The organism is Phocaeicola plebeius DSM 17135 (assembly GCF_000187895.1).
GTDB lineage: Bacteria > Bacteroidota > Bacteroidia > Bacteroidales > Bacteroidaceae > Phocaeicola > Phocaeicola plebeius.
Window position 1 is genome coordinate 1 of the sequence record NZ_DS990135.1, and the last position, 57671, is coordinate 57671.

Here is a 57671-nt window from a genome sequence, read left to right on the forward strand (position 1 = left end):
TTGAAGGACATTGCTTGGTGGGTAGTTGACTGGGGTGGTCGCCTCCAAAAGCGTAACGGAGGCTCTAAAGGTGCCCTCAGACGATCGGTAACCGTCCGCAGAGTGTAATGGCATAAGGGCGCTTGACTGGGAGACAGACAAGTCGAGCAGGTAGGAAACTAGAGCATAGTGATCCGGTGTTTCCGTATGGAAGGGACATCGCTCAAAGGATAAAAGGTACTCCGGGGATAACAGGCTGATCCCTCCCAAGAGCTCATATCGACGGAGTGGTTTGGCACCTCGATGTCGGCTCGTCACATCCTGGGGCTGGAGAAGGTCCCAAGGGTTGGGCTGTTCGCCCATTAAAGTGGCACGCGAGCTGGGTTCAGAACGTCGTGAGACAGTTCGGTCTCTATCTATCGTGGGCGTATGAAATTTGCGTGGCTCTGACACTAGTACGAGAGGACCGTGTTGGACCGACCTCTGGTTTACCGGTTGTGCCGCCAGGCGCATCGCCGGGTATCTAAGTCGGGATCGGATAAGCGCTGAAAGCATCTAAGTGCGAAGCCGGCCACAAGATTAGATTTCTCAGGGTCGTTGAAGACGACAACGTTGATAGGATGCAGGTGTAAAGCTGGAGACAGCAAAGCCGAGCATTACTAATTGCCCGTCAGCTTTCCTTATCCGCGCGGAGCGGATGGAAAAGTCATCGGAAGGATGATATATACGTTTAGCATGAATGAAGTGCTGAAATTGCTTGCTTGTGAGTCATGAATATATAAAGATATTCAGGTGACTATTGCACGAAGGTTCCACCTCTTCCCATTCCGAACAGAGAAGTTAAGCTTCGTCACGCCGATGGTACTGCGCAAGTGGGAGAGTAGGTAGTCGCCGTCTTAACGGAAGCCCTGAAGCGGAAACGCTTCGGGGCTTTTTTGTATCCGTAACTCAGATTTTATTGTATCTTTGTTTTAGGTTTTAAAATATATATTTTATGGATACAATCTTACCTTATGCACTGTTGTGCTTTACCTCTTTTTTTACGTTGACAAACCCTTTGGGTACAATGCCGGTCTTTTTGACAATGACGAATGGTCTGGAAGAAAAAGAGCGACAACATATTGTGAAAAGAGCTACAATCATTTCTTTTATTATACTGATTGCATTTACATTTTGCGGGCAGTTCTTGTTTAAGTTTTTCGGAATATCTACCAATGGATTTCGTATTGCAGCAGGTATTATCATCCTGAAGATAGGCTACGATATGTTGCAGGCACGCTATACCAATACGAAGTTGAAAGACGAGGAGATCAAAGCTTATGCAAACGATATTTCAATCACGCCGCTCTCCATTCCGATGTTGTGTGGACCAGGTGCTATTGCCAATGGCATTATCATGATGGATGATGCGCGGACGTGGAGTTTGAAAGTTACTCTTGTTTCCGTGATAGCTTTGGTGTATATACTTACTTATATCATTCTACGTTTATCTACGAAACTGGTTCGCATTATTGGGGAAACGGGTAATAATGTGATGATGCGTCTGATGGGATTGATTCTGATGGTGATTGCAGTAGAATGTTTTGTCGGAGGAATGCGTCCGATTTTGATTGATATCATTCAAGGAAGCCGTTTGTAGATGATAATTTATTATAATTTGTATTTTGAGTATATCAAATCATAATTAATGTGTATTTTCTGCTAATATTCTATTATTCGTTTTGTTTGACCGAATTAAATTGTTACATTTAATTCGAGAAAGGATTTTCAGTACCTTCTTTTTATTAACTTTTAAAATTTGATTTTATGAAAGTGCTATTAGTCGGTCTGGAACGTGTCGGAAAGCTGTTCTCAATGGAGTCTCTTTTTAAGAAGAAACTCACCGAAGCTGACATGACCGATGTGGAGGTGGTAACAGCTGAGATGACAGAATTTGGTTCTCCGGGAGGGAGAAAGTTGGAACGGAGCATGAACGAAGCTTTACGCGATGAAGCCGACTTCGTAGTAGTAATGGAGCCGTGGCAGAAAGATTTGCTGACTCGTTTTATGGATTATCGTAATTGGCACAAGATTCATTTGTTTGCGGACATCTGCAAACGTAAGTCTAAAGCCGATATGCCCTCATGTGATGTGGATTTTGGTTATAGGAATGGCAATGAGGAGATGAATGATGGATGTCGGAACTTATTGGAAGGTTTGAAAATGCTTTTGAGAAAACGTGAGTCGGATTCTTCCGACTTAGCGATGGTTTAAAAATACCGTTAGTTGTTATGATTCAATTTTACTAGAGAAGCCCTGAATAAACGTAATTCGGGGCTTCTTTTTGTTTAAAAGAATTCCAGTACGAAGGTAGTATTCCATCCGTTAGTTTCTGCTTTTAACAGGCTGATACTGCCATTAGAAAGCTTCATAATCTGTCGGGAAAGAGAGAGACCGATTCCGCTTCCTTCTTTTTTAGTGGTAAAGAACGGTACAAAGATTTCTTCTGCTTCCTTTTCAGGGATGGCAGGACCGTCGTTGCTGACATAGACTAAGATATGTTCTTCCTTGGTGGAATAGGCTCGTATGTGGATTTTTCCTTTATTTTCTCCAATAGCTTGTGTGGCATTCTTGAGAAGATTGATAAGTACCTGGCGAATCAGGTTAGGGTCGGCATACAGCATCAGGTCGTCCGGCTCAATCTGGAGTGTCAACTGAATGCGCGAGGGGATTAAGTGAATGCTTTTTACCTGCAAAAGGAGTTCTTTCAGATAGAACGGCTCTGGTGAAGGTTTCTGAAGCGCAGAGAACTTCCGGTAACTGTCTACAAAGGAAATAAGTCCGGTAGAGGTTTCATGAATGGCACGGATACCTTCGTAAATCGGACTATCAATTACATCTTTTCGTAGCAGAAAAGTTTCGCTTAGAGAAGAAATCGGAGCGATGGAGTTCATGATTTCGTGTGTCAGTACCCTGGTCAGTTTTATCCACGATTCAAGCTCTTTTGTGTCCATTTCGTTACGAATATCATTCAGGGTAAGAATCTTTACCGTATTTCCTCCTAATTCCATAATGGAGGCACGTACTAACAGTTGGATTTCCCCTTTGGAAGTAGCATATTGCAGGTTACACCGTTCACCTGCAGGAAGCGAGCTGAGTAATTCAGGTATATCATTTCCATAACGCTCCAGTTGTTGCAGGGTACCGAGGGCCGGAAGTCCTAACAGCCTTGTGGCAGCCGGATTGGTTTGTATGATTTTGTTTTGTTCGTCCAGCACGATGATGCCGGAACTGATGCCTGAGAGAACCTGTTCATAAAACCGTTCCCGTTGTTCCATTAATTGTTTCTGTTCGCCCATCATGGCACCAAACTCGTTGAGTGCATTTTGCAGAATACGTTCTCCTCCGATGAAGCCATGCGTAGGAAGGCGGAAAGAATAATCCCTGTTGCGGATAGCTTCCAGCATCAGCCAGCTTTTTTCGCGCAACTGTTTCTGGCTGGAATAAAACAGATAGATGGCTAAGGCAATCAGAAAACCTCCTATCCAGAGCCATTCGTTCTCATCCCGGCTGATACCGAGCGTCAGCAGTACGGTACCTCCTGTGAGGAAGGCGAGCCGTGCCAGCGGAGAAGATAACCATTTAGATGCCATGACGTTTCATCTTGTTGTAAAGTGTCTGCCGCGTAATGCCCAATTGTGCCGCTGCCTGTGACAAATTACCATCGCATTGTTCGATGGCTTTCTTGACGAGATTTTTCTCCATCTCGTCCAAGGTTTGCAGCGGAGTGTCTTCTTTATTCTCTTCGTGTATGCTTGGAGCATCCTGTCCCGAAACTTCTGTCAGTTGCAGGTTTTCGGCTTTCAACAGATTTCCTTCTGAAAGGATAACTGCCTTTTCAATGGTATGCTGTAGCTCACGGATATTTCCATACCAGGGATAATTCAGCAGACGCTGTTCTGCATCGGCACTGAATCCGGTCAGCGTGCGCAGGTATTGCTGATTATATTGTTCTAAGAAACGCTGTGCCAGAGGAAGGATGTCTTCTTTCCGTTCCCGAAGAGCCGGAATGTGCAAATGAATGGTGTTGATGCGATACAGCAGGTCTTCACGGAACTCTCCATTGTGTACCATTTCATCTAAGTTACGGTTCGTGGCACAAATCAGCCGGATATTGGTCGGCTGGGGAGTATTGCTTCCTACCTTGATAAAATAGCGCTTCTGAATCACCGTCAACAGTTTGGCTTGCAGATGATAGGGCAGGTTGGCAATTTCATCGAGAAACAAGGTTCCGCCATCGGCTGCTTCAAAACGTCCTACCCGGTCAGTGTGGGCATCAGTAAACGAACCTTTTACATGACCGAACAATTCGCTTTCAAACAGTGATTCGGTAATGGCTCCCATATCGACGGCCACCATCGGACCGTTGCGGCGGGGAGACAGCCGGTGAATTTCTCGTGCCAGCATATCTTTTCCCGTACCGTTTTCTCCGGTAATCAGGATATTGGCATCGGTCGTGCTGACCTTCTCAACCAACAGTCGTAGCGGACGGATGACGGAGGAATTTCCCCAGTACATACTCGATTTTTCTGTCGGTTGTGAGGCCTGCTTTCCTTTCTTCTCGTTTCCTCGGGCTTTGGCATAGGCTTCTTGCAGAGTCTGCACCAGTTTGGCATTGTCCCAAGGCTTTACAATGAAGTCGGTCGCTCCATCCTTCAGTCCTGTTACCGCTAAGTTGATGTCGGCATAGGCAGTGAACAATACCACTTGAATCTGCGGACGCAGCCGTTTGATTTCGCGCAACCAGTAAAGTCCCTCATTCCCGCTGTTGATGCCGGAAGAAAAGTTCATGTCCAGCAGCACCACATCAATCGCTTCCCGTTGTAGTAGGGAAGGAATGGTTACGGGAGAATTCAGGGTGATTACTTGCTGGAAATATTCTTCCAGAAGATATTGCAGAGAAGTAAGTATGTTGCGGTTGTCATCTACAACGAGTAAAGTTCCTTGTTTTGCCATCTGTGATTGAGATTTTGCGACAAAAATAGGAATTTTCAAGGCATAGCCCTCAAAAATGTCTAAAAAATATGTACAGTGACAAAAAATTAGACACTCATTGTCAAAAAATTAGACACTTGAGATTCTATGTAATATTCTATCTTATTGAAAATGAATTGAATAAAACTTTGGCACGGTATTTGAATGCTCTTTTGCAGATAAAAGAAAACAATATGAATAAAAAGAATCTATTACGCATGATGATTTGTTTCTTTTCCGGTTGGATGGGGCTGGAAGCTGCGGCACAAGATGTATGGGACGTAGACCGCTGTATGGACTACGCCGTACAGCACAACCGTACCGTCCGGCAGCGGGAACTTGAAGCAGACAATGCAAGGTTGGATCGCATGAAGGCTATCGGCAGTTTCTTGCCCGGGGTAAGTGCAGGTACCAGCATACAATATAATTTCGGTCGTTCGGTCGATCCTGAAACCAATACCTACAACACCTTGTCTACTTTCAACAACGGTTATTCTATGGAAGCTTCCATGCCGATTTTCCGTGGTGGGGGACTGGTGAACGAGGTACGTCGGGCAAAGGCTGCCTGGCTGATGGGAAAAGCCGCCTGGCAGGAAGCCAAAGACAATACAGCGTTAGAGACTTTCCAGGCTTATATTGATGCCCTATATTGCTACGGCACTTTGCGACTGGCCCGCAAGAAATTGCAGGAAAGCGATTCGCTGCTATACAAAACGCGCCGTCAGGAGGAATTAGGGTTGAAAGGCTTGTCAGATGTAGCCCAAATGGAGGCTCAGCAGGCTACGGACAGTTACAACCTCACCCATCAGAAGAACTTGTATGAAACAGCCTTGCTGACATTGAAACAGAAAATGAATTTTCCGGCAGAAGATACTTTACAGTTGGATACTGCCGTACTCGATACACAAACACTTCAATATATTCAGTTGACTCAGGAGCGTGCGGACGATGTGTTCCGTATCGCACTGAATGTCAATCCTACCCTCCAGCAGGCTGCACTGAATGCGAAAGTAGCCGATATGCGCCGTAAAATTTCATGGGCCAATGTGGTACCGTCCATCACGTTGTTCGGTGGAATTTCCAGTTCCTATTATAAGGAACTTCATTCTACGGCTTATCCTGATTTCCGTACCCAGTTCAATAATAACTTCGGTTCCTACGTGGGTATCAGTATGAGTATTCCTATATTCAACCGGCTTTCAGGAGTAACCAGCATGCGGCAGGCAAAAAACAATTACCGCATTGCTTGTGAACAATATGAATCGCAGAAAGAGGAATTGCAGAAATTGGTGCTTCAGGCTGTACAGGACCGGGAAGGCTATCTGAAGGAGAGCATACAGATGGAAAAGAAAGTCAGTTCCGACTCACTGGCCTATCATGTCACCCGGCGCAAGTACGAAGAAGGCTTGATGACCTCACTCGATGTACAAAACAATGCAGCCACCTTGCTTGAAAGCGAAACTTTACTACTGCAAAGTAAGCTGACCTACCTGATGAAATGCCGTCTGGTAGACTATTACAAGGGAGAAGAAATTATTCGCGGGTTTGATGCCGCAGACAAATAAATAGAAATTGAAAAAAGACGATATTATGGATATACAGTTAGAAAAGAAAAAAGGAATCCAGAAGAAACATCTTCCTTATATTGGGGGAGGAGTTGTTATTCTTCTGCTGTTGGGCTGGATTATTTTCGGCAATCATGCTTCTACATTGAAAGTCGACGGTAAGTCACTGAACATTGCTGACGTGACTTATGGAAAATTCAATGACTATATCCGTGTGAACGGGCAGGTACAGCCTATTTCCGTGGTACAACTCAGTCCCGAAGAGGGAGGTATCGTGCAGGAAAAGGTGGTGGAAGAAGGAGCTCATGTGAAGAAAGGCGACGTGATTCTCCGTCTCAGTAACTCCAACCTGGATTTGCAGATTCTGAATGCGGAGTCTGAACTGGCTGAAAAGCAGAACCTGCTCCGTAATACACAGGTCACCATGCAACAGGACAAGTTGAACAACGAAACTGAGAAAGTACAGCTTGACATTGATACGCGCCGCAAACAGCGTACGTTCCAGCAATATCAGCGTCTGTACAAGGAACGTCTTATCAGCCGCGAAGAATATCTTCAGGCCAAGGAAGATTATGAAGTGGCCCAGAAGAAGCATAAACTGATTACGGAACGTCTGGTGCAGGATTCCATTTACCGTAACATTCAGATGGATCAGATGGAAGATAACTTGCAGAACATGCGCAAGAATGTCTTGCTGATTCGCGAACGGAAGGATAAACTGGAAGTGCGGGCTACAATTGACGGAGAATTAGGATTGTTGGATGCGGAGTTAGGACAGAATATCACCGCCGGACAAATGGTGGGACAGATTAATGACTTGTCGGACTTCAAAATCGAGGCTATGATTGATGAACACTACATCGACCGTGTGACCAACGGACTGCCCGCTACTTTTGAACGTCAGGGTTCTTCGTTTAACTTAAAGGTGCGCAAGGTGTATCCGGAAGTACGTGAGGGACGTTTCCGTACGGACTTCATCTTCCAGGGCAACCGTCCGGAAAATATCCGCAGCGGACAGACTTACTACATCGACTTGCAGCTGGGTGAGCCTACCGAAAGCGTGCTGATTCCGAAGGGTACCTTCTTCCAAGTGACCGGAGGAAACTGGATTTTTGTGGTCGACAAGGAAGGAAAGAAAGCCTATCGCCGTAAAATACGTATCGGACGTCAGAATCCGCAGTATTACGAGGTGTTGGAAGGATTGGAAAAAGGCGAACGTGTCATCGTTTCCGGTTATGAGAGTTACAAAGACAATGAAGTATTGGTGTTAAACTAAAAAATAAAATGTGATGAAAAAGATAGTACGTATATTGGCAGGTTTGGTAATGGGTTTGATGTGTGTAAACTGTGCCAGTGCAAGAAGTGGTAATGAAGAAAAAGTAAGTGAAACCCGCAGTGTGAGTTCTTTCCATTCCATTGAAGTGGAAAGTGTAGCCAGTGTGTATTTCACTCAGTCGGATACCTATTCTCTTCGTATAGAGGGAGAAAAGAAATGGGTAAACCAGACAAAGTGTACGGTGAAAGACGGAGTATTGCTGATTGCGTGGGCTGAGAAAGGAAAGAAAGCTACCCGGAACGTGAACGGACTCTCTATTTACATCAGTGCACCCGATTTGCAGAAAGTAGCTTTTGAAGGTGTTGGTTCATTCAATTGCAAGTCCCGCCTGAACCTGAAGGATGTGAAGTTTGATGTGGAAGGCGTGGGCAGTCTGCACGTGGCCGATTTGCATGCCCGGAATGTGCAAGTCAGTCTGGAAGGTGTGGGAAGCGGTGAACTGGCCGTAGATTGCGAACACCTGGATGCCAGCATAGAAGGTGTCGGTAGTCTTACTTTAAGTGGAAAGGCTAAATCGGCTCAAATCTCCAAAGACGGAATCGGTAGCGTTTCTACCCGGAGGTTGAAAGTCGGTGAATAAATTTCGTAATCGCAGTATAAAAACACTTACCACTCATGAACACACTTCTTAGAAATTTCTCGCATACCTTCCGGCGTTTCTTTACGGCCAGCGTATTGAATCTGTTAGGATTGAGTATTGCGTTTGCCGCCTGCTTCGTCATCCTGACACAGGTGGACTACGACTATAACTACAACAAAGCCTATCCGGCACACGATCGTATTTACCGGGTAGAAGTGGATGCAGGCGGAGATTACGGCTGGCAAATCTGGCTGGCTCGTCCTTTCTGTGAGCTGGTGGGAGCTTCTTCTCCACACATACAGGCCATTTCAGTTACTTCATTGTCAAACAATAAGAATGATTTTGAAGTAGACGAACACATTTATTCTGAGCCCTGGTTTACGGGATTTGGTGATTACCTGGAGGTATTTCAGCCTACTATGGTATGTGGAACGACTGCTTCGCTTAATGAACCCAATCATGCCCTGATTTCTGCATCCATGGCTCTCCGCTTTTTCGGTACTACAGATGCCATTGGTAAGACAATTTATGTAGACCGCAAATCCCGTAACCAGCCGTTGGTGATAGGAGGGGTTTACCAGGACATGCCGGAAAACTCTCAGTTAGGGAATTGTGTCTTTTCTTCCTACTCCCCGAACCTGAACAAAGATTCGTGGACAAACTGGAATTATGCCTTGTATATCCGGCTTGACAATCCGGCTTCATTGGCCGATGTCCGGCAGTCGGTGATAGAAGCCTGCAAGCGGATGATTCCAAAAGACCTGATTAGCGGAGAGGGAGAGGAAGACTGGGAGAATTTCATTCATTTTACACCGCTGGACGAAGTGCACTATTCTACGGTAGGCAACAAGGCGGCTACCAGCAAGGCGGCCGTATACCTGCTGCTGTGTGTATCGGTACTGATTTTGCTGACGGCAGCAGTCAACTACATGAACTTCTCGCTGGCAGAAACTCCCATGCGGTTGCGTTCCATTAACACCCAGAAAGTGTTGGGTGCTTCCACACTCTCTTTACGGATGTATCTGTTGTTGGAATCCGTATTGGTTTGTGTGTGTGGCTTCCTGCTGTCATTGCTTTGGCTCTATCTGTTGCAAGATAGTTCTTTAAATACCCTGGTGGCATCCGATCTCTCTTTGATGAATCATCCAAACTTGCTGATAGCTTTGGGCGGAATGGCCGTGTGCATGGGCTTGCTGGCTGGAGCCTATCCTTCTTACTACGTCACCTCTTTTCCACCGGCACTAGTACTGAAAGGCTCGTTCGGTCTTTCCCCGAAAGGAAAGATGCTGCGTACGTTTCTGGTTTGCTTCCAGTTCTTTGTCTCTTTCATGCTGATTATTGCGGTAGGCATCATGTACCTGCAGAGCCGTTACATTCAGCACAGCGACTATGGCTATGACAAGGAGGTCGTACTGGTGGGAACGATTCCTTATGAATATCTCGATCGCAGGGAAGCGATTGTCAGTGAATTGTCCGGACTTTCGGGCATAGAAGGTATTTCGATTTCCCAGTTCGTTTTAAGTTCAGCCGATAATTACATGTCGTGGGGAAGAGGAGAAGGAGAACATCACATACAGTTGGTCTGTTTTCCGGTAGATTACCGCTACTTATCTGTGCTTGGCATCAAGATTACTGAGGGGAGGAACTTTAAACCGGGCGACGGAGATGTGTATATTTTCAACGAAGCAGCCCGGAAGAAATATCCCTGGATGAAGGTGGACGAACCCGCTACTCCTGGTGATTATCCTGTGGTCGGATTCTGTGAGAATATTCGTTTCAGCAGTTTCCGCAACAACGATGCCGTAGAGCCGATGGCTTTCTTTATTTACGGAAAAGATTATGCAAATTGGGATGCCAACAATATCTTGAACATCCGGGTGGCTGCGGGAGTAGACAAAGTGGACATGCTTCACCGCTTGGCTGAGGCAACAGAAAAGATGGCACCGGGCCGTGATTTCAGATTCCGTTTCATGGATGAGGTGATTGACCAGAACTATCGTCGGGAACTGCGTTTCACCCGTCAGATTCTGTTGTTCTCCCTGATAGCCATTGTCCTCAGCATGATTGGTGTGTTCGGACTGACCTTATTTGAAAGCGAATACCGCCGGAAGGAGATTGGTATCCGGAAAATTATGGGAAGTTCCACCGGTGAGATTCTCTATATGTTTACCAAGCGTTATTTCGTCATGCTGGTGGTCTGCTTCGTACTGGCAGCTCCTTTTGGCTGGTGGATAGGGCATGACTGGCTGGAAAGCTTCTCTGATAAGACGCCTATCCGTGCCTGGGTATTTGTGACCTCCTTCCTGCTGGTCAGTCTTATTACGGTACTGACGGTGACATTCCAGTGCTGGAAGAATGCCAATGAAAACCCCGTACGGAGTATTAAGACGGAATAAACACATAAAACTATAAAATACGATGAAAGGACTGAAAACCTATTTTACCTATCTTCACCGCAACAAGCTGTTTACATTGGTCAACGTGGCGGGACTGGGCATTTCTTTGATGTTTGTGCTGCTTATTGCCAATATGGTAGTGCGACAGCTCACTGTGGGCAGCGATATAAAGGATATTGAGCATATTTATGTGTTGTCGAACGAGGAATATAGCGCCAGCAATTACCTGGTGGGTGAACGGCTGGCCAACCGTTATCCGGAAATGGCCGACTGGTGCGCTGTGAATGCTGAAGCTTGTAACTCGGGGAGTTATGCGGTAATAGATAACCGGAAAACCAGCCTCGAAATATATTGTGTGAAAGATAATTTCCTCCGTTTCTTTGGCTATTCGCTGTTGTCGGGAAATCCGGAACAGGCACTGGTCGATGCACATAGTATCGTGCTGACCGAATCGGCTGCCCGTAAACTGTTTGGGGATGAACCTGCGGAAGGCAAGATGCTTCGTTTGTCTGCAGACAAGAAGGAGATGTACACAGTGACAGGCATCATAAAAGACTTTGATAACTCTGTTATCCCCGATGAGGTAGAAGCTATTGTACCATTCGACTATGTAGATTTTGTGAACTGGGGAAGCAGTATGCGTAATCCAGATATGAACAACATGGGAGGGACAACGATACTGGTCCGTTTTCCTCAAGGTGTTAATCCCGATCAGAAAGCTGCCGATATGCTGTCTTTTCTCAAAACCTTTTCCTGGGGATATCAGCATGAGTTGTTCCGTGAGGCATTCTGGATGCCGTTGAAAGACGTGTGTTTCTCCGAAATAATGAGTCTTCAGCTACGTCAGTACAATCCGGTGAAAGTCTGGATATTCTTAGTGGCAGGTATTCTGATTCTGTTAATGGCCGTATTCAATTACGTCAGCATGTGCGTGGCACAAGTAAGCTACCGTGCCAAGGAAATGGCTACCCGCCGGTTGCTGGGCTCTTCCGCACGGAGTATCTTCTGGCGCTTGTTGGGAGAGTCGGCCTTGTTTACCACAGGAGCCTTTCTGCTGGCTTTGCTGTTGGCTAAGGCAGTGGAACCGACTGCCTGTGACCTGCTACAGACACGGCTGGACATCTGGGGCGACTTGAACGCCATTACTTTGCTAACCTATCTGATAGGAATTATTCTGCTTTCCTTGCTGGCCGGACTGGTACCTGCCGTTCTGCTTTCTCACTACCATCCATTAGATGTGGTGAAAGGCACTTTCCGTCGGAAAACCAAGGCGGTGTACCTTCGGGCACTGTATGTGGTACAGAGCGGACTCACCGTAGCCATGCTGACTTGCACCCTCTATCTGTCCGCACAAATCTACCGGATTCTGCGTGAACCGTTGGGTTATACGTACGGTCATGTGCTCGACTATCCTGCCATGACAGTCGGTTCCTCCGAAAAAATACGTCTTTTCCGTGACGAAGCCCGTAAGAAGCCCTTTGTAAAGAATGTCTGCTTGACTGCCGGTACGCCTGTAAACCGGGGAAACAACAATACCACCCAGCTTTACGACAACAACGGGATACCTCAAAATGTCAGTTTTCAGGTGTTCCGTACCGATTCAGCCTTCTTGGACATCTTTCACATCCAGGTGTTCGACGATAGGAAACTTCCACGGAAATGGGGGAACATGTATTTCTCCGAAAGTACGTTCGATTCTTTGCAGCTGGATTACGCGCGTACGGCAGAATTGCGGAATGAATATGGCCGCCAGTATGCTGTAGGCGGACGGTATGCCGACATCAAATTCGGTTCCATTCTCCTTCCGCAGTCGCCCACCATGATTTCAGTAGAGCATCCGGACAAAGTAAGACCCTGGAACGTGCTGGTAGAAACCATTGAAGGCAATCAGGCAGCATATAAGAGAGAACTTGATGCGTTGTTTTCGGAGGTGGTGGAGGGTATTCCCTTTGAATCCAAATGGTATGCCGATGAGATGAAGGAAGTCTATAAAGATTTGTTGCACATGCGTACTACTATTGTGGCCTTCACGTGTGCGGCCCTGTTGATTTCCCTGTTGGGACTGACCGCCATGAGCATTTATTTTATCAGTCAGCGCAAGCGCGACATGGCCATCCGGAAAGTTTTTGGTTCCAGTGCAGGTATGGAACGGGTACGACTGCTTCGTTTCTCCCTGCTGTCTTTGCTGGCAGGCATGCTGCTGGCCGTTCCTTTGGCATGGTTCGGTGTACAGCAGATAGACGGTATCCTGCACTATTCCCCCATGGCGGTGTGGGGTGTATTTGGCGTCGCCTTTCTGTTGGTAGCCTTGATTTCTTTAGGTTCCGTGTGTCTCATCAGTTGGAGAGCCGTTCGTGAAAATCCGGTGAACCACATCAAGACCGAATGACTTTTCATAGTGTGTAAAAACAAATAAAACAATCGGGACCTCCGCTCATTTGCCGAGGTCCCGATTTATATTTTAGAGACGGGCAGCTACTTTCTGCCAGTCCACTAATGTCCAGAATGCTTCGATGAAAGCCGCCCGGCGGTTGCGGTAGTCAATGTAGTATGCATGCTCCCACACGTCGATAACCAGTAACGGTTTCAGTCCCTTTTTGAGCGGATTTCCAGCGTTCGATTCGCTGACGATGGACAAATGTCCGTCTTTGTCACTCACCAGCCAGGTCCATCCCGAACCGAACAGCGTAGTGGCTGCCTGTGTAAACTTCTCCTTGAAGGTTTCTACCGAACCGAAATCGCGAGTCAACGCATCTGCTAAAGGTTGAGGCATTTCCGGCTGCTGAGGAGTTAGTGTATCAAAAAAGAACGTATGGTTCCAGGTCTGGGCTGCATTGTTGAACATCGGTCCTTCCGCTTCCAGCAAGATTTGCTCCAGCGTTTTTTCTTCGTAAGGCGTGCCGACAATCAGTTTGTTCAGGTTGTCTATGTACGTTTGCAAATGTTTTCCGTAATGATATTCCAGTGTTTCTTTGCTCATTTTTGGAGCCAGCGCTTCCAGTTGATAAGGAAGTTCAGGAAGTAAATGTTTCATATTTTCTCGATTTAAAGTTGATAATTTTTAGTTCTGTTCTTATATAAACAAACAAATCGTTTGTAAAGTTGTAATTACGGTACTAATTTAATATAAAAATCGGTGTTTTCATAGAAAATCTCTCCCTAAATTCCCTCTATACTGTGAGAAATCGTAATTTCGCTGACAGATTAGGTAGATTTCTATAATATTTTAAGGTTAAAAGTAACATGTGTGGAATTGTAGGATATATCGGAAAGCGAAAGGCTTGGCCGATATTGGTAGAAGGCCTGAAGCGCCTGGAGTATCGCGGATATGATAGTGCCGGAGCGGCCTTGATGAGCGACACTCATCAGTTGAATGTGTATAAATCCGTGGGAAAAGTAGCTGATTTGGAACGGACAGCCGAAGGGCAGGATGTGTCCGGTTGCGTGGGAATCGCTCATACGCGTTGGGCTACCCATGGAGAGCCCAGTACGGTAAATGCTCATCCGCATTGTAGCCAGAACGGTGATTTGGCACTGGTACACAACGGGATTATCGAAAACTATGCCGTACTGAAAGAAAAGCTGCAGGCCAAAGGCTGCACTTTCAAGAGCAGCACCGATACGGAAGTGCTGGTGCAGTTGATTGGTTACATTCAGCAACAAGGCAATTTGGATTTGCTGACTGCTGTGCAGTTAGCTTTACGGGAAGTTATCGGTGCCTACGCCATTGCAGTAGTTGACCGTAAGCATCCCGACGAGATTATTGCTGCCCGCAAAAGTAGTCCGTTAGTCGTCGGAGTAGGCGATGGAGAGTTCTTCTTGGCTTCTGATGCCACTCCTATGGTGACTTACACCAATCAGGTGGTGTATCTCTCTGACGGAGAAATAGCCGTACTACGGGCAGGTGCTCCCTTGAAGATTGTCGACTTGAATAATGTAGAATGCCCGCATGAGGCACAGACCGTAGCCCTTAATATCGGGCAGCTGGAAAAAGGAGGTTTCCCCCACTTCATGCTGAAAGAAATCTTCGACCAGCCCGACTGCATCAGCGACTGTATGCGTGGGCGCGTGAATACGGACACTTGTACGGTCACTCTTTCCGCCGTGTCCAACTACAAGGAACAACTGTTGCGTGCCGGACGCTTTATTATCGTAGCCTGCGGTACTTCCTGGCATGCCGGACTCATCGGCAAGCAACTGATTGAAAGCTTCTGCCGCATTCCTGTGGAAGTGGAATATGCCTCCGAGTTCCGTTACCGTAATCCGGTGATTCATCCTGATGACGTAGTTATTGCTATCTCCCAAAGTGGAGAAACTGCCGACACATTAGCTGCCATTGAACTGGCCAAGTCGCAGGGAGCCTTTATCTATGGTATCTGTAACGTCATCGGTTCTTCCATTGCCCGTGCTACGGATACCGGTTCCTATATCCATGTGGGTCCCGAAATCGGAGTGGCTTCTACGAAAGCCTTTACCGGACAGGTTACCGTGCTTACCCTGCTGGCTTTGGCGTTGGGACGAGAAAAAGGTACACTTTCGGAAGAAGAGTATCATCGGATAGTGAAAGAACTGGTCACCGTCCCTGAAAAGATGCGGACCGTCCTGAAGCAGCATTCGTTCATCTCCGATTTCTCAAAGATGTTTACATACGCCCGCAACTTCATTTATTTAGGTCGGGGATACGCCTTTCCGGTTGCTTTGGAAGGAGCTTTGAAGCTGAAAGAAATTTCGTACATCCATGCCGAAGGTTATCCGGCTGCCGAGATGAAACACGGCCCCATCGCCCTGATTGATGCCGAAATGCCGGTGGTCATCGTGGCCACACAGTCGCCTTTGTACGAAAAAGTGCTAAGCAACATTCAGGAAATCAAGGCCCGCAAGGGAAGAGTGGTAGCCGTAGTAACCGAAGGAGATACGGTTATCCGAAACTTGGCTGATTACAGCATCGAACTTCCCGCTACACTGGAATGTCTGAATCCGTTAGTAGCTTCCATTCCGTTGCAGTTGTTGGCCTATTACATTGCAGTTTGCCGTGGAATGGATGTCGACCAGCCACGTAATCTGGCTAAGTCTGTAACGGTGGAATAACGTAACCCTAATTTGAAAATATACTGTTGAAAAAGAGAAACCTCTAAGTCAGATTTTATGTTTCTCTTCCGTGAAACCTACGTTTCTGCTACGAGAAACGTAGGTTTTCCTTTTGAGAGACGTAGGTTTCCGCGATGGAAAACATAGAAAATACGGAAGAGTTTTCTTTTTGATGAAGAGTCGTTTGGTAGATATGGTTTTGGAACTTGTCTATAAATAGATACTCTCTTTACCGATTGCAATGGTGAGTTTTGGACTGTATTATTTTTTATGAAAGGTTTCCTCTTTTCATGTAAAGATGTAAATTTGCACATCTTATTTCTTGGAAAAATACATAAGCGAGGAAGAAAATGCAGGAAGATGAATTGATATTGGCTGTAAAATCCGGTTCGGAGCGTGCTTACAAGCAACTTTATGAATTGTGGGTATCCAGACTATATCGGTTTGTGTTTCAGTACCTCAAATCAGAGGAAGCGACTGATGATGTGGTGCAGGAAACTTTTCTTCGTATCTGGACCAATCGGGAGCACCTGAATCCCGATCAGTCTTTCAAATCCTATCTCTTTACCATAGCCTATCATTTTCTGCTGAAAGAATTGAGAAGACAGATTCACAATCCGTCGATGGAAGAATATGTGGAATACCGGGACAAACTGGCTTCTTCGGCTAATGAGATTCCTGATGAACTGGACTATGACCGTTTTGTAAAGGCTTTGGAGAAAGCCAAACAGCATCTTTCACCCCGTCAGCGGGAAATTTTTGAACTCAACAAAGAATACGGTATGTCGGTCGCCGAGATTTCCGGAAAACTCTCCGTCACAGAGCAGGTAGTACGCAACCAGTTGTCTGCTGCCCTGAAGATACTTCGTACAGAATTACGTCAATATTATCCTTTATTGCTCTTATTTCTGGCCTAAAAAATCATTTTATGCTTTATAACATGTAATTTGATATGTTATAAATCTGCCCTTATTGGATATTACCCATAAACAAACGAAAAAAGTTTATGAGTGCACAAATAAACGATAAGGTATCAGGATTGTTACACAAGTTCCGTTCCGGTGACATCACGCCGGCGGAATTTCAGGATTTGCGAACCCGCATGGATGCTATATCCGATGTGGAATTGAAACATCTTCTGGAGACAGAGTGGGAAGAGTTTGAAGACCATTCTCCTTTGTCGGAAGAAAAAATGAAAACGCTCTATGAAGGCTTGCACATTCGTTCGGAAGAAGTGAAACCTCGTTTCACGCTGAAACGCTACTGGATGCAGGTTGCCGCTTCACTGTTGTTGCTCATAGCCGGAAGCTTGACGGTATTGACTTTTATGCAGCAGAATGAAATCAATGCACTGGCAGAACAGAATGTGGTGATACGTTCAGGCGATTACGGCAAGTCGCTCGTTACCCTTCCCGATGGAACCATAGTGCATCTGAATGCCAAATCTTCTTTGACCTATAGTCAGGATTTTGGGCGGAATGACCGCAAGGTAGCATTGAGCGGAGAAGGATTTTTTGAGGTAAAGAAAGATACAGAAAAGAAGTTTACAGTGGGTACAGGCTATATGGACATCACCGTATTGGGTACAAAATTCAATGTGTATGCATACGAGACAAAAGACATTGTGGAGATGTCGCTTGTAGAAGGTAGTGTGGATGTCACCACTCTACGCCCTCCTTATCAGAGCATACGCGTGAAGCCCAATGAAAAAGTGGTGTATAACAAGCGTACAGGAAACTTGCTGCATGAGCGGACAAGTAACAAGATGGAAACAGCTTGGATGAATAAAGAATTGGTGTTCCGTAGTGAACGGCTGGAAGATGTATTCCGTTGTTTGTCCCGCAAGTTTGCTGTCACCTTCTCCGTGGATGATGAGACTTTGTTGAACGATGTGTATACCGGTACGTTTGATGATGAGAATGTGGAAAGCATCATGCGTGTCTTGAAGTTCCATTATAATTTCAAGTACACAAATGAAGACGGAGTGATTTCTATTCAAACTCGAAAATAGTTATTAACTTTTAAAAACCGAAGTACATGAAAACATGAGAAGAAAACAAAAGCCCCGGATAATCGGCAAATTATCCAGGGCATGAAAGAAGGCTTAGTCCTGTAATTAAACTATGGTGGACACATAGTAAAATAAACTAAAACCTTAATTTGTTATGAATTTATGAAAACCGCAAAACAATCAATTGATTTAGAGTACAAAGGTACTAAAAAACGCTTGAATCTGCGCACTGCTTTGATTTCTTTGTGTATGTTTGCATTTGTTGGCACTTCTGCCCAGACGGGTACGGTGACCGTGAAACTGCGGAATGCTTCTGTCAAGGAATTGTTCAGTGCAATTGAAAAACAAACTTCCTATCGTTTTTCTTATCGGGATGCAGAAATCAAGGGGAAAGGAAATGTGACTATTTCTGCAACCAATCGTGAATTAAAGCAACTTTTAGAAGGTGAACTTTCCAAATTGGGATTGAAATATGCTGTATCTGGGAATAAGATTATTGTGACTCCGGCTGCGGTAGCTCCTTCTGCACAGCCTAAAAAGGTGACCGGAAAAGTGGTAGATGCCAACGGAGAACCGGTGATTGGGGCAACTGTAATAGAGGATGGAACTTCTAATGGAACGGTAACTGACTTTGATGGGAATTTTACTTTGAATATACCAGAAGGAAAGTTTTTGACGATTTCATATATTGGTTATAAGAGTCAAAATATGAAAGCTGTATCTAATAAAATTATGAATATAGTTTTGAAGGAAGATTCTGGTTTATTGGATGAAGTTGTTGTCGTTGGGTATGGTACACAGAGAAAAGGAAATCTGACAGGTTCCATTGCGAATGTAAAATCTGATAAGTTAACTACCGCTCCTGTAAGTAATGTAACAAATATGCTTGCTGGACAATTACCCGGATTGACTGTAAAACAAACCTCTGGAATTCCGGGGTCAGATGGCTCTTCACTGAAAATTCGTGGGTATGCAGATGATCCATTGGTTATCGTTGATGGGGTTGAAGGAGATTTAAATAATATTGATCCAACTCAGATTGAGTCGATTACAATCTTAAAAGATGGTGCAGCTTCTATTTATGGAGCTCGTGCAGGTAATGGAGTTATACTTGTGACTACTAAACGTGGAGTCGACTCTAAACCTATTATTACGTTAAATACATCATATACGTTACAAGGGGCTACGAAAATGGCAAAACCTGGGAGTTCTGGTCAACGTGCAGAATGGGATAGAGAAGCACATTTAAATGCAGGACTACCTGAATCACAAGTGCCATATACGGAAGAACAGATTCAAAAATTCTATGAAGGTACAGATCCGGATTATTTGAATACAGATTGGTTTGATGCTGTTATACGTAAATGGGCTCCTCAGCAGAATCATAATCTGTCAATAAGAGGAGGAAGTGATAAGATTAAATATTTTGGTTATGCAGGTTTCAATAAGCAGGAAACTATAATGAAAACAAATGGTGGAGATTATACTCGCTTTAATGTACAGTCTAATGTGGATGCTAAGGTTACGGACCAGATATCATTAACTCTGGACATGATGTATACTAAGGAAGAACAATATTTGACTGGAGTTGGCGAAGGGTTAGGACATTATTTATTATGGGAGCAGCTTTATAAAGCTGAACCAAGATACCCTGTAAGTTTACCAGATCCAACCAAAATGTCTTATGCAGGTATTCCTTATGGAAACCCGTTATTTGCGACTAATACAGAATTAGGAGGTTATAGAAGTACTGATAAAGATTATTTTCGTATAACGGGAGCTTTGACTTATGATGTGAAGCAAGTAAAAGGATTGAAATTGAAAGCATTACTCCACTATAATCGATATGTGCAAAATTTTAAACAGTTTAGAAAGCAGGGTGATTTTTATGTCTATAATTCGGAATCTGGAGAATATTCTTTATTTCGTAAATCTCAAGATCCAACTTCTTTAGCATTAAGTGCTCAGTTTAATTTTGATTTAACGCAACAATATTCAATTTATTATGAAAACTTGTTTAATGAAAAACATAGAGTAACTGCTTTAGGTTTATTTGAGTCCATAAATTATGGTGATAAATATTTTGAGACTAAACGTTCGGATTTTATGACATCTGTACTTGATCAAATTTTTGCAGGAAATCCTAGTACGGCTCAAAATTCAGGTTGGGAAGATGAAATGGGACGAGTTAGTTGGGTAGCTCGCTTGAATTATGGTTATAAAGATAAATACTTGATAGAAACTATCTTTAGAGCAGATGCATCAGCTAAATTTCCTAAAGGTAAGCGATGGGGGTATTTCCCAAGTGTATCTTTAGGTTGGGTAATGTCTGAAGAGGATTTTATTAAGAAATTGAATTTTGTCGATTTGTTGAAATTTCGCTTCAGCTATGGGCAATCAGGAAATGATAATGTAGGAAGCTTTAAATATTTGGCAGGGTATGCTTTTGATGGTTCTTATATTATTGGCTCGAATATCATGTCTGGATTGTATTCTACTGGGTTGGCAAATTATTTACTAACTTGGGAAAAGATGAGTATATATAATGGTGGTGTTGACTTTTCTTTGTTTAATCGAAAACTATATGGAACAATTGAGGGATTTTATCGTTTGCGAGATGGTATTCCAGGTAATAGGGCTTCTTCTTTGCCTTCTTCTTTTGGAGCAGAATTGCCTCAGGAAAATTTGAATAGTATTGATACTAGAGGATTTGAGTTTACAATAGGAACAGCTGGAAAAATAGGAGAACTGTCATACGATGTATCTGGGAATATAGCTTGGTCACGTAGTAAATGGGTGAATTATGACGAACCTGAATATACAGATCCGGATCAGGAACGTTTGTATAAGTTAACAGGAAACTGGATTGATCGTCGAATTGGATATGTCTCAGATGGACTATTTACGAGCATGGAAGAAATAGAGCAGTTGGACTATGTGTATAAAGATTTGAATGGAAATTCAACCTTACGTCCTGGAGATGTGAAGTATAAAGATTTAAATGGAGATAAAGTACTTGATTGGAGAGACCAAACAGAGATAGGTTCTGGTACAATGCCCCATTGGACTTATGGTGTGAATGCAACGTTCCAATATAAGGGATTTGATTTATCATTTTTGTTGCAAGGTGCATTTGATTATACAACATATATTGATTTAGAGACTGCACCATCTGTCTTAAAATTCGAAAATAGATGGACTATTGAAGAAAATGATCCTAATTCTTTAGTTCCTCGTCCAGGGGGAGCTAGTACGAATGGCTTGTATTCAGATTATCGAAATCATAATACTTCTTATTTGCGTTTGAAGAATTTTACATTTGGTTATGAATTCCCAAAATTATGGTTGTCTAAGCTTGGAGTGGAACGTTTAAGGGTGTATTTTGCAGGTACAAACTTATTTACATTGAGTTCTTTGAATAAATATGGAGTAGACCCAGAAATGCCGGAAGGAACTCCTGCATATTATTATCCACAGCAAAGAACATTAAGTTTTGGATTGAATTTATCTTTTTAAAATTGAATAATTATGAAACGAAAATATTTATTATTGAGTGCTTGTTTTTCAATGTTCATCACGTCATGTTATGATGTATTGGATAAAGAACCATTAAATCAATACACGGATGCGGTTGTTTGGAATGATGCCACTCTTGTCGATGCATTTTTAGTTACACAATATATGTATACTCCTGTAATGGTGAATGATGCCACAACGATGTTTACTAGTTGGTCGGGATCTCCAATGAATCGTGATGCTCGTAAGGGAGATTCTAATTATTTCTTTGGAAATAGTGAACAGGTTTTTGGTGTTGGCTTGACAATGGATGTATCAGATGAAACTAAATATACTGTTGGTGCTTGGGCTAATTTAGCTTGGAATAAGTCGAATGGGATTACAGCTGATGGAGGTGTGTTGGAATGGTGGGAAAATGCGTATTATACAATTCGAAATTTAAATGAGTTTATAGCACGTGTTTCTGATTCTCCTTTAGACAAAGATCTAGTGGAACAAAGAGTGGCTGAGGCGCGTTTTTTACGAGCTTTCTGTTATTTTGCAATGGTGAAGCGTTATGGTGGAGTACCTTTGTTAACTGAAGTTCCCCAATTAGATTCAGACGAAGATTTATTATATCCCCAACGGAGTTCAGAGAAAGCTGTTTATGACTTTATCTTGAATGAAACAGAAGAAATTGCAGAAATCTTACCAAGTAGTCAGGAAACTGGAAGGGCAAGTAAATGGGCCGCTTTGGCATTACACTCTCGTGTTGCATTATTTGCGGGAAGTGTTGCTAAGTATGGTGAGGTTCAACTAGATGGATTATTGGGTATTCCTCAAAGTGAAGCTTCAGTGTATTTTCAAAAATGCTATGACGCTTCTCGAAGAATAATAAAAGAAAGTCCTCATCATTTATATAATCAGGATGCAGATAAAGTTCAAAATTTTAAGAATGTATTCTTAGTAAAAAATAATCCAGAGGCTATTATGGTAAAAGTTCATGATGGTGCTGGCTTTCAAGATGGAGGATTTAGTACATGGTCTTGGGATCAATGTGAGTGTCCAAGACCACAAGTTTGGGGATTGGGAAATCATCATTCTCCTTATTTGGAAATGGTTGAAGAGTTTGAATATGTAGATGGTCGCCCAGGCACTTTAGATCGTAATTTGTTGAGTAGTAAATTATGGACAATGGATGAATTGTGGGGAGGGAGAGATCCTCGTTTTTATGCTTCCATTTGGACAAATGGTACGGAATGGCGTGATGCGGTTGGAGGTCCATTAGGTAATAATATTATAGATATGCATAATGGTATAATAACTCCTGAAGGTAATATTGTCTCTGGTGTTACAGAACAATATGAGGGTGTCTTGGCTGTGGGGGATCAGTTGTTGAGCCATGTACAGAATGGAGTTATAAATTGTGGATTTGGTATTATGAAATATCTTGATCCAAGTGCAAATAATATGCTTTGGTTATGTGAATCTAGAACTGATTATCAGATATTTCGTTTTGCGGAAATTTTATTGAATTATGCAGAAGCTGCTTATGAGTTAAATAAGCCCGATGATGCTTTAGAGGCGATAAATGATATTAGAGAAAGAGCCGGAATTAAACTTTTGGATGAGATTGATATGGATAAAATACGTCATGAACGTAAGGTAGAATTAGCTTTTGAGAATCATCGATATTGGGATTTGAGGCGTTGGCGTACTGCGGAAAAAGAGCTTACTCGTTCTTTTAGTGGGGTACAATATCAATATGATTATGCAAGTGGAAAATTTAAAGTACTAGTGATTAATGACGTTGATGGAGTTACAGCTCCTCCTCGATTCTTTAAAAAGAATTATTATTTTCCTATAACAAAAACTCGTATTGCAGCTAATCCTAATTTAGTAGAGAATCCAGAATATTAGATATAAAAAAGTTATAAGGTAAATATTATACGGGATAAGGATATGATGGTTCTTATCCCGTAATAATATAATAATGTTTTTGTGTAATCTTTTTTTATATACTATATGAAATATCTTGTTTGTCTTTTAATAAGCGTTATTTTTTCTTCTTGTGAAGAGAATAACTCATATATCACACTCGGTACTACTTATTATGTATCTTCCTCTGGTTCAGATTTAAATAGCGGAAAATCTGAGCAAGAAGCATGGAAAACTTTGGAAAAAGTAAATTCGATGATTTTTTCTCCAGGTGATTCCATTTTATTTCATTCTGGAGATATTTGGATTGGGCAACTATCTCCTAAAGGTTCTGGAGATATCAATAATTGTATTTATCTAGGTTCTTATGGAGAAGGGCGTAAACCATATATTGCAGGAAATGGAGTCTCTGGAATATTAGGAGGAACTTTGTTATTATATAATCAGAACTATTGGAAAATAGAAGGACTAGATATTTCTAATATGCCTCAAGACGGACAGAATGATGTGAGATTTGGAATTCTGGTACGGTGGGATGATTATGGAACAGGAAAAGGAGTGACACTATCTAATTGTCGAATTCATGACGTAGCAGGTATTAAAACAGGGCGTTTTCATGGTGATGGAATTATGGTTATTGCAACAGGGGATTCTATTCAGACAAATTATGAGAATATACTTATAGAGGATTGTGAGATTGTAAATATAGATAGAACTGGTATTAATATCTGGAGTCAGTGGCATAAGCGTTTTGATATGGATTATGGTCCTGCAAATAGTGATGAACATTATCATGGTAGTAGTGGTGCCTATAAAGCCTCTCGAGGAGTAATAATACGTAACAATTATCTTGAAAATATAGCGGGGGATGGTATTCTTGTGTCATGTACAAATGGGGCGTTGATAGAAAAAAATCGAGTGTTTAAGGCAAATCAGCGCGGTTTGGATCCCAATGCTGGTATATGGCCTCACAATTCAGATAGTGTAATTATGCAATATAATGAGGTTTCACATACAGGCTTTTCTGGTGATGGACAAGGTTTTGATATTGATATGTTATGTTTTGATTGTATATCGCAATATAATTATAGTCATGATAATGCAGGAGGATTTCATTTAATTTGTTCCCAAGGAAGTAAAGGACGTTCTTCGCGTAACATTATTCGATATAATAAAAGTATAAATGATCAACGCCATATATTTAGTTTTGCAGGCTCAATAGATAGCACATATATTTATGAGAATGAGATTATTGTATCAGATAGTAATGCTTTAGGTATGTTTGCTTCATGGGCATGGGATGAAGGTAAGCCTTCTAATACTTTCTTTTATGATAATAAAATTACATATTGGGGTAAAGGAGAGAATTCAATGAAGGATACTATTAATTTTGTTTCTAGAAGAAATATTTGGGAAGGAAATAATAAAGTATTCCTTCCTTAAATCATAGTATCCTGTTTTTAACGGAACATTAAAATATTGACTAAATATTTGAAATATGATTTTTGGCAAGATACAGATTTGAATTTGTTATTTGCATTCTGATAATGGTAATGCTCATAAACAGAGTCAAATATGTATTCTCTCAAATATCTTTTTCCTATAAGGATTGAAAGTGCATTGCATCTTACCCCAAATAGCATAAATCCCGCTATTTGGGGTAAGTTTTTCTTATTCCTTTTCCTTTTACCGATATATTCTTTATCTTCAAAGGCAAAACCGCACGCTATGAATTACGAAACTTATCAAATCATGCTATATGTCCTGTCCTTCTTGGCAGTGATAGTCTTTGTAGCACTTTATTTTGTGAAGGCCGGGTACGGCATGTTTCGTACCCGCTCGTGGGGATGGTCTGTGCCGAACAAAGTAGGTTGGGTACTGATGGAATCTCCTTCATTTGTGGTAATGGGGCTTTGGGCGTGGAAGGCAGGAGTAGAGGCGTATACTCCGCAGGCCGTATTTGTAGGACTGTTCATGCTGCATTATTTTCAACGTTCGTTTGTTTTTCCGTTGCTGATGAAAGGGAAGAGCCGGATGCCGCTGGCTATCATGGCGATGGGAATACTTTTCAATGTAATCAATGCGACCTTGTTGGCTGCCAGCTTTTTCAGTTGTGCATTGCCGGGGAAGTACGAATCGGCCACATTTTGGACAAATCCTTTACCTTGGGTAGGAGCCGCGATATTTTTCATAGGAATGGCCATTAATCTGCATGCAGACCATGTAATCCGGAATTTACGGAAGCCGGGCGATACACGTCATTACCTGCCGGAGAAAGGTTTTTATCGCTATGTGACTTCAGCCAATTATTTCGGGGAACTGGTGGAATGGACAGGATTCGCTTTGCTGACGGCTTCACCTGCGGCCTGGGTGTTTGTGTGGTGGACAGCAGCCAATCTGGTGCCACGTGCCGATGCCATTTACAAACGCTATTGTGAGGAGTTCGGAAAGCAGGCAGTAGGCAGCAGAAAAAGAATTATACCTTATATATATTAGGAAAAGGAGGAAAGATGGATTCACTTTTATTTACTCCGGTTACTTTGGGGCCGCTGACATTGCGTAACCGTAGTATTCGTTCGGCCGCATTTGAAAGCATGTGTCCGGGAAATGTGCCTTCACCGCAATTGCTGGATTATCATCGTTCGGTGGCTGCTGGTGGAGTGGGGATGACTACGGTGGCGTATGCAGCCGTAACGCGTAGTGGGCTTTCATTCGACCGGCAGTTGTGGATGAGGCCGGAGATTGTATCGGGATTGCGTGAGCTGACGGATGCGGTGCATGCCGAAGGGGCTGCAGCAAGCATTCAGTTAGGTCATTGTGGCAATATGTCGCATAAGAGTATTTGTGGATGCCTTCCGGTAGGAGCAAGCAGCGGATTCAATTTGTATTCACCCACTTTTGTGCGTGGACTACGTGTCGATGAATTGCCGGAAATGGCAAAGGCTTACGGACGGGCTGTGTGTCTGGCGCGTGAAGCAGGATTTGATGCGGTGGAAATACATGCCGGCCATGGATACCTGATCAGTCAGTTTCTTTCCCCTTCTACCAATCACCGGAAGGATGAATTTGGTGGGACGTTAGCGAATCGGATGCGTTTCATGGAGATGGTGATGGAGGAAGTGATGAAAGCAGCGGGAAATGATATGGCTGTACTGGTGAAAATGAATATGCGCGACGGTTTTCGGGGAGGTATGGAACTGGACGAGTCGTTACAAGTGGCACGGAAACTGCAGGAATTGGGAGCGCATGCGCTGGTGTTGAGCGGCGGGTTTGTCAGCAAGGCACCGATGTATGTGATGCGGGGCGAGATGCCTATCCGAACCATGACGTACTACATGACCTGTTGGTGGTTGAAGTATGGGGTGCGACTGGTAGGTAAATACATGATACCCTCTGTGCCTTTCCGTGAGGCTTATTTCCTGGAAGATGCCTTGAAGTTTCGGGAGGCACTGGATATACCGTTGGTGTATGTGGGAGGTCTGGTGTCGCGTCAGAAAATAGAGGAGGTATTGAATCATGGTTTTGAAGCGGTACAGATGGGGCGTGCGCTGCTGAATGAGCCCGATTTTGTGAATCGTATGCGACGGGAAGAGAACGCACGGTGTAATTGTCGTCACAGTAATTATTGCATAGCCCGTATGTATACGTTGGACATGGCTTGTCATCAGCATCTGCAGGAAGAACTGCCGCCTTGTCTGAAGAAAGAAATCGAACGAATTGAAAGCAAGGGATGAGATGGAGCGTAAATTAGCAGTGATTACAGGTGCCGACGGAGGAATGGGAACAGAGATTACCCGTGCGGTGGCGTTGGCTGGTTATCGGGTGATAATGGCCTGCTGTAACAGGGAAAAGGCTGAGGCTAAAAGAGAGTGGCTGGTGAAGGAGACAGGGAATCCGGAGGTGGAGGTCATGTATATTGATTTGGCTTCGTTGGTTTCTGTGGCTGACTTTGCGGAGCGACTTTGTGCCCGTGGGGAGAGGCTGGCATTGCTGATGAACAATGCCGGGACGATGGAAACTGGTCGCAGACTGACGGAGGATGGATTGGAGCGTACGGTGAGTGTGAATTATGTGGGGCCTTATCTGTTGACACGCAGGTTACTTCCACTAATGGGAGAGGGAAGCAGAGTGGTCAACATGGTGTCGTGTACGTATGCAATCGGACGGCTGGATTTCCCGGATTTTTTCTTGCGCGGAAAGAAGGGGAGTTTCTGGCGAATACCGGTTTATAGCAATACGAAATTAGCTTTGACGCTTTTTACGCTTGAATTGGCAGCTCGTGTGAAGGAGAGAGGTATTGTGGTGAATGCGGCTGATCCGGGCATTGTATCGACGGATATTATTACCATGCACATGTGGTTTGACCCTTTGACGGATATTTTCTTCCGGCCGTTTATCCGGACACCTCGTCAAGGGGCAGCTACGGCAATCGGCTTGTTGCTGGATGAAGAGGCAGGCAAGCGTACCGGTACATTGAATGTAAGCGGACGTGCTGTAAAGTTATCCGGGAAGTATCTTCCTCATGTGCAACAGCAGGAGTTGTGGGAGCGTACGGAAGAGATTGTGAAGAAGTGGTTATAAGATGTATAAATGAAAACGGGCCGGCTTATCTGTGTGACAAGTCGGCCCGTAGCGTTAAAGATTATGTATTATACCAAATGAGCAATCAGTTCTTCACGGTCGCCTGCTAACAGGTCGATAACCGGAACTTCAATCATGGTGTAGCATCCCGGTTGCTGCTTCATAGAAGCACGAGCTACACAAACCAGTACCTGAGCTGTCAGAGCCGGGTTGTTGATCTTCATGTCAAATTCGAAGAGCTGGTTGTGAGTCTTACCTGATACACCTTTACGAACCAGGTTTACACCGTGACCTACATCGTTCAGGTCGTCTACGCAAGGAACCTGGATAACATGTGTTTCATCGTTTACAAAATAGGGGTCAGCTTTGATAGCTGCTTCTACTGTCTTGAAATCTGCACCTTCTTCCAGTTCTACATATACCATACGGCGGTGAATACCTGTTCCTACCGGGATAGTCATAGACAACGCATCTTTTACTCCGGCAATGGCGCGAACGGCTACAGAGTGTCCCATGCTGCGGCCCGGACCGAAGTTAGTGTAAGTGATTCCTTTCGGAGCGATGGCTTCCAGCAACGCACGTACTACAGAGTCGCTTCCCGGATCCCATCCGGCAGAAATGATAGCTACTGCGTTGTGAGCTTTTGCTGTTTCACCCAAAGAACGGCGCAGGCTGGTAATCTGAGTGTGGATGTCGAAGCTGTCTACCGTGTTGATTCCTAATGCAAGGATTTCTTTTGCATATTGTTCTACGCTGCGGGTCGGAGTTGCCAGAATAGCTACATCCACATCTTTCAGTTCGCGAATATCTTTTACTACAGGATAATCGGCCAGTTCTGCAGGTTTGTTTTCTGCTCCATTACGGCGTACGATACCTGCTACTTCAAAATCAGGAGCTGCTTCAAGAGCTTCCAGTGTGAATTTTCCGATGTTTCCGTAACCTACTACGGCTGCTCTAATCTTTTTCATATTTCTTATTTGTTTTAAGTTGTTTCGTTTTAGTTGGCGCAAAAATACAGAATTAGAATCATTCCAAACAAGCAATAAAGCCACGAATTCCAAAAAAATCTGGCTGAACTTACAATTTATAACTTTCTTATCGTTATTTTTGTTCTCCGTTTTATAAATTGTTAGAAAAACATGATTGAATATATCAAAGGAGAACTTGTGGATGCTACTCCGGCGTGGGTGGTTGTAGAGTGTAATGGATTAGGATATGGAATTAATGTGTCGCTGAACACTTACTCTGCCGTACAGGGAAAAAAGGAGGTCAAACTCTATATATATGAGGCCATCCGTGAAGATGCGTATGTGTTATATGGATTTGCCACCCGTCAGGAGAGGGAATTGTTTTTGTTGCTTATCAGTGTATCGGGCATTGGAGGAAATACGGCACGTATGATTTTGTCGGCACTTTCTCCTTCGGAATTGTGTAACGTGATTGGCAGTGGAAACGACAAGCTGCTGAAGACCGTGAAGGGAATTGGCTTGAAAACGGCCCAGCGCATCATTGTGGAGCTGAAAGATAAGATTGCAGTGACAGGTATAGAGAGTGCGGCAACCGTCAAATCGGTGGCTGTAGCTGCCAATACGGAAATATATGAAGAGGCAGTGGCTGCATTGACCATGTTGGGATTTGCACAGGCTCCTTCTCAAAAGGTGACCGCGCAGATTCTCAAGGAGGAACCGGATGCGCCTGTGGAAAAAGTAATCAAGCTTGCTTTAAAGCGACTTTAAATCAGTATTTTATCGTTTCTCAGTACTTCCTTGGCAGTATTGTAGTACTTTCCCGGCAGTACTGGAGTTTTCTCACGGAAGTACTGAAGTACTGCTTAGGGAGTACTGAGCGGTGGGGCTGGTCTTCGCGTGAAAGGGGTAATACACCCTCAAAGAGTGTTTCTTCTGTTTTGAAGCAATACATTTTTTTTGTTCCTTTGTGAAGTTTATTGATTAAAAATTAAGTAGCATGACATTTGCGAGCATTGTATGGGATGTGGATCCGGTGCTGGTTCATTTGGGTTCGCTCGAAATCCGTTGGTATGGGCTGATGTGGGGGCTGGGATTTATTCTGGCTTACGAAATGGTTTCCCGTTTGTTTAAGAAGGAAGGGTATCCGGAAAACTGGGCCGACAAACTGTTTGTATATTGTATTGTCAGCAGTGTGATTGGAGCTCGTCTGGGGCACTGCTTGTTCTATGAATGGGATTATTATGGAGCGCATCCGGCAGAAATCCTGAAAATCTGGAAAGGCGGACTGGCTAGTCACGGAGGTGTATTTGCCTTGATACTGGCTTTAATCTGGTATTCCAAGACAGTGACGAAAAAAAGCGTATGGTGGTTGTTCGACCGTATGATACCAGCCGTAGCGGTGGTTTGTATGTGTATCCGTTTCGGTAACTTGATGAACTCCGAGATTTTCGGCTATCCCACGACCTTACCATGGGGATTTGAGTTTGTCCGCTCGCGTGAATGGCAGGAACTGTATAATCAGAATGGAGTGGCGCAGGCTTGTCATCCTACTCAGATTTATGAAATGCTTTACTGTCTGGTGGCACTGGTTGTATCGTGGTTTATGTATCACAAACTTCATTTAGGTAAACGAATTGGATTGACTACAGGTGTTTCTTTGCTAATCTTTTTCGGTGCCCGTTTCGGATTGGAATTCATGAAGAATCCGCAGGTAGCTGAAGAAGTAGGTATGACGTTGAACATAGGACAATGGTTGAGTGTGCCGTTGATATTGTTAGGTATATATCTGATTGTGACCAGCGGAAAAAGGAAAGAAGCCTTTTAATAAAGATAGTTCTCTTGCTTGAAGCAAGTTGTTGTACGAATGTTTCATCCTTGAATAACTATGTTACATGCAACATAATTATTCGAGGATGAAACATTTTTTATATGCCTTTTAGTTGCTGGACCATACATTTGCCATACCGTTTTGAACGGTGTATGAAATAAAATTGGTGTTGAACTTAAATTAATGCGTAAATGAAAAGCGACAAAAGAGCATTATTTTTTACACTCCTGTTTACTATGGTGTGTATGGTATTGCAAGCACAAAGTTTGCAGGTTGAGGGGACTGTGATTTCCAAGTCGGATGGTGAACCCATTATTGGGGCTACTGTACTAGAAAAAGGTACTACAAACGGTACGATTACCGATTTTGATGGTAAATTCTCTTTATCAGTAAAGCAAGGAGCTGAAATTACCATTTCTTATGTAGGTTTTAAATCTCAAACATTAAAAGTTAAAGGAGTTTTGAAGGTTATTCTGGAAGAGGACTCTGAAATGCTGCAGGAAGTTGTGGTGACGGGTTATACCACTCAGCGTAAGGCTGATTTGACTGGATCTGTGGCTGTGGTATCTACAGAATCGCTAAAGACAACTTCTGATACTGATCCCATGCGTGCTTTGCAGGGAAAGGTGGCAGGTATGACGATTACAGGAAACGGTTCTCCAAGTGGTACAGCTACGGTACGTATTCGTGGTATCGGTTCTTTTAACTCTTCTCAGGATCCGCTTTATGTAATTGATGGGGTACCTACTAATATGTCTCTTAACTCATTGAATACAAATGATATTGAGAGTATGCAAGTCTTGAAAGATGCGGCTTCTGCTTCTATTTACGGTTCGCGGGCTTCAAATGGTGTTATTATCATTACTACGAAGAAAGGTAAGAAAGCAGATAAAGTGAAAGTGGATTTCTCAGCCAACCTGACTGCCCAGTTCTATACTTCACAGTCATTGATGGATGTTTGTAATTCATCAGAATATGCTACTGCAATGGCACAGGCCGCATTAAATGATGGACTGGATCCGGTTTCGTATGCAAGCAACTACGGCTTAAATTTGAATGCAGCGTCGGGAACTCCTATTACTGTCTGGAACCCGAGTACTAGCCAGTATGTAAATTATACGGTCAATGGTTTGTATGACGGATATATTAACAGTAAGAAAACCATGCGTTACTCTGATACTGACTGGATGGATGAAATATCAAGAGTAGGTTTCTCTCAGAATTATGATCTTTCTCTTTCACATGCCAATGATAAACATTCTACCATGTTCTCATTGGGATATAAAAAGAATAATGGTATTTTGAAATATACGGATTTTGAAAATATTTCTGCCCGTATGAATTCATCATACAATGTAAATAAATACATTACGGTTGGAGAAAACTTTACGGTAACTTATACCAGTCAGGTAGATTGTGCACCGATGGAAAATGCGTTGAAGATGGCCCCTATTGTACCGGTCTATGAAGAAGACGGAACTACATTCTCTGGTCCGGTCGGAGGTATGAGTGACCGTCAGAATCCTTTGCGTGAACAGTATCAAAATAAAGACAATGCATTGAACTACTGGAGATTGTTCGGAAATGGATATGTAGATATAAAACCTTTCAAGGGCTTTGTTTTCCGTTCTAACTTCGGATTGGATTTCTATAATTCATTTATTAATGCAATGACTCATACCTATCATTCTGATATTGTAAACAATGACATTGCTAAAACCACGTTGTCAAATAAGAATGAAGTGAACTGGACATGGTCAAATACCATTAATTATAATTTTAATGTAGCTAGCAAGCACGATATCAATGTGTTGTTGGGAGCTGAATTGTCCAAGCAAAGTTCTATTGATTTTTCTGCTTATTCAGAAGGCTATGCGTTGGAGGATGTAGATTATATGTGGCCTAATGCTGCTACAGGTGTGATGAAGAATACAGGTGCTAAGGTCGGATATAGACTAGCTTCTTTCTTCGGAAAAGTAGATTACAACTATGATGATTTTATCTTGGCTTCATTTACAATTCGTCGAGATGGTTCTTCTCGTTTTGGTAAAGGCAATCGTTGGGGTACATTCCCGGCAGCTACATTAGGTTTGCGTTTGTCAAAACTGCTGAAAGCAAACTGGATGGATGATTGGAAAGTCAGATTATCTTGGGGACAGACTGGTAACCAGGCTATTGATAATAATGCACAGTTTGGTTTGTACGTAGTAGATTATGGATTGGATCGGGTGACTTCAACTGCATATGATTTATATCTTCAAGGTTCTGGTACCTTCCCTTCAGGGTATCGTGCTACTCAGCTTGCCAATCCGGATTTGAAATGGGAATCGGCTACACAATATAATATAGGTACAGATTTTGCATTCCTGAACAACAGTTTGTATGGAACTATTGATGGGTATATTAAGGATGTAGATGACATGTTGATTAATCCTGCTTATTTAGGAGCAATCGGTGAAGGTGGTGCGTCTTGGCTGAATGGACCTTCTTTGCGGAACTGGGGTATGGAGTTCAGTTTAGGATATCGGAAGTCGTTGGCCTGTGGCTTAGGCTTGGATATCAATGCTAATGTAGACTTTTTCCGAAATAAAGTGACTTATCTGCCGGCTACCACTACGGGTTCATACGCACATACGTCTAAAGAAAATCTGGTAGAGTCTGGTATGCCTTATGGTTCTTCTGTAGGATATGTGGTAGAAGGTATTTTCCAGAACCAGGCTGAAGTAGATGCTTCCGGACAGGCAAATGCTCGTGTGGGCGGTTTGAAATATGCGGATTTGGATGGAAATGGCATCATAACTTCTGATGATCAGGACTGGATTTATAATCCGGTTCCGGCTTTCTCTTATGGCTTGAATATTGCATTGAACTATAAGAACTTTGATTTGAGTATGTTCTGGCAGGGGGTATACGATCAGGATGTATACAATAACCAAAAGGCACAAACTGATTTCTGGAGTATTACCGATGCAGGTTCTAACAAAGGATCTCGTTTGTTGGGAGCTTGGAACACCAATAATACCGGTTCTACTATACCGGCTCTGACTACCAATAATACGGCCGACGAGGGTAGAGCTTCCAGCTATTATGTAGAAAACGGATCTTATTTGAAATTACGTAATCTTCAGGTGGGATATACGGTTCCTACTTCTTTCTTATCGAAGTTCAAGATGACCAGTGCCCGAATTTACTTGTCAGGTCAAAATCTGCTGACTATCAAGAGTAAGAGCTTGACTTGTCCTGATCCGGAAAATCCGAACTGGAATTATCCGCTTGTTACTTCTGTTTCATTTGGTTTACAAATTGGTTTTTAATTTTAAAATAATGGATATGATGAAAAAATATATATTTCTGGCAGCTTGTGCATTAGGTTTGTCATTGACAAGTTGTGAAGACTTTTTAGACTATACTCCGACTGCAGTGGTGGATGAGGAACAGGCATTCTCAGAACCGGAGAAAATGGTAAATTCGGCTTATGCCATGTTGGGAGATTGCTGGTACACTTATCCGTTTAACCTGTTCCCTTATGGTGACGTAAGTTCTGATGATTGCCTGAAGGGTGGTTCTGGAACAACAGATACAGGCTATCATGCTTTTGATATTTGGACTACATTGACCGCTACTACTCCGGGTGAAATGGATGAGCTTTGGTACCGTTTGTATGCTGCTGTTTCTCGTTGTAATCGTGCGTTGATTTCGTTGGAACGGAATGGAGATAGTTTGGGAGAAGATGTGAAAGAACAGCGTGTTGCCGAAGTGCGTTTCTTGCGTGGACATTTCTATTTTAAACTTCTGACTGTGTTCCGTCAGGTTCCTTGGATTGATGAACAAGTAGTAGAGGATAATTCATATGAACAAGTTAGTAATACAGCGTTGACTTACGAACAATTGTTTCAGAAAGTAATCGATGATTTCAAGGCGGCTTATGATGTGTTACCTGTAAAAGAACCGGGGGAGGACGGCCGGGCTAATAAAATTGCGGCTGCAGCTTATTTGGCTAAATGTTATCTGACTTTGGCGTGGGGAGACGGATATGAAGCAACTACCGGTGAAGGCCATATCAATTCTGAATACATGCAGAAAGTAATAACTTATACAGATGATGTGGTAGCTTCTGATTACGGATATCTGGAAGATTATGGCGATATCTTCTTGCCTGCTTATAAAAATAGTAAGGAATCAATTTTTGCAGTTCAGTGTTCTGATTATGAAGATGATAATACGACCTATGGACGTGCTAACTGGTCGAACATGCTGAATGGTTGCTGGCAGATGTGGTCTTGCGGATGGGATTTCCACAAACCTTCTCAGAATCTGGTGAACGCCTTCAAGACCAGGAACGGCCTTCCGATGTTTGATGATTATAACAACGAGATTGATTATCCGATTAATGGACGACCTGACAACCAAAAGTGGGACCCGCGTTTGTTCCATACCGTAGGTATGCCCACTTTCCCTTACAAGTATGAGGCTGAATATACGATGACTACTGCCAATTCACGTACACCGAATACGTATGGATACTATACTTCGTTGAAAGAAGTTCCTCAGCGTTCTGAAGGGGAAACCTATAATGGTTCATGGCAGGCATTCGCAATGAATGATTATGTATTCCGTTATACAGATGTGATGTTGATGCGTGCAGAAGCTTTGATTGAACTGAACAGATTAGATGAGGCTGAGAAGATTGTAAATGACATTCGTGGTCGTGCTGCTTTATCGGTCAACAAACACATTGGTTATGCAAAAGATCAGTGTGAGATAGCCCAGTATCCTGATAATTATTTTACATCTAAGGAAGTGGCACGTAAATGTTTGCGCTGGGAACGTCGTTTGGAAATGGCAATGGAGAATGGACGTTTCTTTGATTTGCGCCGTTGGGGAATTGCGTCGGAAACATTGAATGCTTATTTCCTGACTGAGCAGAATGACGTTTACGAAGGACAGACTTATGGACAATATTATAAGGATGCTCATTTTACTGCGGGTAAGAATGAGTTCTTCCCGATACCTTATAACCAGATGTATTATATTCCTGGGTTGTACACTCAGAATAAAGGATATGAATAATAAGATAGATTTTCCTTTTTCTTCCTTATGTCAACAAGGAAGAAAAAGGAAATAACATAGCGATATATATTAAAAACATAATTTTATGAGAAAGTATGCATATACAATAAAAGTAACCCTGTTGGGACTTTTTTTAGGAATGACATCAGTGGTACAGGCTGATTCTTCATGGACAATTCGGCATTTGGTGTGTGAACAAAATATTGTTTCTTTGGATGTCACCGAAGATTATTTGCTTCTTCCCATACAAGATGATGCACCGGAAGGTAAAATTTGTATTGTAAAAGATAATGAACAGAAGGGTACTCTTATGAATGTCCGTTTGGCTCGCGAGAGAGTGGATTCATACGTCCCATTTGCTTTGTCGGCTTATAAAGGGCAGCATATTTCAATAGAAATACAAGGGGTTCCTGAAACGGCTCTTTGCTGGAAAGAATTGAAACTGTCGGGCTCATTTGATATGGCGAACAAAGAAAGCTTTCGTCCCGTTTATCATCATACTCCGGCATACGGGTGGATGAACGATCCGAACGGAATGTTTTATAAAGATGGATTATATCATTTGTATTTCCAGTATAATCCGTATGGGTCTGTTTGGGGCAATATGCATTGGGGACATTCTACCAGTACCGATTTGATGCATTGGAAATTTGAAGGGTGTGCCATCGTACCGGATGCATGGGGGGCTATTTTTAGTGGTTCCTGTGTGGTAGACCATGAAAATACGGCAGGCTTTGGTAAAGAAGCTGTGGTGGCATTCTATACTTCTGCTAAATCTACTCCATGGGGAGATATACAGATGCAGAGCATGGCCTATAGTCTGGATAACGGAAAAACTTTTACGAAATATGAAGGAAATCCTATTCTGACTTCTTCTGAAAAGGATTTTCGTGACCCCAAGGTATTTTGGTATGCACCGGGAAAGCACTGGGTAATGATTCTTGCAGTAGGCCAGCACATGGAAATCTATTCTTCTGTTAACTTGAAGGAATGGAAGAAAGAAAGTGAATTTGGTGCTATGCAGGGGGCTCACGGTGGCGTATGGGAATGTCCGGATTTGGTGGAAATTCCTGTAGAGGGCACTCGCGAGAAAAAATGGGTACTAATATGCAACCTGAATCCTGGAGGTCCTTTTGGAGGTAGTGCCGCTCAGTATTTCGTAGGTTCATTTGATGGTAAGAAGTTTGTGAACGAATCGCCTACTCAGACAAAGTGGATGGACTGGGGAAAGGATAACTACGCTACTGTAACATGGAACAATGCACCTGACGGACGTTGCATTGCATTAGGATGGATGAGTAACTGGCAGTATGCCAATAATGTTCCTACCCGCCAGTATCGTAGTGCCAATACTCTTGCTCGTGATTTAACGCTTTATCGCGAGGGACAGGAGTTGTATTTAAAAAGTACTCCTTCAGTGGAAGTGAAAAAAGCACGTGGAAAGAAAGTTTCAATACCTTCATTTAAGGTTTCCGAGAAGCATGAAATAGTAAATTTGTTCGAAGATAATCAAGGAGCCTATGAAGTAGAAATAGTCATTCAGAATGCAGGCGCATCAAAGATTGCTTTTTGCCTGTTGAATGATAAAGGAGAGAAAGTCTCTATGTATTATGACTTGAATCGTAAACAATTTGTGATGGATCGTAGTGAGAGCGGAACAGTTGATTTTAGCAAGGACTTCCCTGCGGTTACGGTCGCTCCGGTGAATGTTGACAAAGAGTTGACTTTACGTTTGTTTGTCGATCGGTCAAGTATTGAAGCTTTTGGTGAGGATGGAAAATTTGTGATGACAAATTTGGTCTTCCCTTCACAGCCTTATGTGAAAATGTGCTTTGAAGCGGATAAGAACGGGTATGCTGTGAAAGCATTGAATGTGTATAAATTGCAGTAACCGACTTCCTCACTAGTAAAAATGTTGCGTCCTGTAGTAATATTGTTGCATGAAACAATATTGTCATAGGATGCAACATTCGTTATGGCCTTGTAGCTGGCAATCACTTACTTTTGCGGTGAACAAATAAAAAATTTCATGCTAACATACTAATTTTAATAATGCTATGAAGGCCGAAAAAAAACAGTTTTCAAATCGTATGGGAGCTGCGGTATTGCTGCTCGCCTTGGCTTGTGTAAATGGATATGCACAAGAAAACAAATCATCAAATGACGGTAGTTCTAAAGAAGAAGGTAACCGTAATGTCATGTTGAATGCTGCCAGCGCAAACGGACCTCGTGAAATTCAGATTGGTCTTCCTTCTGCGGATGTGAATGTGCTTGAAAATGGAATTCCGGTAACGTATGCTACCAATCCGCACAGTGTAAACTCTTTGTGGCGTGCAGATGCCAGCTTGAACCATGTAGGATTGTTGAAAATTTCAGAAACTGCCATTACGACAGGTAATATCGGATATGCAGTCAATTCTTTCACTCAGCTTGGTGAAAAAGGTTTTCATGGAACATTGAATTATAAGTCCAATCATTTCGGCATGCAGGAGTTCTCTCTGAATCTGAACGGAGAAATTGCTAACGATTGGTTCTATAGTGGAAGCATCTATCAGGATTTTGACCCGGGAACATTCAAAATCAAATCTACTCCTTTCCAGGATCGTACACAGATTTATAAGTTTGCCTTGACAAAACGCTATAACAATAACCGGGGTGAGTTTACGGCTATGTATCATTACAGCAACAGTCATCCGGTATATATGTATGCCACTCAGTCGGCTCCGTTTATTTACGTAGGTGATGGTAGCGTAAGAGAGTTGGGTGCTTTTGCTTTGGGTACGACTTCTTATCTTCCGGTTGACAATGAAATGGTGTATCGCGACATGCGTACAGGGGAGTTGAAGAAAACAAGCTTGTATGATGCCGTACAGAATAAGGGTAGTGAGTTTACCTTAATGAACAATTACAACTGGGATAACGGTTTGTCTTGGAAAGTAATCATGAAATACGACCATGCGACCGGTTCTTGTGTGTACCAGACTCCGATGGAACTTTCACAGCGTGCAAACAGTGCTATTAATTATCAATATGAAGCAGAAGACGGTAGCATGAGAGCATACGATGGCGAATATGTACAGAGCCGTATGTCTTGCTTGAACCGTGGTTTCATTGATGAAGTAATGTTTACTACTGAGTTGTCTCGTAAATTGTCTAACGGTACATGGCGTTTGGGATTGAACGAATGGTACTATGATATTGATTATGCATCAAATACTACGATGTATGACCAGTCTGTACCGACTGACGGAAGCTATCCGGTTCGTCTTTATAATCCTGATTATAATGTAGCGGGAAGTGGACGTACTTATGGAGGTAATGGATATTACTATGACTTCAACAAGAATGCATCAGAATATTATAAAGGTCATGAAAACAAATTGGCTGTATATTTCACTCACGACTGGGATGTAACCGACAAATTTAACCTTTACTACGGTGCTCGTCTGGAATACCAGGCTCTTCGTGGAAACAATGCAGCGGTTAAAGATGCTGATGGCAATTTTGTAGGACGTTTTGCTGATTATTATCTGGGAGCTACTGCACCTAATGGAACAAAGATTGAACCGACTCCGATGGAGTATGACTGGTTTAATTACGCACTGAGTGCAGCCGCTACTTATAAGTTGACCAAACAGTTCGGATTTACTGGAGACTTTACTTACATTACCCAGCATCCAAGAATTGAGAACTTTGCTCCGGCTGTATTGCCGAATACCGATAAGATTTCAGTACCTCTGGGACGTGCCGGTATCTACTATAACAACGAATGGTTGAGCTTGACTTCATTGTTCTCTTATATCTCAAAGACCAACAACAACTCTACATTGAACTTGCAGCATAGCGTAAATGGAGTAAACGAAATCTTGGCTGCTCCGTTGAACTATGACATCAAGACATTGGGTTGGACAACCGACGTGGTAGCTCGTCCGTTTAAAGGTTTTGATTTGCACTTCCTCTTCACTTACCAGAAGCCGACTTACAAGAAATATGAAACTTCTGTGAAGTTCTCAGACGGTTATGTAGGTCAGATCAATGCCACTGGTAACATCGTAGCAGAAATCCCGCAGGTAATCGTGGAAATCGACCCGAGCTATATGATTACAAAAGATTTGAAAATCTGGACCAGCTTCCGTTACTTTAGCAAGACATACGCTAATATCAATGATGCCTATTATTTCAATGGCCGTTGGGAAACCTTCGGTGGTTTGAACTGGCAGGTAAACAAGAAGCTGTCATTAGGCTGTTCAGTTGTTAACTTCCTGAACCAGACTGGTGCAAAGGGAAGTATCGCAGGTGCAGAACTCGTAACGAAGGAAGAAGCTGGAAAATATGCCAATACAGTAATGGCAGGAAGCTACATCCGTCCGTTCACAGTAGAATTCTCTGCACAGCTTAAATTCTGACATTCATTTTTCTATTCCGATAAATTTCCGGCACAACGAATCAATGGGTTGTGCCGGTTATAAAAAGTTTTCAATAGGTATTTTTAAAAGAATAATTTGTATTTTTAATCCCATAAAACAACGTATCATGAAAAAGAATTTTGTTAACCTCGCATTAGGAGCGTTTTTCTTGACTGGTATGTGGGCATGCCAATCACAAAAAAATAACTTAGTATTTGAGCATCAGGGAGACACTTTGACTGTCGTACACATAAAGAATCCTTCTAAATATCTTTTGCTTCCTATCCAGGAATCATCTAATGAGGGAAAGGTGAAATTAGTAACCGGAAGTCCGGCTGATATGCCGATGGATGTACGTCTGGCAGTAGACAGCGTAGAGTATTACGTACCGTTTGAATTGCCTCAAGGAGCTAAGGAAGCCACTGTTACCATTGGAAAGGTGGCTGCAAACGCTGTATGCTGGGAGCATATTCAGTTGTCGGATACTTTTAATACGGCAAATACGGACTATTATCGTCCGGTATATCACCACACACCGCTTTATGGCTGGATGAACGATGCTAACGGACTGGTATATAAAGATGGAGAGTATCATTTGTATTTTCAGTATAATCCTTACGGTTCCAAGTGGGGAAATATGCACTGGGGACATTCAGTTAGTAAGGACTTGATTCATTGGGACCATTTGAATCCTGCTATCGCACGTGACACATTGGGTCACATTTTCTCAGGAAGTACAGTGGTAGACAAAAACAATAGCGCAGGCTACGGAAAAGATGCCATTATCGCTTTCTACACATCTGCCAGCGATGAACACGGACAGATTCAGTGTATGGCTTATAGCAAAGACAATGGACGTACTTATACAAAATACGAGAAAAATCCGATTTTGACTCCGTTTGACGGACTGAAAGATTTCCGCGATCCGAAAGTGTTCTGGTATGAACCAGCTCAGAAATGGTATATGATTGTTTCTGCGGACAAGGAAATGCGTTTCTACTCTTCTTCTAACTTGAAGGACTGGGAATATCAGAGCGGATTTGGTAAAGGTTATGGTGTACAGCCTAATCAGTTTGAGTGTCCTGACTTTATCCAGTTGCCGGTTGATGGTGACAAGAACAATATGAAATGGGTGATGATTGTAAATATCAACCCGGGTTGTATGTTCGGTGGTAGTGCTACAGAATATTTCGTAGGTGATTTTGATGGAAAAGAATTCAAATGTGACACGAAACCGGAAGTAACTAAATGGTTGGATTTTGGTAAAGACCACTATGCTACTGTTTGTTTCTCAAATACTGGAGACCGCGTGGTTGCAGTGCCTTGGATGAGCAACTGGCAATATGCAAATGTAACTCCTATCCGTCAGTATCGTGGAGCAAATGCCTTGCCGCGTGAATTGTCATTGTACACAAAAGATGGTCAGATTTACATGGCAGCCAATGCTGTAAAGGAAACAGCAGGCTTGCGTAAAGAAACACGTACCATTGACAATCAGACTGTGAAAGGTGAAAGCAAGATTGACGAAATCTTCCCGCAGAATGAGGGTGCTTTTGAAATTGAAATGGATGTAACTCCGGGTGCATCTGCTGTGGCTGGAATGGAACTGTTGAATGACAAGGGTGAAAAGACCAAGATTTACCTGGATATGAAAGCCGGTAAACTGGTGATGGATCGTACAGAAAGTGGGTTGGTTGCCTTTGGTGAAAAAGCAGAACCTCATGCCATCGAAAATCATGACCGTCGTAAAACGACTTCTATCAACTATAAGAATGATTTTGCATTAGGCACATGGGCTCCTCTTTCATTGTGTGAAGGAAAAACTTATCATTTGCAGATTTTTGTAGACAAGTGCTCTGTAGAAATCTTTGCCAATGGAGGTCGTATTGCCATGACCAACTTAGTATTCCCTACCAAACCTTATAACTCTATTCGTCTTTACAGTGAAGGTGGTGATTATAAGGTAGAGAATATGAAGATACATAAATTGGGGTTGTAATTTATTAAAAAACCAGACAGACCATGAAAAACTTTTTTATTACGGCTTTAGGCTTGTTTTGGGGTTTTCAGTGCGCGGAGGCAGCGGAAGAAAAGGTTATCCGGATTTCAACGGATAATACAGACCTGGTGCTTCAGGTAGCTGAAAACGGACGTCTCTATCAGACTTACTTGGGCGAAAAACTGTTGCATGAATCGGATTTGAAGAAACTGGACTGGCAGATACATCCGGCATCAGATGCCAGTGTCTCTCCACGCGGATGGGAAGTCTGTTCAGGTTCAGGTAACGAGGATTTCTTTGAACCGGCTTTGGGAGTGACTCATGCCGACGGTAATGCTTCTACCTGGCTTTATTACGTGTTTTCTTCTACAAAAGCTGTGGAAGGAGGAACACAGACAGATATTCATTTGCGTGATGACAAATATCCGGTGAATGTAACCTTGCATTACGTGGCTTACGAAAAGGAGGACGTAATCAAGACTTGGAGTGAAATCTCACACCAGGAGAAAAAGCCTGTACAGTTATTCCGTTATGCTTCTACGATGTTGTATTTCAATCGTCCGGCTTACTATTTGACTGAATTCAGTGGCGACTGGGCGAAGGAAGTGCAGATGAGTACACAGAAGCTGGAGTTCGGTAAGAAAGTGGTAGATACCAAGCTGGGAAGTCGTGCTGCCATGCATGCACAACCTTTTTTCATGGTCGGTCTGGATGCTCCTGCTGCAGAAAATCAGGGGGAAGTCCTGATGGGTACATTGGGATGGACAGGTAACTTCAGCTTTACTTTCGAAGTGGACAATGTGGGTAATCTGCGTGTGATTCCTGCTATTAATCCTTATGCTTCGGTGTATGAGCTTCAGAAAGGCGAAGTGTTCACTACTCCTGAATTTATTTTCACTTTGAGTAATAAGGGTACGGGCGAAGGTAGCCGCCGCTTTCAGAACTGGGCACGGAATTATCAGTTGAAAGATGGAAAAGGTTCTCGTCTGACGTTGTTGAATAACTGGGAGAATACTGGATTCGACTTTAATCAGAATATTCTTGTCGATCTGATTAAGGAAACGAAAGAACTCGGTGTAGACATGTTCTTGCTGGATGACGGATGGTTTGGCAACAAATACAAACGCAGCAGCGATACAGCTGGACTGGGCGACTGGGATGTAACGGCCGACAAACTTCCTGATGGAATCAATGCGCTGGTTCAGGCGGCTGAAAAAGAAGGAGTGAAGTTCGGTCTCTGGATTGAACCGGAAATGGTGAATCCGAAGAGTGAATTGTTTGAAAAGCATCCTGACTGGGCAATCCATTACCCGAACCGTGAAACCTATTACTATCGTAACCAGCTGGTACTCGATTTGAGTAACCCGAAGGTGCAGGATTATGTGTATGGCATTGTGGATAAGTTGTTGAAGGAAAATCCGGGTATCGCTTATTTCAAATGGGATTGCAACAGCCCGATTACCAATATCTATTCTTCTTATCTGAAAGGTGCACAGGGACGCTTGTATATAGACCATGTACGTGGCGTGTACAATGTCATGAAACGAGTAAAAGAGAACTATCCGGATGTACCGATGATGCTTTGCTCTGGTGGTGGCGCACGTTGTGACTATGAAGCCTTGAAATATTTCACGGAATTCTGGTGCAGTGACAACACGGATCCGGTGGAAAGAGCTTATATCCAGTGGGGCTTTTCTCAGTTCTTCCCGGCCAAGGCCATGTGTGCACACGTGACAAGCTGGAATAAGAATACTTCTATCAAGTTCCGTACCGACATGGCATCCATGTGTAAGCTGGGATTTGATATCGGCTTGAAAGAAATGGCTGCAGAAGAATTGGAATATTGCCAGCTTGCGGTAGCCAACTGGAAACGTTTGCAGCCGGTGATTCTGGATGGGGTACAGTACCGTCTGGTATCTCCGTATGAATCTAACCACATGGCAGTGAACTATGTTAGTCAGGATGCTTCAAAGGGCGTGATATTCGCTTACGATATCTATCCTCGCTTCCAGGAAAAGCTGATTCCGTTGAAGGTAAAAGGACTGGATCCGAACAAAATGTATCGTGTGAAAGAAATCAACCTGATGCCGGGAACAGAATCTACGCTGGAGGCCGATGGAGAATTATTCTCTGGTGATTATCTGATGAAAGTCGGATTGGATGTCTTTGGATTCCGTCCTACTCAGAGCCATGTGATAGAACTTACTGCTGAATAAGAAAGACGATTCTCAACAAGAGATGAAGCTGAATTTGAACAGATTAAAAACAAGTAAAAATGACAAATACTCAATTGAAATATGCCAAGCTGTTTCCCGTGATGCTTTGCTTCTTTGCTATGGGATTCGTAGATTTGGTGGGAATTGCTTCAAACTATGTGAAAGAAGATTTAGGTCTGACAGACTCTGAAGCAAATATTTTCCCTTCTTTGGTATTCTTTTGGTTTTTGATATTCTCAGTGCCTACTGGAATACTGATGAACCGGATTGGAAGAAAAAAGACTGTATTGCTGAGCTTGGGAGTGACTTTCTTCTCTTTACTACTTCCTATGTTTGGCGACAGCTATGGATTGATGCTTTGCTCGTTCTCTTTATTGGGAATAGGTAATGCTTTGATGCAGACTTCACTCAATCCATTATTGAGCAATATTATCTCGGGCGACCGTCTGGCCAGTACGCTGACTTTCGGACAGTTCGTGAAAGCTATTGCTTCTTTCCTTGCTCCTTATCTGGCCATGTGGGGAGCTTTGCAGGCTATTCCGACTTTTGGTTTGGGATGGAGAGTGTTGTTCCCTATTTATATGATTGTAGCTGTATTTGCTATTTTGTTGCTTTCGGCTACTCCTATTACAGAAGAACAGCCGGACAAGGCATCTGGATTTGCTGATTGTCTGAAACTGTTAGGAAAACCTTTTATTCTGCTGTCTTTCCTTGGCATCATGTGCCATGTGGGAATCGATGTGGGTACGAACACTACTGCTCCTAAAATTCTGATGGAACGTATTGGAATGACATTGACAGAAGCTGGGTTTGCCACTAGTCTGTATTTTATATTCCGTACATTGGGATGTTTTTCCGGTGCATTTATCTTACGGGCCGTATCATCTAAAGTCTTTTTCCTGATAAGTGCGATTTGCATGATGCTGGCTATGATCGGACTTTTTGCTTTCGACTCTCAGATGGTTATTTATATTTGTATCGCATTGATAGGTTTTGGAAACTCTAACGTATTCTCTATCATCTTCTCTCAGGCTCTTTTGGCTATGCCCGAGAAGAAAAATGAAGTCTCAGGACTGATGATTATGGGATTGTTTGGTGGTACCGTATTCCCTCTTTTGATGGGAGTTGCCAGCGATGCAATCGGACAGAATGGAGCCGTAGCAGTGATGACGGTAGGTGTGATTTATTTGCTTTTTTATACATTGAAAATTAAACATTAAAACTATGGAAAATACAATTGTTGTAGGTATAGGTGAAGCACTATGGGATGTGCTGCCTGAAGGAAAGAAAATAGGTGGAGCTCCGGCTAATTTTGCATATCATGTGTCACAGTTTGGTTTGGATGGTCGTGCGGTTAGTGCTGTAGGAGATGACAAGTTAGGAGCAGAAATTTTGGAAAACTTCTATGAGAAGAATCTGCATAGCATGATTGAAAAAGTACCGTATCCTACAGGTACGGTTCAGGTAGAACTGGATGCAGAAGGAGTTCCTTGTTATGATATAAAGGAAGGTGTGGCATGGGATAATATTCCTTACACTCCAGCTTTGGAAGGGTTGGCTAAACAGACTACAGCGGTTTGCTTTGGTTCTTTGGCACAGCGAAGCGTGGTTTCCAGAGAAACAATCAACAAGTTCTTGGATGCCATGCCGGAAGATACATTGAAAGTGTTTGACATTAATCTTCGTCAGGGTTTTTATACGAAAGAAGTGCTTTGCAATTCTTTCCAGAAATGTAATGTGCTGAAGATAAATGATGAGGAGCTGGTTACAGTGAGCCGTATGTTCGGTTACCCGGGTATTGACCTGCAGGATAAATGCTGGATTCTGCTTGCCAAGTATAACCTGAAAATGTTGATTCTGACTTGTGGCGTGAACGGAAGCTATGTCTTTACTCCAGGAAATGTGTCATTTGTAGAAACTCCAAAAGTAAATGTAGCCGATACAGTAGGCGCAGGTGATTCATTCACTGCTACTTTTGTGGCTTCTATTTTGAAAGGAAAGACCGTACGCGAAGCGCATGAACTGGCAGTAGAGGCTTCGGCATTTGTATGTACCCAGAATGGGGCTATGCCGGAATTCCCTCTGTATTTGAAGGAAAAAATTTAAGCTATATAGTTTATCTTGTGAAAAATCTCCGGAAGTATGTTTCTGTACTTCCGGAGATTTTTTTTGTCTGGTAGATTGGAAAGTCTGCTGAAGATAATGTTGCTTCGGCTTTGTCTGTTTTATGTTTTCCGCGTGAAAACCATACGTTTCCCGAAGCGAAAACGTAGGTTTCTCACACGGAAAACGTATGGTTCCGCTTCGGGAGACATAAAAAGAGTAGAGCCGTTGAACGAAAAATTGTGGGTCGGTTTCGTGATTTTTGTATATGTCAGACTGTATAAATCGCTGCGATTTTCATACATTTGCAGAAATAGATATAAAATTATGAAACATTTAGTCTGTGGTTGGATAGGGGTAATTTGCTTGCTGTTTTTGTCTGTAGCCTGTTCCCGGAAGGAGATGGACTATACTATAGCCGTGTCACAGTGTAGCGAGGATGATTGGCGTGCCCAGATGAATAAAGAAATTCTTCGGGAAGGTTTGTTCTACCCGGGGGTAAATATTGAAGTTTATCAGGCTCATGATGATAATACCCATCAGATTAAGGATATAGAATCTTTGATTGAAAGAAAAGTCGATTTGCTGATTGTGGCTCCGAATGAAGCTGAAGCTATTACTCCGGTGATTGAGAAGGCATACGATGCCGGAATTCCTGTCATCCTGATTGATCGGAAAATCAATTCTAAAAAATATACAGCCTATGTGGGTGCCGATAACTACGAAATTGGTCGTAGGGCGGGGGAGTATATTGCAGACCGTTTAAAAGGAAAGGGACGAGTGATAGAAATTACCGGGCTAAGAGGTTCAACTCCGGCAGTAGAACGTCATCGAGGAATGATGGAAGCTTTGAAAGCTACTCCGGGAGTGCAAGTGGTGGCTTCTGCTGAAGCCGGGTGGTTCCGGCAGAAAGCTGGGGAGGTTATGGATACGTTACTGGATGCTCATCCACAAGTAGACCTTGTTTTTGCACAGAATGACCGGATGGCTATCGGGGCGTATGAGAAGGCACGTCAGAAGAATCGTGCCGGACAGATTGCTTTTGTAGGAGTTGATGCGGTAGCTGCTGGAGTAGAAAGTGTGGCGGAAGGCAAACTGGATGCCACCTTCATTTATCCCACAGGCGGAGATAAGGTGATTCAAGTGGCCATGGCTATATTACAAGGTGAACCTTATCAGAGAGAGAATATTCTTTCTACGGCATTGGTGAACCGTGCCAATGCCCGTGTGATGCAGATGCAGATGAAGCATATTTTGACGCTGGACCAAAAAATTGAGCTTTTAAATCATCAGCTGGATGATTATTTTCTTCGTTACTCCGCACAAAAAATGTTCTTATATGCTTGTGTGGTGATATTGGTGTTGGTTGGATTCTTGTTCTTTTTTCTGGTGCGTGCCTTTTGGGTAAAGAACCGGATGAATACGGAATTGTCCAGTCAGAAGCAACAATTAGAGCAGCAGCGTGACCAGTTGCAGGAACAACGTGATCAGCTGATTGTATTGTCTCGTCAGTTGGAGGAGGCTACACATGCCAAGTTGGCCTTCTTTACCAGCGTGTCGCATGATTTCCGTACGCCGTTGACCTTGATTGCAGACCCAATCAATCAGTTGCTTGAAGAAAAGCATTTGGGTGAGAGAGAGAAGAATATGCTGGAGATAGTGCGGAAGAATGTGGCCGTTTTATTGAGGTTGATCACTCAGATTCTGGATTTCCAAAAATATGAACATGGTAAACTGGCTTTGCGGCTTTCTGAGTTTAATGCGCTGGAATGTATAAAGGATTGGACAGAGGCATTTCATACCTTGGCATTCCGGAAGCATATTCAGTTTGCGGTGAAGGCGGAAGGAGATGCGGCGCAGTATGTGATGGTGGCCGATGCCGAAAAAATAGAACGCATTACCTACAATTTATTGTCCAATGCCTTTAAGTTTACTCCGGAAAAAGGTGAGATAAAAGTTGCGCTTTCACGGATAGAGAAAGATAATCAACCGTATTTATGTATGGAAGTCAGTGATACGGGTATTGGTATGTCGGAAGAACATGTACATCATGTGTTTGAACGTTTTTATCAAATAGATGTGCAGCATACAGGCTCAGGCCTGGGATTGGCTCTGGTAGAGGCTTTTGTGCAGTTGCATAAGGGTACGGTACAGGTGGAAAGTGAAAAAGGAAAAGGTACATGTTTCCGGGTTGTACTTCCGATGAAGCAGGAAGGCGAAGTGAAGGAGGTTATAGAGAAAAATGAATCCTTGAAAAACTTGCAGGAAGGGGCTGTGCTGGATGCTGGACAGGAGACTTTGCATCAGTGGGTTGAAAACGTGGAGGTGGACGGAACAGCAGACAAAGAAGTGGTGCTGGTTATTGATGACAATCAGGATGTGCGTGACTACGTGAAGATGTTGCTGCAAGATAAATATACTGTAATTGAGGCAGTTAACGGGCAGGAAGGCATAAGACAAGCTATGAAATATGTGCCGGATGTAGTGGTATGTGATGTCATGATGCCTGTTATGGACGGTATAGAATGTTGTAAGCGGCTGAAAAGCGAGTTGCAGACGTCTCACATTCCGGTATTGATGCTGACGGCATACGCTATGGATGAACAGCGGATTCAGGGATATGATTCGGGGGCAGACTCGTATCTGACGAAGCCTTTCAATGCCAAACTCCTGCTGGCGCGAATTCGCAACCTGATAGACAATCGGAAGCGGTTGAAGTCGTTCACAGAAGATGCCACAGCTGTAGGCGGAAAACAGCAGCTAGGCGAAGTGGACAAGGGATTTGTGGAAAAACTGAAATCCTTGATAGAAGAAAAGATGGGTAATTCAGATTTGAGTGTAGAAGACTTGGGTGCTGAATTGGGATTGGGGCGCGTGCAGTTATATCGTAAAACAAAATCCTTGACCGGATATGCTCCGAATGAATTGTTGCGCATAGCCCGGCTGAAAAAGGCTGCCTCTTTGCTGGCATCTTCTGAAAAGACGGTGGCCGAAATTACATACGAAGTGGGATTTAGCTCTCCGTCTTACTTCACCCGGTGTTATAAAGACTATTTTGGAGAAAGCCCCAGCGAATTCCTGAAAAGACGGGATGGGAAGAATTGAGAAGGAAAAGATTCTTTCTAAAAGAAATAGTTGTATATTTGGGCACTTTTTTGAATAGCTGGTTATGAAACGTATTTTGATATTGATATTCGTGTTATGTGTATATGGTGCTGCTGGGCGTGCGCAAGATTTGAAAACGCTTTTTGTAGCATTACCAGATTCATTGTCTCCGCTTTTGACAGAGGTTAATCGGGCTGATTTTGGGGACTTTCTGGAAAGCGGGATGAAGGCAGAGGTGAAGAACCGTTTTGGAAATATGTCGGAAATGACTAAATTGACCTCAGATTATTTATTCCTGAAAACGACTTCTGCCAGTACTTTGGAACTGAAATTGCTTCCGTTGAATGACTCCGTGAAAGTGATTTGTGCAGTTTCTACTTATTCGGCTCCAGCGGCTGACAGCCATATTGCTTTTTATGATATGAAGTGGCATGAATTGCCGATTTCTGATTTTTTACAGCTTCCGCAGGAGGATGAGTTTTATTTGAAACCGGCTTCGGCAGAACAGGCTGATTCTTTGAAAAATCTGCGTGCTTATGCAGATATGTATTTATGGAAGGCTGAGCTGTCGGTTGATAAACCTGTATTGAGCTTTACTTATACTACCCCAGACTATTTGGATAAGGAAACCGCAAAAAAATTAAAACCGTATCTGAAATCCCACCCTGTTTGTCTGGAGTGGAAAGAGGGAAAATTTGTATCTCAGGAAAATTTGAATACCTCGTTAAAGTAGTTCTATTTAATTATTTGTATTGCTGAAGGTTATGTTGTACAACATCTATTCTGCTCTTTGCGTATAAAAATACATAAAAAATCGTTAACCGCTCGGACGGATATACCGAATTTTTTTTATCTTTGGAACGCTGTTTGTAAAACGACAAGCATATCTGTGTAATTATGAAGGCAGGAATGCATTCTAAAAATGATTTGTTTTAAACCAGTAATGGTATTCTGAATAAGGGTCGGGCTGGAAAAATAGAAAATAACGAAGTCCATCCGACGGATACTAGCTGAAAAATATAAGGTATAATGATTTTAAAGTGTATTAGAACAGTAGCAATGGCGGCTCTGGCCATGGTCAGCATCAATGTTTCAGGACAGGATCTTCTGGCTCGTCAGGCGCCGATTGACAGAAAATTAAAAGCTGTGGATTCATTAGCCCTGATTCGCCAGATCAAAGCAGAACAGGCAGTATATCCCGCTTACAGTCTTTATCCAAACTGGAACAATGATCGCGTTCATGCTTACGGCGGTAATGTACAGGTTCCAGATAGTTTCCGAATCGATTTGACAGGCTTTTGCATGCCGACCACTCATACAGTCATCACTTCTAAATGCGGTCCGCGCTGGCGGCGTATGCATAACGGATTGGATATAAAGGTTTATATTGGTGATACTATCCGTGCTGCTTTCGACGGGCGTGTGCGCATGGTGAAATATGAACGTAGAGGGTACGGAAAATATGTAGTAATTCGTCATGACAATGGATTGGAAACCATTTACGGACACTTGTCTAAACAGATTGTGGCAGAAGATGAGTATGTAAAGGCGGGTGATCCGATTGGCTTGGGAGGAAATACCGGGCGTTCTACTGGTTCTCACCTTCATTTTGAAACTCGTTTCTTGGGCGAAGTGATAAATCCGGAATTTATGTTTGATTTTCCGAATCAAGATATTGTGTCAGACAGCTATTTGTTTGTACGTGGTGCCAACCGTTATGCATATCAGCGTACCCGTGCATTGGCAGCTGTTAAATCAGGAAAATCCGGAGCAGCTGAAGCAGAAAAATCGGCTATCCGTTATCATAAAATCCGTAAGGGCGATACATTGGGACGTATCTCTCGCTTGTATCACGTATCCATTGACCGCTTGTGCCAGATTAATGGTATAAAACGTACTACAACGTTGCGTATCGGACAAGTTTTAAGATGTTCTTGATAAGAAAAACAAATTTGCTGAAATAAAAAAGGATGCCATTTCATATAGTTCTGTCGGGACTGTATGAAATGGCATTTTTATCTCCCTTATTTTTTGTGTGCTCTCTGAAAAAACAGTAACTTTGCCACATATTCGAGCATAAAAGATGGAAGAAACCAAGAAACAATTTGAACATGTAATTGCGGTATGCCGTGATTTGTTTGCTAAAAAGTTGCATGATTACGGAGCTGCCTGGCGCATTATGCGACCATCTTCTGTGACAGACCAGATTTTTATTAAGGTAAACCGTATCCGGAGTATTGAAGTGAAAGGTGTGTCCTTGATAGATGAAGGCATTCGTCCGGAGTTTATTGCAATTGTCAATTATGGTATTATCGGGCTTATTCAGCTGGAACTGGGCTATGCCGAGAAGGAAGATATCACAGAGGAACGTGCGCTGGAATTATATGATGCGTATGCAGATAAGGCCCTGAAGTTGATGTTGGCTAAGAATCATGATTATGATGAGGCCTGGCGTAGCATGCGTATCACTTCTTATACAGATTTGATTTTGATGAAGATCTATCGAACCAAACAGATAGAATCTTTGAAGGGAGATACGTTGGTGTCAGAAGGCGTGGATGCCAATTATATGGATATGATTAATTATGCCGTTTTTGGATTGATTAAGCTGGAGTTTGGAGAATAAGTTTCTACATAAAGCAGTTGTGGTCTGGAGCAACGTTTGCCGTTTTTTGTTGGCTGTCGTTTTTCTGTTCTCCGGATTTGTCAAGGCCAATGACCCTTTGGGCACGGTCTATAAGGTACAGGATTACCTGGAAGCATGGGGGCTGCAGAGCCTGAGTGCGGGATATGTGCCTTATCTGGCAGCTATGCTCTGTGCCTTGCTTGAGTTTATTCTTGGAATTTATCTGTTCTTTGGGATTCGTCGGAGGGTAGCGCCTTTATTGGTGTTGCTGGTTATGTCTTTCATGACCCCGCTGACACTATGGCTGGCAATCGCCAATCCTATTTCTGACTGTGGTTGTTTTGGCGATGCGGTAGTACTAACCAACTGGGAAACTTTCTTCAAAAACGTAGTGTTGCTTATTGCGGCTATTTCCGTGTTTAAATGGAGGCAGTATATATTCAATCTGGTGACGACAAAGGTGGATTGGCTGATTTCGCTTTACAGCATTTTGTTTATTATCTTCTTCATGCTGTTCTGCCTACGTTATCTACCTGTATTTGATTTTCGTCCATATCACGTGGGGGCAGATATCGTGAAAGGTATGACGATTCCTGAAGGCGAGAAACCTACTGTGTATGAAACGCTTTTTATTTATTCGAAAGACGGAAAAGAGCAAGAATTTACGATTGATAATTTCCCGACAGATACTACGTGGACTTTTGTCGATTCAAAGACTCGGGTGAAGGAGAAGGGCTATGAACCTCCTATTCACGACTTCTCGATTACTTCACTGGAAACGGGAGAGGATTTGACTGATGACATACTCCATAGTGAGCAGTACACCTTTTTGCTTGTGGCACCATGGTTGAAGCAGGCAGACGATAGTGGTATGGATCTGATCAATGAAGTGTATGACTACAGTGTGGAACACGGTTACCGTTTTCTTTGTCTGACGGCCTCCTCGGAACAGGATATTACAGATTGGCAGGAAAATACAGGGGCAGAATATCCGTTTGCATTGATGGATGAGATTACGCTGAAAACGATGATTCGTTCTAACCCGGGATTGATATTGCTGAAAAAAGGAGTCGTGCTGCGTAAATGGAGTGTTTCCAATCTGCCTGATGAATACCAGTTGAATGCACCGCTGGAGAAACTTCCATTCAGTACATGGAATCCGAAAACTAGTGTACACAAAGTGGTAGAAGTGACCGGCTGGTTTTTGGGACCTTTGCTGTTGCTGACCGTGGTCGACCTGATATGGTTGCGCATAAAAAGCCGCAAAAAGAAAAAAGAGAAAGAGAATAAAAAAGAAACATTATAACTAACCCTTTAAAATTAAAACAAAATGAGAAAAAACATTGTAGCAGGTAACTGGAAGATGAACAAGAACCTGCAGGAAGGTATTGCATTGGCAAAAGAATTGAACGAAGCATTGACAGCAGACAAACCAAACTGCGATGTAATCATCTGTACTCCTTTCATTCACTTGGCTTCTGTAACTCCTTTGGTAGACAGCTCTATCATTGGTGTAGGTGCTGAAAACTGCGCTGACAAGGTATCTGGTGCTTATACTGGTGAAGTTTCTGCAGAAATGGTTGCATCTACAGGTGCTCAGTATGTAATCTTGGGTCACTCTGAACGTCGTGCTTACTATCACGAAACAGTTGAAATCCTGGAAGAAAAAGTTAAATTGGCTTTGGCTAACAACTTGAAACCTATCTTCTGTATCGGTGAAGTATTGGAAGAACGTGAAGCTAACAAACAGAATGAAGTAGTAGAAGCTCAGTTGGCTTCTGTATTCTCTTTGTCTGCTGAAGATTTCGGTAAAGTAATCTTGGCTTACGAACCGGTTTGGGCTATCGGTACAGGTAAGACTGCTACTCCGGAACAGGCTCAGGAAATCCACGCTCACATCCGTTCTTTGGTTGCTGCTAAATACGGTAAGGAAGTAGCTGAAAATACTTCTATCCTGTACGGTGGAAGCTGCAAGCCTTCTAACGCAAAAGAATTGTTCGCTAATCCTGATGTAGACGGTGGTCTGATTGGTGGTGCTGCTTTGAAAGTTGCAGACTTCAAGGGTATCATCGACGCTTTTAAATAATTCTTTTTTGAATTAGTCAGGAGCGACTTATGAGCACAGAGATGATGTGAGGACGTAGTGCCATCGTATGGTCTCTGTGCTCAATTGACTTTTGTTTTCTATGTCTATCTAAAAATCCGCTTATGCTGAAATATCTTTTATTTGTAGTTTCTGTTTTGTGTGCCGGCGGGGCTTATGCCCAGCAGAACATTATCGAAAGCCTGCAGACCCGTCGGGCAGGAGAAGGTGTAGTGACTATCCACCAGGATGCACAGATTACCTCCTTGATAGGGAAGCGTTATGTGCGTTCTGCCAGTTCGGAGCCGGTAAAGACATTAAAAGCTCGTGGATTTCGCGTACAGGTATACGCTGGGAATAATTCCCGTCAGGCGCGTAGTGAAGCGAATAGGGTAGCAACGAAAGTGAAAGAAGAATTTCCGGAACTTCCGGTTTATACTTATTTTCAGCCTCCTCGCTGGCTGTGCCGGGTAGGAGACTTTAAAAGTATTGAAGAAGCACATGTAACCATGCGTAAATTGAAAGCTACAGGAGTTTTTAAGGAAGTGTCTATTGTGCGTGAACAGATTAATATACCTATAGAATAATGATGACAGATACAAATTCGATAAACTGGCCGCAAGAGAAGGTTGAGAAACTGGTTGGGCATTATAAGGAAATCCTTTCTTTGCTGGGCGAAGACCCTGAAAGAGAAGGACTGTTGAAAACCCCTGAGCGTGTAGCAAAAGCCATGCTGACGCTGACTCGCGGATATGAAATGGATCCGAGAGAAGTGCTGAATGCCGCAAAATTCAAGGAACCTTACAGCCAGATGGTGATTGTGAAGGACATTGATTTCTTTTCCATGTGCGAGCATCACATGCTGCCATTCTACGGAAAGGCCCATGTGGCATACATTCCTAACGGATATATTACGGGTCTGAGTAAGATTGCTCGTGTGGTAGATATTTTTTCTCACCGTTTGCAGGTGCAGGAACGCATGACGCTTCAAATAAAAGAGTGTATTCAAGAAACACTGAATCCATTAGGCGTAATGGTGGTAGTAGAAGCCAAACACATGTGTATGCAGATGAGAGGAGTGGAAAAGCAGAATTCTGTAACGACTACCTCTGATTTTACAGGTGCATTCAATCAGGCCAAGACACGCGAAGAGTTCATGAACCTGATTCGTGCAAAATATTAATATGAAAAAGACTATTTCCCCTTTTATCGTAAGTGGAGAGGGGAAATAGCTAACGTAAAATGACGCGGTCGCCTGCTTTTTGTGCCATTGGAATCTGAATTTCTTGCAACTCTTTGTAATGTTGCATGATTTCCTGACATTTCTCCGGATTGTTATAGATGTCCGGATTGGTTAAAGCCTGCAGGGTATGCTTCATTTCTTCTTCAACAATTGATAGCTTGAAATCAATTAACAACCTGGGAACTAACTCATAAAGTCTTTCTTCATCGGTGATAATTGCCTGTCCTTTGGAGTGGTACTTGCTTAGCTGATAGCGGTCGCTGGCCAGTTCTGCGGCCTGTTTGCTGATTTCCGGATCAGGATGAGTCAGAAAATAGCGCTCAGACACAAAGCCTTCGTCATGCAGATGATTCTCTGCTTCTTTTAGGATACGGCGGTCTAAGGGATAGTGAAACTGCAGTTCATCCTCCTTCAAGCTGGAAGAAATACATTCTATGACAGTGAGCGGTTGCTCTTCTCCGTTTTCATCCTCTAAGTAACACATCACTTTTTCTCCATAGCGGACAATCATTTGTAGGAGGAGCTGTTCCTTCTTGTAGAACAGTTTCTGTTCGTTCCCTTCCAATGGGATATAGGAAAGGTAATTGTCCGTAGGAGCAGGAGTGCTTGTGGGTTGTCCGGCAGGCTGTTCAGCAGTTGGAGGTATATACTCTGCAGCTGTTTCCAGAGGAGCTGGAGGAAGTTGAGTCTCATCCGGTATAGGAATCTCTGTCGGCTGTGTCTCCGGGTAAGTAGTCGGAGGAGCTGGTTGGACATCCTGGGTAGCTTGTCGTTGTTTACGCTGGATTTCCTTGTATTTATTTTCCTGTGCCTGCTCTATCAATTTGTTTACCGCTTCTATCAGGATTTTCTCTTCCATTTGCAGAAGCTGGCTGCACTCGCGTGTATATACGGAGCGCACAATAGAGTCAGGTATCACAGAGATACTTTTTACGATACTGGAAATCAGACTGGCACGTTTGATCGGGTCTTTCCCTGCTTCTTCCATCAGCAAGTTCGTCTTGAAACGGATGAAGTCCACTTCGTGCTCATTGATGTAGGCCTGATAGTCGGTGGCATTATGTTTGCGGGCAAAGCTGTCGGGGTCGTCTCCATCGGGGAGCAGACATACCTTGATGTTCATACCTTCTTCCAGCAGCATGTCAATACCGCGTATGCTGGCCTTGATTCCAGCTCCGTCACCGTCATACAATACCGTAATGTTATTGGTAAAACGATGAATCAGTCGTATCTGGTCGGAGGTCAATGCCGTACCCGAAGAAGCCACCACGTTTTCAATTCCACTCTGGTGCATGGAAATGACATCGGTATAACCTTCTACTAAGAAGCAGCGATCCTGGCGTACAATGGCCTGCTTGGCAAAATAAATGCCATAGAGTTCCCGGCTTTTGTGATATATCTCAGACTCCGGAGAGTTGACATACTTCATCTGTACGTTCTTGGTGGCAGCGCTCAATACACGTCCGCCAAAAGCTACCACTTTTCCCGACAAGGTGTGTACGGGGAAAATGACACGCCCCCAGAAACGGTCGCGAAGTGAACCGTCGTCCTTTCGATAGCACAAGCCAGTCTTTACCAGAAACTCTTCCTGATAACCTTTCTGTTTGGCAGTGCGTGCCAATGCATCGTGACTGTCTGTGCTGTATCCTAACTGGAACTTTTTGATAATGTCATCGCGGAATCCTCGGCTGCGTAAGTAGGTCATACCGATACGCTGTCCGTCGATGTGATTATAAAGTATGTCTTGGAAATACTCAGAAGCAAACTGATTGACTACAAACAAACTTTCACGCAAACTATGTGCTTGTTTTTCTTCGTCGGTCAGTTCCCGTTCCTTTACTTCGATGTGATATTTGTTGGCCAGCCACTTCAGTGCCTCGTAGTAAGAAAGTTGTTCGTGCTCCATAATGAAGTGGACCACATTCCCTCCCTTACCGCAACTGAAACATTTGCATAATCCTTTGCTGGGAGATACACTGAAAGAAGGGGTCTTTTCATTGTGGAACGGGCATAGTCCGATGTAGTTCACTCCTCGGCGGCGG

General features: G+C 43.0%; 39 protein-coding genes and 2 rRNA genes (1 of these 41 running past the window's edge). 36 read left to right on the forward strand and 5 right to left on the reverse strand.

Annotated elements, in window-relative coordinates; genetic code table 11:
- The 4 genes from BACPLE_RS19625 to BACPLE_RS17730 all read left to right on the forward strand — a co-directional run.
- Positions 1–662, forward strand: a 23S ribosomal RNA gene (locus tag BACPLE_RS19625); the annotation flags it as partial.
- 105 nt (positions 663–767) lie between these two features.
- Positions 768–876: ribosomal RNA gene (gene rrf, locus BACPLE_RS17720) — 5S ribosomal RNA — on the forward strand.
- A gap of 97 nt (positions 877–973) precedes the next feature.
- Positions 974–1618: a MarC family protein gene (locus BACPLE_RS17725; protein WP_040313445.1), complete on the forward strand. Its 645-nt coding sequence runs from the start codon at positions 974–976 to the stop codon at positions 1616–1618.
- A gap of 167 nt (positions 1619–1785) precedes the next feature.
- On the forward strand, positions 1786–2232 hold the full coding sequence (locus BACPLE_RS17730; RefSeq protein WP_007564513.1) for a hypothetical protein: 447 nt from the start codon (positions 1786–1788) through the stop codon (positions 2230–2232).
- Between the two features lie 74 nt (positions 2233–2306).
- Here BACPLE_RS17730 and BACPLE_RS17735 read toward each other — a convergent pair whose 3' ends face one another.
- Entirely contained in the window at positions 2307–3611 is a 1305-nt protein-coding gene (locus BACPLE_RS17735; RefSeq protein ID WP_007564516.1) for a sensor histidine kinase, read from the reverse strand.
- Positions 3601–4974 (reverse strand): sigma-54-dependent transcriptional regulator, encoded by a 1374-nt coding sequence (locus tag BACPLE_RS17740; RefSeq protein ID WP_007564518.1) that lies wholly within the window; start codon positions 4972–4974, stop codon positions 3601–3603. Before BACPLE_RS17740 ends, BACPLE_RS17735 begins: the two co-directional genes overlap by 11 nt.
- Before the next feature lie 212 nt (positions 4975–5186).
- Here BACPLE_RS17740 and BACPLE_RS17745 point away from each other — a divergent pair, with 212 nt between their 5' ends.
- Genes BACPLE_RS17745 through BACPLE_RS17765 form a run of 5 tightly spaced genes read left to right on the forward strand, consistent with a single transcriptional unit; the run spans position 5187 to position 13258 of the window.
- Positions 5187–6557: a TolC family protein gene (locus BACPLE_RS17745; RefSeq protein WP_040313464.1), complete on the forward strand. Its 1371-nt coding sequence runs from the start codon at positions 5187–5189 to the stop codon at positions 6555–6557.
- Between the two features lie 25 nt (positions 6558–6582).
- Positions 6583–7833: an efflux RND transporter periplasmic adaptor subunit gene (locus tag BACPLE_RS17750; RefSeq protein WP_007564521.1), complete on the forward strand. Its 1251-nt coding sequence runs from the start codon at positions 6583–6585 to the stop codon at positions 7831–7833.
- Positions 7834–7846: 13 nt separating this feature from the next.
- Positions 7847–8473, forward strand: coding sequence for a GIN domain-containing protein (locus tag BACPLE_RS17755; RefSeq protein WP_007564524.1), 627 nt, complete (start codon positions 7847–7849; stop codon positions 8471–8473).
- A 35-nt stretch (positions 8474–8508) separates the two neighbouring features.
- Positions 8509–10869: an ABC transporter permease gene (locus tag BACPLE_RS17760; RefSeq protein WP_007564526.1), complete on the forward strand. Its 2361-nt coding sequence runs from the start codon at positions 8509–8511 to the stop codon at positions 10867–10869.
- A 22-nt stretch (positions 10870–10891) separates the two neighbouring features.
- On the forward strand, positions 10892–13258 hold the full coding sequence (locus BACPLE_RS17765; protein WP_007564528.1) for an ABC transporter permease: 2367 nt from the start codon (positions 10892–10894) through the stop codon (positions 13256–13258).
- A 72-nt stretch (positions 13259–13330) separates the two neighbouring features.
- Here BACPLE_RS17765 and BACPLE_RS17770 read toward each other — a convergent pair whose 3' ends face one another.
- Positions 13331–13903, reverse strand: a complete 573-nt coding sequence (locus BACPLE_RS17770; RefSeq protein WP_007564530.1) for a superoxide dismutase — start codon at positions 13901–13903, stop codon at positions 13331–13333.
- Between the two features lie 209 nt (positions 13904–14112).
- On the opposite strand from BACPLE_RS17770, the gene glmS reads away from it, so the two are divergent.
- The 9 genes from glmS to BACPLE_RS17815 all read left to right on the forward strand — a co-directional run bounded on the left by glmS (position 14113) and on the right by BACPLE_RS17815 (position 27982).
- Positions 14113–15957: a glutamine--fructose-6-phosphate transaminase (isomerizing) gene (glmS, locus tag BACPLE_RS17775; protein WP_007564532.1), complete on the forward strand. Its 1845-nt coding sequence runs from the start codon at positions 14113–14115 to the stop codon at positions 15955–15957.
- A gap of 350 nt (positions 15958–16307) precedes the next feature.
- A complete protein-coding gene (locus BACPLE_RS17780) occupies positions 16308–16874 on the forward strand; it encodes an RNA polymerase sigma factor (protein WP_007564534.1) in 567 nt (188 codons plus the stop codon).
- A gap of 89 nt (positions 16875–16963) precedes the next feature.
- The gene (locus BACPLE_RS17785) at positions 16964–17968 is read left to right on the forward strand and encodes a FecR family protein (protein ID WP_007564536.1); all 1005 of its coding nucleotides are present in this window, start codon (positions 16964–16966) and stop codon (positions 17966–17968) included.
- Between the two features lie 162 nt (positions 17969–18130).
- Positions 18131–21484: a SusC/RagA family TonB-linked outer membrane protein gene (locus BACPLE_RS17790; protein ID WP_007564537.1), complete on the forward strand. Its 3354-nt coding sequence runs from the start codon at positions 18131–18133 to the stop codon at positions 21482–21484.
- A 12-nt stretch (positions 21485–21496) separates the two neighbouring features.
- A complete protein-coding gene (locus BACPLE_RS17795; protein WP_040313448.1) occupies positions 21497–23383 on the forward strand; it encodes a RagB/SusD family nutrient uptake outer membrane protein in 1887 nt (628 codons plus the stop codon).
- Positions 23384–23488: 105 nt separating this feature from the next.
- Complete coding sequence (locus BACPLE_RS17800) at positions 23489–24844, forward strand: right-handed parallel beta-helix repeat-containing protein (protein ID WP_007564541.1); 1356 nt, start codon at positions 23489–23491, stop codon at positions 24842–24844.
- Positions 24845–25129: 285 nt separating this feature from the next.
- The gene (locus BACPLE_RS17805; protein WP_040313449.1) at positions 25130–25897 is read left to right on the forward strand and encodes a DUF1295 domain-containing protein; all 768 of its coding nucleotides are present in this window, start codon (positions 25130–25132) and stop codon (positions 25895–25897) included.
- Positions 25898–25911: 14 nt separating this feature from the next.
- Positions 25912–27135, forward strand: coding sequence for an NADH:flavin oxidoreductase (locus BACPLE_RS17810; RefSeq protein ID WP_040313451.1), 1224 nt, complete (start codon positions 25912–25914; stop codon positions 27133–27135).
- Between the two features lies 1 nt (position 27136).
- Positions 27137–27982 carry an SDR family oxidoreductase gene (locus BACPLE_RS17815; protein WP_007564546.1) on the forward strand — a complete coding sequence of 282 codons (846 nt, stop codon included), beginning with the start codon at positions 27137–27139 and terminating at the stop codon, positions 27980–27982.
- Positions 27983–28050: 68 nt separating this feature from the next.
- Here the strand turns inward: BACPLE_RS17815 and BACPLE_RS17820 are convergent, their stop codons facing one another.
- Positions 28051–28950 (reverse strand): diaminopimelate dehydrogenase, encoded by a 900-nt coding sequence (locus BACPLE_RS17820; RefSeq protein WP_007564548.1) that lies wholly within the window; start codon positions 28948–28950, stop codon positions 28051–28053.
- Positions 28951–29121: 171 nt separating this feature from the next.
- Here BACPLE_RS17820 and ruvA point away from each other — a divergent pair, with 171 nt between their 5' ends.
- From ruvA to folE, 18 genes are all read left to right on the forward strand, one after another.
- On the forward strand, positions 29122–29718 hold the full coding sequence (gene ruvA, locus BACPLE_RS17825; RefSeq protein WP_007564550.1) for a Holliday junction branch migration protein RuvA: 597 nt from the start codon (positions 29122–29124) through the stop codon (positions 29716–29718).
- A gap of 229 nt (positions 29719–29947) precedes the next feature.
- Positions 29948–30775 carry a prolipoprotein diacylglyceryl transferase gene (gene lgt / locus BACPLE_RS17830; protein ID WP_007564552.1) on the forward strand — a complete coding sequence of 276 codons (828 nt, stop codon included), beginning with the start codon at positions 29948–29950 and terminating at the stop codon, positions 30773–30775.
- Positions 30776–30969: 194 nt separating this feature from the next.
- On the forward strand, positions 30970–34092 hold the full coding sequence (locus BACPLE_RS17835) for a SusC/RagA family TonB-linked outer membrane protein (protein WP_007564554.1): 3123 nt from the start codon (positions 30970–30972) through the stop codon (positions 34090–34092).
- 16 nt (positions 34093–34108) lie between these two features.
- Entirely contained in the window at positions 34109–35848 is a 1740-nt protein-coding gene (locus BACPLE_RS17840) for a RagB/SusD family nutrient uptake outer membrane protein (protein ID WP_081458147.1), read from the forward strand.
- Positions 35849–35933: 85 nt separating this feature from the next.
- Positions 35934–37739 (forward strand): DUF4980 domain-containing protein, encoded by a 1806-nt coding sequence (locus BACPLE_RS17845; protein WP_007564558.1) that lies wholly within the window; start codon positions 35934–35936, stop codon positions 37737–37739.
- A 166-nt stretch (positions 37740–37905) separates the two neighbouring features.
- Positions 37906–40254, forward strand: a complete 2349-nt coding sequence (locus tag BACPLE_RS17850) for a TonB-dependent receptor (protein WP_007564559.1) — start codon at positions 37906–37908, stop codon at positions 40252–40254.
- 127 nt (positions 40255–40381) lie between these two features.
- The gene (locus BACPLE_RS17855) at positions 40382–42253 is read left to right on the forward strand and encodes a GH32 C-terminal domain-containing protein (RefSeq protein WP_040313453.1); all 1872 of its coding nucleotides are present in this window, start codon (positions 40382–40384) and stop codon (positions 42251–42253) included.
- Between the two features lie 23 nt (positions 42254–42276).
- Positions 42277–44469, forward strand: a complete 2193-nt coding sequence (locus BACPLE_RS17860; protein ID WP_007564564.1) for an alpha-galactosidase — start codon at positions 42277–42279, stop codon at positions 44467–44469.
- Between the two features lie 59 nt (positions 44470–44528).
- Positions 44529–45689, forward strand: coding sequence for an MFS transporter (locus BACPLE_RS17865; RefSeq protein ID WP_007564566.1), 1161 nt, complete (start codon positions 44529–44531; stop codon positions 45687–45689).
- A 4-nt stretch (positions 45690–45693) separates the two neighbouring features.
- Entirely contained in the window at positions 45694–46575 is an 882-nt protein-coding gene (locus BACPLE_RS17870) for a carbohydrate kinase family protein (protein WP_007564568.1), read from the forward strand.
- Positions 46576–46899: 324 nt separating this feature from the next.
- A complete protein-coding gene (locus BACPLE_RS17875) occupies positions 46900–49677 on the forward strand; it encodes a hybrid sensor histidine kinase/response regulator transcription factor (protein WP_040313455.1) in 2778 nt (925 codons plus the stop codon).
- A gap of 64 nt (positions 49678–49741) precedes the next feature.
- Positions 49742–50410 carry a DUF3256 family protein gene (locus tag BACPLE_RS17880; protein ID WP_007564571.1) on the forward strand — a complete coding sequence of 223 codons (669 nt, stop codon included), beginning with the start codon at positions 49742–49744 and terminating at the stop codon, positions 50408–50410.
- Positions 50411–50706: 296 nt separating this feature from the next.
- A complete protein-coding gene (locus tag BACPLE_RS17885; RefSeq protein ID WP_007564573.1) occupies positions 50707–51615 on the forward strand; it encodes a peptidoglycan DD-metalloendopeptidase family protein in 909 nt (302 codons plus the stop codon).
- 145 nt (positions 51616–51760) lie between these two features.
- Positions 51761–52303, forward strand: coding sequence for a DUF1599 domain-containing protein (locus BACPLE_RS17890; RefSeq protein ID WP_007564575.1), 543 nt, complete (start codon positions 51761–51763; stop codon positions 52301–52303).
- On the forward strand, positions 52293–53609 hold the full coding sequence (locus tag BACPLE_RS17895; RefSeq protein WP_007564577.1) for a BT_3928 family protein: 1317 nt from the start codon (positions 52293–52295) through the stop codon (positions 53607–53609). The genes BACPLE_RS17890 and BACPLE_RS17895 overlap by 11 nt, the downstream gene beginning before the upstream one ends.
- A 24-nt stretch (positions 53610–53633) precedes the next feature.
- Complete coding sequence (gene tpiA / locus BACPLE_RS17900) at positions 53634–54389, forward strand: triose-phosphate isomerase (protein ID WP_007564579.1); 756 nt, start codon at positions 53634–53636, stop codon at positions 54387–54389.
- Positions 54390–54511: 122 nt separating this feature from the next.
- The gene (locus BACPLE_RS17905; protein WP_007564581.1) at positions 54512–54973 is read left to right on the forward strand and encodes an SPOR domain-containing protein; all 462 of its coding nucleotides are present in this window, start codon (positions 54512–54514) and stop codon (positions 54971–54973) included.
- Positions 54974–54975: 2 nt separating this feature from the next.
- Positions 54976–55569, forward strand: a complete 594-nt coding sequence (gene folE / locus BACPLE_RS17910) for a GTP cyclohydrolase I FolE (RefSeq protein WP_040313471.1) — start codon at positions 54976–54978, stop codon at positions 55567–55569.
- A gap of 49 nt (positions 55570–55618) precedes the next feature.
- Here the strand turns inward: folE and dnaG are convergent, their stop codons facing one another.
- On the reverse strand, positions 55619–57671 hold the 3' portion of the coding sequence (gene dnaG / locus BACPLE_RS17915) for a DNA primase (RefSeq protein WP_007564585.1). 77 nt of this gene lie beyond the right edge of the window; 2053 of the gene's 2130 nt are visible here — the last part of the coding sequence; its start codon lies off the right edge, out of view; its stop codon occupies positions 55619–55621.

Coding starts and splice junctions, on each gene's coding strand:
- BACPLE_RS17725 (WP_040313445.1), top strand. CDS start 974: ATGGATACAATCTTACCTTATGCACTGTTGTGCTTTACCTCTTTTTTT.
- BACPLE_RS17730 (WP_007564513.1), top strand. CDS start 1,786: ATGAAAGTGCTATTAGTCGGTCTGGAACGTGTCGGAAAGCTGTTCTCA.
- BACPLE_RS17735 (WP_007564516.1), bottom strand. CDS start 3,611: ATGGCATCTAAATGGTTATCTTCTCCGCTGGCACGGCTCGCCTTCCTC.
- BACPLE_RS17740 (WP_007564518.1), bottom strand. CDS start 4,974: ATGGCAAAACAAGGAACTTTACTCGTTGTAGATGACAACCGCAACATA.
- BACPLE_RS17745 (WP_040313464.1), top strand. CDS start 5,187: ATGAATAAAAAGAATCTATTACGCATGATGATTTGTTTCTTTTCCGGT.
- BACPLE_RS17750 (WP_007564521.1), top strand. CDS start 6,583: ATGGATATACAGTTAGAAAAGAAAAAAGGAATCCAGAAGAAACATCTT.
- BACPLE_RS17755 (WP_007564524.1), top strand. CDS start 7,847: ATGAAAAAGATAGTACGTATATTGGCAGGTTTGGTAATGGGTTTGATG.
- BACPLE_RS17760 (WP_007564526.1), top strand. CDS start 8,509: ATGAACACACTTCTTAGAAATTTCTCGCATACCTTCCGGCGTTTCTTT.
- BACPLE_RS17765 (WP_007564528.1), top strand. CDS start 10,892: ATGAAAGGACTGAAAACCTATTTTACCTATCTTCACCGCAACAAGCTG.
- BACPLE_RS17770 (WP_007564530.1), bottom strand. CDS start 13,903: ATGAAACATTTACTTCCTGAACTTCCTTATCAACTGGAAGCGCTGGCT.
- glmS (WP_007564532.1), top strand. CDS start 14,113: ATGTGTGGAATTGTAGGATATATCGGAAAGCGAAAGGCTTGGCCGATA.
- BACPLE_RS17780 (WP_007564534.1), top strand. CDS start 16,308: ATGCAGGAAGATGAATTGATATTGGCTGTAAAATCCGGTTCGGAGCGT.
- BACPLE_RS17785 (WP_007564536.1), top strand. CDS start 16,964: ATGAGTGCACAAATAAACGATAAGGTATCAGGATTGTTACACAAGTTC.
- BACPLE_RS17790 (WP_007564537.1), top strand. CDS start 18,131: ATGAAAACCGCAAAACAATCAATTGATTTAGAGTACAAAGGTACTAAA.
- BACPLE_RS17795 (WP_040313448.1), top strand. CDS start 21,497: ATGAAACGAAAATATTTATTATTGAGTGCTTGTTTTTCAATGTTCATC.
- BACPLE_RS17800 (WP_007564541.1), top strand. CDS start 23,489: ATGAAATATCTTGTTTGTCTTTTAATAAGCGTTATTTTTTCTTCTTGT.
- BACPLE_RS17805 (WP_040313449.1), top strand. CDS start 25,130: ATGAATTACGAAACTTATCAAATCATGCTATATGTCCTGTCCTTCTTG.
- BACPLE_RS17810 (WP_040313451.1), top strand. CDS start 25,912: ATGGATTCACTTTTATTTACTCCGGTTACTTTGGGGCCGCTGACATTG.
- BACPLE_RS17815 (WP_007564546.1), top strand. CDS start 27,137: ATGGAGCGTAAATTAGCAGTGATTACAGGTGCCGACGGAGGAATGGGA.
- BACPLE_RS17820 (WP_007564548.1), bottom strand. CDS start 28,950: ATGAAAAAGATTAGAGCAGCCGTAGTAGGTTACGGAAACATCGGAAAA.
- ruvA (WP_007564550.1), top strand. CDS start 29,122: ATGATTGAATATATCAAAGGAGAACTTGTGGATGCTACTCCGGCGTGG.
- lgt (WP_007564552.1), top strand. CDS start 29,948: ATGACATTTGCGAGCATTGTATGGGATGTGGATCCGGTGCTGGTTCAT.
- BACPLE_RS17835 (WP_007564554.1), top strand. CDS start 30,970: ATGAAAAGCGACAAAAGAGCATTATTTTTTACACTCCTGTTTACTATG.
- BACPLE_RS17840 (WP_081458147.1), top strand. CDS start 34,109: ATGATGAAAAAATATATATTTCTGGCAGCTTGTGCATTAGGTTTGTCA.
- BACPLE_RS17845 (WP_007564558.1), top strand. CDS start 35,934: ATGAGAAAGTATGCATATACAATAAAAGTAACCCTGTTGGGACTTTTT.
- BACPLE_RS17850 (WP_007564559.1), top strand. CDS start 37,906: ATGAAGGCCGAAAAAAAACAGTTTTCAAATCGTATGGGAGCTGCGGTA.
- BACPLE_RS17855 (WP_040313453.1), top strand. CDS start 40,382: ATGAAAAAGAATTTTGTTAACCTCGCATTAGGAGCGTTTTTCTTGACT.
- BACPLE_RS17860 (WP_007564564.1), top strand. CDS start 42,277: ATGAAAAACTTTTTTATTACGGCTTTAGGCTTGTTTTGGGGTTTTCAG.
- BACPLE_RS17865 (WP_007564566.1), top strand. CDS start 44,529: ATGACAAATACTCAATTGAAATATGCCAAGCTGTTTCCCGTGATGCTT.
- BACPLE_RS17870 (WP_007564568.1), top strand. CDS start 45,694: ATGGAAAATACAATTGTTGTAGGTATAGGTGAAGCACTATGGGATGTG.
- BACPLE_RS17875 (WP_040313455.1), top strand. CDS start 46,900: ATGAAACATTTAGTCTGTGGTTGGATAGGGGTAATTTGCTTGCTGTTT.
- BACPLE_RS17880 (WP_007564571.1), top strand. CDS start 49,742: ATGAAACGTATTTTGATATTGATATTCGTGTTATGTGTATATGGTGCT.
- BACPLE_RS17885 (WP_007564573.1), top strand. CDS start 50,707: ATGATTTTAAAGTGTATTAGAACAGTAGCAATGGCGGCTCTGGCCATG.
- BACPLE_RS17890 (WP_007564575.1), top strand. CDS start 51,761: ATGGAAGAAACCAAGAAACAATTTGAACATGTAATTGCGGTATGCCGT.
- tpiA (WP_007564579.1), top strand. CDS start 53,634: ATGAGAAAAAACATTGTAGCAGGTAACTGGAAGATGAACAAGAACCTG.
- BACPLE_RS17905 (WP_007564581.1), top strand. CDS start 54,512: ATGCTGAAATATCTTTTATTTGTAGTTTCTGTTTTGTGTGCCGGCGGG.
- folE (WP_040313471.1), top strand. CDS start 54,976: ATGACAGATACAAATTCGATAAACTGGCCGCAAGAGAAGGTTGAGAAA.